The sequence below is a fragment of the Streptomyces sp. NPDC002306 genome, assembly GCF_053593435.1.
The window spans coordinates 226,308-283,112 of record NZ_JBSFCK010000001.1; the positions used below are offsets into that span (position 1 = coordinate 226,308).

The 56,805-nt window shown below is 73.4% G+C and carries 45 protein-coding genes, 1 tRNA gene and 1 pseudogene (2 of these 47 running past the window's edge); 22 read left to right on the top strand and 25 right to left on the bottom strand.

The window, feature by feature from the left end; all coding sequences use genetic code 11:
• Window positions 1-253 carry the 5' portion of an SRPBCC family protein gene (locus ACWCQK_RS01000; protein ID WP_451151756.1) on the bottom strand. Its footprint begins 371 nt before the window's first position, so 253 of the gene's 624 nt are visible here — the first part of the coding sequence; the start codon lies at window positions 251-253; the stop codon falls past the left edge of the window.
• Between the two features lie 5 nt (window positions 254-258).
• Complete coding sequence (locus ACWCQK_RS01005; RefSeq protein WP_451150451.1) at window positions 259-621, bottom strand: ArsR/SmtB family transcription factor; 363 nt, start codon at window positions 619-621, stop codon at window positions 259-261.
• A gap of 164 nt (window positions 622-785) precedes the next feature.
• Between ACWCQK_RS01005 and ACWCQK_RS01010 the strand changes: the two genes are divergently transcribed.
• Entirely contained in the window at window positions 786-1,562 is a 777-nt protein-coding gene (locus ACWCQK_RS01010; RefSeq protein ID WP_451150453.1) for an SDR family NAD(P)-dependent oxidoreductase, read from the top strand.
• A 106-nt stretch (window positions 1,563-1,668) separates the two neighbouring features.
• Here the strand turns inward: ACWCQK_RS01010 and ACWCQK_RS01015 are convergent, their stop codons facing one another.
• The gene (locus tag ACWCQK_RS01015; protein WP_451150455.1) at window positions 1,669-2,328 is read right to left on the bottom strand and encodes an O-methyltransferase; all 660 of its coding nucleotides are present in this window, start codon (window positions 2,326-2,328) and stop codon (window positions 1,669-1,671) included.
• 437 nt (window positions 2,329-2,765) lie between these two features.
• Between ACWCQK_RS01015 and ACWCQK_RS01020 the strand changes: the two genes are divergently transcribed.
• The 6 genes from ACWCQK_RS01020 to ACWCQK_RS01045 are packed head-to-tail and all read left to right on the top strand — an operon-like array spanning window position 2,766 to window position 18,820.
• Complete coding sequence (locus ACWCQK_RS01020) at window positions 2,766-10,193, top strand: SDR family NAD(P)-dependent oxidoreductase (RefSeq protein ID WP_451150457.1); 7,428 nt, start codon at window positions 2,766-2,768, stop codon at window positions 10,191-10,193.
• A 44-nt stretch (window positions 10,194-10,237) separates the two neighbouring features.
• Entirely contained in the window at window positions 10,238-15,205 is a 4,968-nt protein-coding gene (locus ACWCQK_RS01025) for a beta-ketoacyl synthase N-terminal-like domain-containing protein (protein WP_451151758.1), read from the top strand.
• Window positions 15,202-15,519 carry an acyl carrier protein gene (locus ACWCQK_RS01030; protein ID WP_451150459.1) on the top strand — a complete coding sequence of 106 codons (318 nt, stop codon included), beginning with the start codon at window positions 15,202-15,204 and terminating at the stop codon, window positions 15,517-15,519. The genes ACWCQK_RS01025 and ACWCQK_RS01030 overlap by 4 nt, the downstream gene beginning before the upstream one ends.
• A gap of 3 nt (window positions 15,520-15,522) precedes the next feature.
• Window positions 15,523-16,359, top strand: coding sequence for an alpha/beta fold hydrolase (locus tag ACWCQK_RS01035; protein ID WP_451150461.1), 837 nt, complete (start codon window positions 15,523-15,525; stop codon window positions 16,357-16,359).
• A complete protein-coding gene (locus ACWCQK_RS01040; protein ID WP_451150463.1) occupies window positions 16,356-17,735 on the top strand; it encodes a glycosyltransferase in 1,380 nt (459 codons plus the stop codon). The genes ACWCQK_RS01035 and ACWCQK_RS01040 overlap by 4 nt, the downstream gene beginning before the upstream one ends.
• Complete coding sequence (locus tag ACWCQK_RS01045; protein ID WP_451150465.1) at window positions 17,732-18,820, top strand: class I SAM-dependent methyltransferase; 1,089 nt, start codon at window positions 17,732-17,734, stop codon at window positions 18,818-18,820. The genes ACWCQK_RS01040 and ACWCQK_RS01045 overlap by 4 nt, the downstream gene beginning before the upstream one ends.
• A gap of 314 nt (window positions 18,821-19,134) precedes the next feature.
• Here the strand turns inward: ACWCQK_RS01045 and lhgO are convergent, their stop codons facing one another.
• The 7 genes and pseudogenes from lhgO to ACWCQK_RS01080 all read right to left on the bottom strand — a co-directional run bounded on the left by lhgO (window position 19,135) and on the right by ACWCQK_RS01080 (window position 25,240).
• Window positions 19,135-20,334, bottom strand: coding sequence for an L-2-hydroxyglutarate oxidase (gene lhgO / locus ACWCQK_RS01050; protein ID WP_451150467.1), 1,200 nt, complete (start codon window positions 20,332-20,334; stop codon window positions 19,135-19,137).
• A gap of 170 nt (window positions 20,335-20,504) precedes the next feature.
• Window positions 20,505-20,747, bottom strand: a pseudogene (locus ACWCQK_RS01055) (MFS transporter); the annotation flags it as partial.
• 136 nt (window positions 20,748-20,883) lie between these two features.
• A complete protein-coding gene (locus ACWCQK_RS01060; protein ID WP_451150469.1) occupies window positions 20,884-21,834 on the bottom strand; it encodes a VOC family protein in 951 nt (316 codons plus the stop codon).
• Window positions 21,831-22,907 carry a 4-oxalomesaconate tautomerase gene (locus tag ACWCQK_RS01065; protein WP_451151760.1) on the bottom strand — a complete coding sequence of 359 codons (1,077 nt, stop codon included), beginning with the start codon at window positions 22,905-22,907 and terminating at the stop codon, window positions 21,831-21,833. The genes ACWCQK_RS01060 and ACWCQK_RS01065 overlap by 4 nt, the downstream gene beginning before the upstream one ends.
• Before the next feature lie 164 nt (window positions 22,908-23,071).
• Complete coding sequence (locus ACWCQK_RS01070; protein WP_451150471.1) at window positions 23,072-23,782, bottom strand: 4-carboxy-4-hydroxy-2-oxoadipate aldolase/oxaloacetate decarboxylase; 711 nt, start codon at window positions 23,780-23,782, stop codon at window positions 23,072-23,074.
• Window positions 23,779-24,528: a PIG-L deacetylase family protein gene (locus ACWCQK_RS01075; protein ID WP_451150473.1), complete on the bottom strand. Its 750-nt coding sequence runs from the start codon at window positions 24,526-24,528 to the stop codon at window positions 23,779-23,781. Before ACWCQK_RS01075 ends, ACWCQK_RS01070 begins: the two co-directional genes overlap by 4 nt.
• A gap of 61 nt (window positions 24,529-24,589) precedes the next feature.
• A complete protein-coding gene (locus tag ACWCQK_RS01080; RefSeq protein ID WP_451150475.1) occupies window positions 24,590-25,240 on the bottom strand; it encodes a GntR family transcriptional regulator in 651 nt (216 codons plus the stop codon).
• Between the two features lie 318 nt (window positions 25,241-25,558).
• Here ACWCQK_RS01080 and ACWCQK_RS01085 point away from each other — a divergent pair, with 318 nt between their 5' ends.
• Window positions 25,559-27,334 carry a tannase/feruloyl esterase family alpha/beta hydrolase gene (locus ACWCQK_RS01085; RefSeq protein ID WP_451150477.1) on the top strand — a complete coding sequence of 592 codons (1,776 nt, stop codon included), beginning with the start codon at window positions 25,559-25,561 and terminating at the stop codon, window positions 27,332-27,334.
• Between the two features lie 219 nt (window positions 27,335-27,553).
• Here the strand turns inward: ACWCQK_RS01085 and ACWCQK_RS01090 are convergent, their stop codons facing one another.
• Together ACWCQK_RS01090 and ACWCQK_RS01095 are read right to left on the bottom strand one after the other, a co-directional pair.
• The gene (locus ACWCQK_RS01090; protein WP_451150479.1) at window positions 27,554-28,066 is read right to left on the bottom strand and encodes a hypothetical protein; all 513 of its coding nucleotides are present in this window, start codon (window positions 28,064-28,066) and stop codon (window positions 27,554-27,556) included.
• Between the two features lie 101 nt (window positions 28,067-28,167).
• Complete coding sequence (locus ACWCQK_RS01095) at window positions 28,168-29,181, bottom strand: LacI family DNA-binding transcriptional regulator (protein WP_451150481.1); 1,014 nt, start codon at window positions 29,179-29,181, stop codon at window positions 28,168-28,170.
• 157 nt (window positions 29,182-29,338) lie between these two features.
• On the opposite strand from ACWCQK_RS01095, the gene ACWCQK_RS01100 reads away from it, so the two are divergent.
• On the top strand, window positions 29,339-30,499 hold the full coding sequence (locus tag ACWCQK_RS01100; protein WP_451151762.1) for a Gfo/Idh/MocA family protein: 1,161 nt from the start codon (window positions 29,339-29,341) through the stop codon (window positions 30,497-30,499).
• Here the strand turns inward: ACWCQK_RS01100 and ACWCQK_RS01105 are convergent.
• Window positions 30,480-31,526: a LacI family DNA-binding transcriptional regulator gene (locus ACWCQK_RS01105; RefSeq protein WP_451150483.1), complete on the bottom strand. Its 1,047-nt coding sequence runs from the start codon at window positions 31,524-31,526 to the stop codon at window positions 30,480-30,482. The two genes, ACWCQK_RS01100 and ACWCQK_RS01105, sit on opposite strands and share 20 nt — an antisense overlap.
• Before the next feature lie 119 nt (window positions 31,527-31,645).
• Here ACWCQK_RS01105 and ACWCQK_RS01110 point away from each other — a divergent pair, with 119 nt between their 5' ends.
• From ACWCQK_RS01110 to ACWCQK_RS01120, 3 genes are all read left to right on the top strand, one after another.
• Window positions 31,646-32,812 carry a phytanoyl-CoA dioxygenase family protein gene (locus ACWCQK_RS01110; protein ID WP_451150485.1) on the top strand — a complete coding sequence of 389 codons (1,167 nt, stop codon included), beginning with the start codon at window positions 31,646-31,648 and terminating at the stop codon, window positions 32,810-32,812.
• Between the two features lie 25 nt (window positions 32,813-32,837).
• Complete coding sequence (locus tag ACWCQK_RS01115) at window positions 32,838-33,614, top strand: SDR family oxidoreductase (protein ID WP_451150487.1); 777 nt, start codon at window positions 32,838-32,840, stop codon at window positions 33,612-33,614.
• 155 nt (window positions 33,615-33,769) lie between these two features.
• Complete coding sequence (locus ACWCQK_RS01120) at window positions 33,770-34,774, top strand: Gfo/Idh/MocA family protein (RefSeq protein WP_451150489.1); 1,005 nt, start codon at window positions 33,770-33,772, stop codon at window positions 34,772-34,774.
• 139 nt (window positions 34,775-34,913) lie between these two features.
• Here the strand turns inward: ACWCQK_RS01120 and ACWCQK_RS01125 are convergent, their stop codons facing one another.
• The 5 genes from ACWCQK_RS01125 to ACWCQK_RS01145 all read right to left on the bottom strand — a co-directional run bounded on the left by ACWCQK_RS01125 (window position 34,914) and on the right by ACWCQK_RS01145 (window position 39,831).
• Window positions 34,914-35,099, bottom strand: a complete 186-nt coding sequence (locus tag ACWCQK_RS01125; RefSeq protein WP_451150491.1) for a hypothetical protein — start codon at window positions 35,097-35,099, stop codon at window positions 34,914-34,916.
• 72 nt (window positions 35,100-35,171) lie between these two features.
• Window positions 35,172-36,422: a serine hydrolase domain-containing protein gene (locus ACWCQK_RS01130; RefSeq protein WP_451150493.1), complete on the bottom strand. Its 1,251-nt coding sequence runs from the start codon at window positions 36,420-36,422 to the stop codon at window positions 35,172-35,174.
• A 392-nt stretch (window positions 36,423-36,814) separates the two neighbouring features.
• Complete coding sequence (locus ACWCQK_RS01135) at window positions 36,815-37,729, bottom strand: ATP-binding cassette domain-containing protein (RefSeq protein WP_451150495.1); 915 nt, start codon at window positions 37,727-37,729, stop codon at window positions 36,815-36,817.
• A gap of 2 nt (window positions 37,730-37,731) precedes the next feature.
• Window positions 37,732-38,805: an ABC transporter permease gene (locus ACWCQK_RS01140; RefSeq protein ID WP_451150497.1), complete on the bottom strand. Its 1,074-nt coding sequence runs from the start codon at window positions 38,803-38,805 to the stop codon at window positions 37,732-37,734.
• Window positions 38,806-38,811: 6 nt separating this feature from the next.
• Window positions 38,812-39,831, bottom strand: a complete 1,020-nt coding sequence (locus tag ACWCQK_RS01145) for a substrate-binding domain-containing protein (RefSeq protein ID WP_451150499.1) — start codon at window positions 39,829-39,831, stop codon at window positions 38,812-38,814.
• A gap of 320 nt (window positions 39,832-40,151) precedes the next feature.
• Between ACWCQK_RS01145 and ACWCQK_RS01150 the strand changes: the two genes are divergently transcribed.
• The 5 genes from ACWCQK_RS01150 (at window position 40,152) to ACWCQK_RS01170 (ending at window position 46,378) form a co-directional block, all read left to right on the top strand.
• A complete protein-coding gene (locus ACWCQK_RS01150; RefSeq protein ID WP_451150501.1) occupies window positions 40,152-40,895 on the top strand; it encodes a GntR family transcriptional regulator in 744 nt (247 codons plus the stop codon).
• A gap of 194 nt (window positions 40,896-41,089) precedes the next feature.
• Window positions 41,090-42,403, top strand: coding sequence for an ABC transporter substrate-binding protein (locus ACWCQK_RS01155; RefSeq protein WP_451150503.1), 1,314 nt, complete (start codon window positions 41,090-41,092; stop codon window positions 42,401-42,403).
• Window positions 42,400-43,380 (top strand): carbohydrate ABC transporter permease, encoded by a 981-nt coding sequence (locus ACWCQK_RS01160; RefSeq protein ID WP_451150505.1) that lies wholly within the window; start codon window positions 42,400-42,402, stop codon window positions 43,378-43,380. The genes ACWCQK_RS01155 and ACWCQK_RS01160 overlap by 4 nt, the downstream gene beginning before the upstream one ends.
• Complete coding sequence (locus ACWCQK_RS01165; RefSeq protein WP_451150507.1) at window positions 43,377-44,267, top strand: carbohydrate ABC transporter permease; 891 nt, start codon at window positions 43,377-43,379, stop codon at window positions 44,265-44,267. The genes ACWCQK_RS01160 and ACWCQK_RS01165 overlap by 4 nt, the downstream gene beginning before the upstream one ends.
• Before the next feature lie 104 nt (window positions 44,268-44,371).
• Window positions 44,372-46,378 carry a beta-galactosidase gene (locus tag ACWCQK_RS01170; protein WP_451150509.1) on the top strand — a complete coding sequence of 669 codons (2,007 nt, stop codon included), beginning with the start codon at window positions 44,372-44,374 and terminating at the stop codon, window positions 46,376-46,378.
• A 161-nt stretch (window positions 46,379-46,539) separates the two neighbouring features.
• On the opposite strand, the gene ACWCQK_RS01175 is transcribed toward ACWCQK_RS01170, so the two are convergent.
• Window positions 46,540-46,613: transfer RNA gene (locus ACWCQK_RS01175), tRNA-Pro, on the bottom strand.
• Window positions 46,614-46,713: 100 nt separating this feature from the next.
• Here ACWCQK_RS01175 and ACWCQK_RS01180 point away from each other — a divergent pair.
• Both ACWCQK_RS01180 and cobF read left to right on the top strand, forming a co-directional pair.
• On the top strand, window positions 46,714-47,232 hold the full coding sequence (locus ACWCQK_RS01180) for a DUF309 domain-containing protein (protein ID WP_451150511.1): 519 nt from the start codon (window positions 46,714-46,716) through the stop codon (window positions 47,230-47,232).
• Between the two features lie 82 nt (window positions 47,233-47,314).
• Window positions 47,315-48,088 carry a precorrin-6A synthase (deacetylating) gene (gene cobF / locus ACWCQK_RS01185; RefSeq protein ID WP_451150513.1) on the top strand — a complete coding sequence of 258 codons (774 nt, stop codon included), beginning with the start codon at window positions 47,315-47,317 and terminating at the stop codon, window positions 48,086-48,088.
• Between the two features lie 27 nt (window positions 48,089-48,115).
• Here cobF and ACWCQK_RS01190 read toward each other — a convergent pair whose 3' ends face one another.
• Entirely contained in the window at window positions 48,116-48,862 is a 747-nt protein-coding gene (locus ACWCQK_RS01190) for a cobalt-precorrin-6A reductase (protein WP_451150515.1), read from the bottom strand.
• A gap of 10 nt (window positions 48,863-48,872) precedes the next feature.
• Window positions 48,873-49,220 carry a hypothetical protein gene (locus ACWCQK_RS01195; RefSeq protein ID WP_451150517.1) on the bottom strand — a complete coding sequence of 116 codons (348 nt, stop codon included), beginning with the start codon at window positions 49,218-49,220 and terminating at the stop codon, window positions 48,873-48,875.
• A gap of 186 nt (window positions 49,221-49,406) precedes the next feature.
• On the opposite strand from ACWCQK_RS01195, the gene ACWCQK_RS01200 reads away from it, so the two are divergent.
• Window positions 49,407-50,195, top strand: a complete 789-nt coding sequence (locus tag ACWCQK_RS01200) for an HAD-IIA family hydrolase (protein ID WP_451150519.1) — start codon at window positions 49,407-49,409, stop codon at window positions 50,193-50,195.
• Between the two features lie 67 nt (window positions 50,196-50,262).
• On the opposite strand, the gene ACWCQK_RS01205 is transcribed toward ACWCQK_RS01200, so the two are convergent.
• The 3 genes from ACWCQK_RS01205 to ACWCQK_RS01215 form a co-directional block, all read right to left on the bottom strand.
• Window positions 50,263-51,036 carry a sulfite exporter TauE/SafE family protein gene (locus ACWCQK_RS01205; RefSeq protein WP_451150521.1) on the bottom strand — a complete coding sequence of 258 codons (774 nt, stop codon included), beginning with the start codon at window positions 51,034-51,036 and terminating at the stop codon, window positions 50,263-50,265.
• Window positions 51,037-51,139: 103 nt separating this feature from the next.
• Window positions 51,140-52,651: a long-chain-fatty-acid--CoA ligase gene (locus ACWCQK_RS01210; protein WP_451150523.1), complete on the bottom strand. Its 1,512-nt coding sequence runs from the start codon at window positions 52,649-52,651 to the stop codon at window positions 51,140-51,142.
• A gap of 81 nt (window positions 52,652-52,732) precedes the next feature.
• On the bottom strand, window positions 52,733-53,920 hold the full coding sequence (locus ACWCQK_RS01215) for a thiolase family protein (protein ID WP_451150525.1): 1,188 nt from the start codon (window positions 53,918-53,920) through the stop codon (window positions 52,733-52,735).
• A gap of 116 nt (window positions 53,921-54,036) precedes the next feature.
• On the opposite strand from ACWCQK_RS01215, the gene ACWCQK_RS01220 reads away from it, so the two are divergent.
• Together ACWCQK_RS01220 and ACWCQK_RS01225 are read left to right on the top strand one after the other, a co-directional pair.
• The gene (locus tag ACWCQK_RS01220) at window positions 54,037-54,951 is read left to right on the top strand and encodes an alpha/beta hydrolase (protein WP_451150527.1); all 915 of its coding nucleotides are present in this window, start codon (window positions 54,037-54,039) and stop codon (window positions 54,949-54,951) included.
• The gene (locus tag ACWCQK_RS01225; RefSeq protein WP_451150529.1) at window positions 54,948-55,766 is read left to right on the top strand and encodes an SAM-dependent methyltransferase; all 819 of its coding nucleotides are present in this window, start codon (window positions 54,948-54,950) and stop codon (window positions 55,764-55,766) included. Before ACWCQK_RS01220 ends, ACWCQK_RS01225 begins: the two co-directional genes overlap by 4 nt.
• Here the strand turns inward: ACWCQK_RS01225 and ACWCQK_RS01230 are convergent.
• Window positions 55,756-56,805, bottom strand: the 3' portion of a protein-coding gene (locus tag ACWCQK_RS01230; RefSeq protein WP_451150531.1) for an amidohydrolase. The gene runs 195 nt beyond the window's last position; 1,050 of the gene's 1,245 nt are visible here — the last part of the coding sequence; its start codon lies off the right edge, out of view; it ends in the stop codon at window positions 55,756-55,758. The two genes, ACWCQK_RS01225 and ACWCQK_RS01230, sit on opposite strands and share 11 nt — an antisense overlap.

A 56,805-nucleotide genomic window follows, 5' to 3' on the forward strand; every position in this document is an offset into this window, starting at 1 on the left:
AGAAGCCGGTGGGCGGGTCGCAGCGTTCGACCGTGCCCCCGGCGTTGCCCTTCAGCTGGTAGCGGCCGCCGGGGCGGAGGTCGCCCTCGACGGGGAGGAACCAGCGCGGAATCCGCTCGGGGTCGGTGCAGGCGTCCCAGACGTCGTGCAGCGGGACGTCGTACGTCTGGCTCACGGTCACCACGCGGGCCTCGCCCGCCTCGAGCACCCGCCTGCCGACCTGCCTGCTCACGGCGTTGATCTGATGCGTCACGTCGATCAAGGGGTGCTCCTCGGGGGTTCGACGGCGCCGCGCGGCCGGCGCTCTCGCCTGCCGCGGGCCAACTCCGTGGCCAGGGCGTCCAGGTGCGGGGTCCAGAAGTGGCGGAACCGGTCGAGCCAGGCGTCGACGTCCCGCAGCGGCGCGGAGTTCACCGCGTACAGGCGACGGGTGCCCTCGGGACGTACCGTCGCGAAGCCGTTCTCCCGCAGCACCTTGAGATGCTGCGAGACCCCGGGCTGCGATATCCCGAACTCCTCGCGGACGATCTCACCGACCGCTCCGGAGGTCATCTCGCCGTCGGCCAGCAGTTCGAGGATCCGTCGGCGCACCGGGTCACCCAGGACGTCGAAGGCATGCATGGCGGGATTTTATCACTCAGTGCTTATATAAGCGCTGAGTGAATGACATGGCCGGGGCGGTGGTCCCCGGCAAAGTGCCGTGACCGGATGCCTTCACCTCTGCGGCGGATCCGGCTACACCCTGGGGGGGGGTCGTCGTCGCCGAGTCCCGGGGAGGGTGAGGCATGAGCGCGCAGGACTTCGCGGACCGGGCGGGAACCGCCTTCGTGGCGGGCGGCACCGGCGCGGTCGGCGCGGCGGTCGTCCGGCTGCTGGCGGAGCGCGGGAGCCACGTGACGTTCACCTACCGGGCCGCCGAGGCGGCGGCGCGGGCCCTGGTGGACGAGGTGCGGGCCCGCGGACACGAAGTCCGCGCCGTACAACTCGATTTGGGCGACGAGCGGGCCACGGCGGCGGTCGTCTCCGGCGCCGCGCGGACGACCGGCGGGCTGCACACGGTGGTGTACGCCGCGGGGCCGCATGTGCCGATGCGGCATCTGAGCCGGGTCACGCCCACCGAGTACCGGACCCAACTCGAAGGCGACGCGGTGGCGTTCTTCAATCTGGTGCATCCCTGTCTGCCGCCGCTGCGGGAGAGCCGGGGCGGCATCGTCGCCGTCACCACGGTCGCCACCCGCCGCTTCCCCGTCCGGGACGGGCTGTCGTCGGGGACGAAGGGCGCGGTCGAGGCGGTGGCGCGGGCCCTGGCCGCCGAGGAGGGACGGTACGGCGTCCGCGTGAACTGCGTCGCGCCCGGCATGCTCACCGACGGCATCGCGGCCCGGCTGATCCACTCCGGGGAACTCGACGAACAGGCCCTCGCCGTCACCCGCCGCGCCATCCCGCTGCGCCGGTTCGGCGCCGCGGAGGACATCGCGGAGGCGGTCGCGTTCCTCGCCTCGGACCGGGCCGGGTTCATCACGGGGCAGGCGCTGGGCGTGGACGGCGGGTACAGCGTGTGAGCCGCCGGGTGCTCGGTCCACGCCCCGCCGGGCGTCGTCGCCCTGCCGGACCGGAGCCCCCGTGACGCCCCGCTGTCCGCGGGCGGGGTCGGGAGCGCGCGCCGTCTCAGCCCGCGGCGTACACCGCGACCTCGACGTCGTCGCCGACCGCGCTCGACACATAGCGCGCGTCGCCGCGGACGTGGGCGAGGAACTCCGGGCTGCGGTCCGCGTTGTCGGCCACCACCAGGGCGCCCGGGGCGAGCCGCGGCTCCAGCAGGCGCAGCACGTCGAGGTAGACGTCCTTGGCGCCGTCGAGCAGCACGAGGTCGACCGGTCCCGGGAGGTCACGGGCGAGGGAGTCGAGGGCGTCGCCCTCGCGCACCTCGACCAGGTCGGCGAGACCCGCGTCGGCCAGGTTGCGGCGGGCCGCCTCCGCCTTGGTCGGCTCGTACTCGCTGCCGACGAGCGTGCCGCCCCCGTTGTCCCGCAGCGCGGCGGCAAGGCAGAGCGTGGAGACACCGAACGAGGTCCCGAACTCCACGACGCGGCGGGCTCCCCGGGAACGGGCCAGGACATAGAGCAGCCGGGCGGTGTCGCGGGAGACCGCGAGGTGCGCGTCCTTGGCGGCGGCGTAGAACGCGCGGGAGTCCCGGCTCCCCCAGGCGTCGCGCCCCTCGGCCGGGGTGCGCGCCAGGCGTGCGCGGAAGGCCTCCCCGGTCCGGACGGCGTCCGCGAAGAGCCGCTCCAGCACGTCGGCGGCCGGTGAGCTGGTGAGAGTCGTCATATGCACAAGCCTTTCCCGGTCACTCCAAGATCGACACATAGAATTTCCCTGTGGCCATCACACAGGGGGAAAGTGCGCCTCGATTCGGACATGCCGCACCAACGGAACTCGTTCATTCACTCAGCCGTGTTTCGGCCATGTGTGAAGAGAGTGAACGGCACGGCACCGCAAAGGAATTGATGCGGTTTCCGACGTCCGTTCCTCGTCCCGTGATTGACCGGATCGATGCGCCCGCATACTGACCCGCTGGTTCAAGATTGACCAGTCAGTAATAACGGGACTACCTTTCGACGCGTTTCGAGCAGGCGCTTTATTCGGTGTTCCCGGCTGCCCCACGTCCGTTCCCGGCCGCCCCATGTCCCGCCGGAAACCGATTCGCCGCCTTTGTTGTCGTCCCGCACCCCCCACCGTGCAGTCTCAGCTTGATTCGGAGAATCATGACGTCTGCTGTGCGTTCCGAGGACATGATCATCGGCATCACCCCGTTCGGCGAACCCGACGCCGGGCTCGCCTCGGCGATCGGCCGGGCCGGCGGGCTCGGCGTGCTCGATCTGGGCGATGGTGACCGAAGATCCCGCGACGCGCTGGCGCGGCTGCGCCGCCTGGCCCCGGGCCGGTTCGGGGTGCGGATCGGCGCCCGTTGCCGGCTGACCCCCGCCGATCTCGCGTCGGATCCGGGCGACGCCGACGGACCGGACACGGTCGTGCTCGCCGCGGACGCGCCGTGGCGGGCCGACGATGTCGTCACCCTATACCGCGTACTGGTGGAGGTCACCAGTCTCGACGCGGCCCGGGAGGCCGTCCGCGCCGGAGCCCACGGGCTGATCGCCCGCGGTGTCGAATGCGGCGGCAGGATCGGCGAGTTGGGGACCTTCGTCCTGCTCCAGCAACTGCTCGCGGCGCCGGACGTGACGCTCCCGGTCTGGGCCTGCGGCGGTATCGGCCCCCGGACGGCCGCCGCCGCGGTGGCGGGCGGGGCGGCCGGGGTGGTCCTGGACGGCCAGCTCGCGCTGTTGGCCGAGTCCGCGCTGCCGGAGGCGACCGCGGCGGCGCTGCGTTCCCTGGACGGCTCGGAGACCGTCGTGCTGGCCGGTCACCGCGTGCTGCTGCGCCGCGGCCCGGACGCCCCGCGCGTCGACGGGAGCGACCCGGCGGCCGTGATGGCGGCGCTCGGCGCCCAGGACCCGCGCACCCAGTTGCTGCCGGTCGGTCAGGACGGTTTCCTCGCCGCCCTGTTCGCCGAGCGCTGGGGTGACGCGGGGCGTACCGTGCGCGCGCTCACGGACGCGGTGCGCGACGCCGTACGCGACGACGTGTCCGCCGGGGCGCTGGGCCCGGACTCCGCGATGAGCCGGGCGCTCGGCACCCGGTTGCCCGTCGCGCAGGGGCCGATGACCCGGGTCAGCGACCGGCCGGCCTTCGCCGCGGCGGTCGCCGGGGACGGCGCGCTGCCGTTCCTCGCGCTCGCGCTGGCGAACGGCGAACAGACGCGGGCCATGCTGACCGAGACCCGGGCCGCCGTGGCCGGCCGGCCGTGGGGCGTCGGCGTGCTCGGCTTCGCGCCGCAGGACGTGCGCGCCGCCCAGCTGGCGGCCGTACGGGAGCTGCGGCCGACGCATGTGATCATCGCGGGCGGACGGCCGTCCCAGGCGCAGGCGCTGGAGCGGGACGGGATCCGCACCTTCCTGCACGTGCCCTCACCGGGGCTGCTGCGGCAGTTCCTGCGGGCCGGGGCGCGCCGGTTCGTGTTCGAGGGCGCCGAATGCGGCGGGCACGTCGGACCGCGCGGCAGTTTCCCGCTGTGGGAGGCGCAACTGGCCGTCCTGGAGGACTTCCTGGACTCGGCCGGCGAGAGCGCCGCGCCCGAGGTGGAGGTGTTCTTCGCGGGCGGTGTGCACGACGAGCGGTCGGCCGCGATGGTGGCCGCGCTGGCCGCCCCGCTCACCGCGCGCGGAACCGCCGTCGGCGTCCTCATGGGCACCGCGTACCTGTTCACGGCGGAGGCCGTGACGGGTGAGGCGATCCAGCCGCTGTTCCAGCGCCAGGTGCTGGCGGCGGAGCGGACCACACTCCTGGAGACCGCGCCCGGCCACGCCACCCGTTGCGTGCCCAGCCCGTTCACCGCCGACTACCGCGCGCACGAGCGGCGGCTGCGGTCCGAGGGCGTGGCCGACCGGCGGATCTGGGAGGAGCTGGAACGGCTCAACGTCGGGCGGCTGCGCGTCGCGAGCAAGGGCGTGGACCGGGACGCCGACGGCACGCTCGCGTCCGTCGGCGAGGAACGCCAGCTCGCCGACGGCATGTTCATGGCCGGGGAGGTGGCCGTACTGCGCTCGGCGACCACCACCGTCGCGGCGCTGCACCACTCGGTGACCAGCGGGGCCGCCGGTTTCCTCGCCGGGCGGGCGGCCGAACTCCGTGACCGACTCGGCGTGGCGGGGACCCCGGAGCCGGCGGTGCCAGCGCCGCTCGACATCGCGGTCGTCGGGATGGCCTGCATGTTCCCGCAGGCGCCCGACCTCGCGTCCTTCTGGGCGAACGTCGTCGGCGGCCGGGACGCGGTCGGCGAGGTCCCGCCCGACCGCTGGGACCCGGCCGTGCACCACACGCCGGACGGCGACGGCGGCACCACCCCCTCCAAGTGGGGCGGCTTCCTGCCCCGCATCCCCTTCGACCCCCTGCGCTACGGCATTCCGCCGGCGTCCCTCGGCAGCATCGAGCCGGTCCAGCTGCTGTCCCTGGAGGCCGCGCGACGCGCCCTGGAGGACGCCGGATACGGCGACGGGGGAAGGGAGTTCGACCGCTCCCGGACCTCGGTGGTGTTCGGCGCCGAGGCGGGCAGCGACCTGTCCAACGCGGCCACCCTGCGCTCCGTGCTCCCGTCGTACTACGGCGAGGTCCCCGGCGGCCTCGACGAGCAGTTGCCCCGGCTCACCGAGGACTCGTTCCCCGGCATGCTCGCCAATGTCATCTCCGGCCGGATCGCCAACCGACTGGACCTCGGCGGCACCAACTTCACCGTCGACGCGGCCTGCGCCTCCTCGCTCGCCGCGGTCGACATCGCCTGCAAGGAACTCGTCGGCGGCACCAGCGACGTGGTGCTGTGCGGCGGCGCCGACCTGCACAACGGCATCAACGACTACGCCCTCTTCGCCTCCGTGCACGCCCTGTCCCCCACCGGCCGCTCCCGGGCCTTCGACGGTTCGGCGGACGGCATCGCGCTGGGCGAGGGCGTCGCCTGCGTCGTGCTGAAGCGGCTCACGGACGCCCAGCGGGACGGCGACCGGATCTACGGTGTGATCAAGGGGCTCGGCAGCTCCAGCGACGGCCGCTCCCTCGGCCTGACCGCGCCGCGCCCGGAGGGACAGCGCGCGGCGCTGGAACGGGCCTACCGCAACGCGGGCGTCTCACCGGCCGACGTGGGGCTCGTCGAGGCGCACGGCACCGGGACCGTGGTCGGCGACCGCACCGAACTCTCCGTACTCAGCGCGGTGTTCGACGCGGCGGGGGCCAAGTCCGGCGCGTGCGTCCTGGGTTCGGTGAAGTCGCAGATCGGGCACACCAAGTGCGCCGCCGGGCTCGCCGGGCTGATCAAGGCCGCCCTGTCGCTGTACACCGGGGTGCGGCCGCCCACCCTGCACATGGAGCGCCCCAACCCGGCCTGGGACGAGGGGAAGAGCCCGTTCGTCTTCCACGCCCAGGCCCGCCCCTGGGCCACCCCGGCCGGGCAACGTGTCGCGGGGGTCAGCGCGTTCGGGTTCGGCGGGACCAACTTCCATGTGGTGCTGGGCGCTCACGCGGACGGCGTGGCACCCGTGCGGGGGCTGGACGCCTGGCCGGCCGAGCTGTTCGTCTTCCGCGGCCGGGACACGGCGGCCGCGCACCGGGCGATCCGGGAGCTGCTGGCAGCCGCCGAGGCCTACGGCAGGCCGTGGCGGCTGCGCGACCTCGCCCTGAGCGCGGCCCGCCGCGCCGACGTCAGCGGGGAGCGGGCACGGGTGGCGGTGGTGGCGAGGGACGTGGACGACCTGATCGGCCTGCTGCGGCGGGCCCTGGCCGGGGAACACGATCCGGGCCGCGGCATCCATGTCGCCGGGGACGCCGCACCGGCCGATGGAACCCAGGTGGCCATGGACACCGAACCGGCCGGTGGAACGCACCTGGCCATGGACACCGAACCGGCCGGTGAAACCCACCTGGCCACGGGCGCCGAACCGGCCGGTGAAACCCCCCTCTCGGGGGAACCTGATCCAGTCGGTGAAACCGCCGTCGCCGGGGAACACGCCCCGGAACACGGTGCCCACACCGCCGGGAGGCCCGGTTCGGCGTACGACGCCCACCCCGTGGGCAAGCCCGATCCGGCACCCGGCGCCCACCTCGCTGAGCGACACGCACCGGCCGACGGCACCCCCCTCGCCCAGGAGCACGCGCCGCGGCGCGGCGCCCACCCCGCCGGGGCCCGCGGGGAAGGTGCGGTCGCCTTCCTCTTTCCCGGGCAGGGCAGTCAGCGCGTCGGCATGTTCGCCGACGTGTTCATCGCGTTCCCCGAACTGCGCCACTACCTGGAGCTCGGCGGCGACCAGGCCGGCCCGTTGTATCCGCCGGCCGCCTTCGACGACGACGCGCGCGACCGGCAGCGGGCGGCGCTCACCGACACCAGGGCCGCGCAGCCCGCCCTCGGCATCGCCGGACTCGCCGCCAACGCCCTGCTGACGACGGCCGGAGTGCGGCCGGACATGGCCGCCGGGCACAGTTACGGCGAACTCGTCGCCCTGTGCGCGGCCGGCGCCCTCGACCCCGGGACCCTCCTCGCGCTCAGCTCCGAACGGGCGGCGGCGATCCTCGCGGCGGCCGGCGCCGACCGGGGGGCGGACCCGGGGACCATGGCCGCCGTCTCGGCCGGCGCCGAGGACGTCGCGACCGCCCTGCGCACCGCGGGCGCCCCGGCCTCGGTCGTCGTCGCCAATCGCAACGCCCCCGCGCAGACGGTGATCTCCGGTCCGGTCGAGGACGTCACCGACGCCGTACGCCTGCTGCGCGAGGCCGGGTACGGCGCCCAGCGCATCCCGGTGGCCTGCGCCTTCCACAGCCCGCTGGTGGCGGGCGCCGGCGAGCGGTTCGCCGAGGCGCTCGCGGCCCGGCCGGTGCGCGCGCCCGAGTTCCCGGTATGGGCCAACCGCACGGCCGCGCCGTACGCCGCCGACGCGGACGCGGTACGGGCCGAGCTCGCCGCGCAGATCGGCGCCCCGGTCGGGTTCGTCGAGCAGATCGAGGCGATGTACGCGGCGGGCGCGCGGATCTTCGTCGAGGCCGGTCCCGGGTCCGTACTGACCCGGCTGGTCGAGCAGATCCTCGGCGACCGGCCGCATCGGACGGTGGCGTGCGAGCCCCGGCCGGACAGCGGCCTGCGCGGCTGGCTGGACGCGCTGGCCCGACTGGCCGTGGCGGGGCTGCCGGTGCGCACCGGCTGGCTGCTGCGCGGCCGGGACGCCGTCGACGCGGTACGTACGCCGGTGCCGAGGCGCCCCGGCTGGACGGTCGACGGGCACCTGGTCCGCACCGCCGCCGGAGAACTCCTTCCCGGTGCGCTCGCACCGGCCCGACGAGTCGTGGAGAGCGTGGAGACGACTGTGACGACGAACCCCCCGCACGACGCCCCGTCCGGCCGGGAAGGCCAGGTCGGCCAGGACGCGCTGATCGCCGAGTTCCTGCGCACCAGCCGCGAGATGGTCGCGGCCCAGCGCGACGTGCTGATGACCTACTTCGGAGCGCCGGCCGGAGAGCGGACCCTCGCACCGCCGGCGCCGGCCGCCGTCCCCGTGCCGGAGGTCGCCGTACCCGTGCCTCAAGTCGGCGAGGCCGCAGCGCCGTTGCCCGAGCAGGCTCCAGAGGACCGTTCCGGTCCGGCCCGGAGCGGCGCGGACGTCCAGCAGGTCGTCCTGGAGATCATCAGCGAGCGCACCGGCTACCCGGTCGACATGATCGAGCCCGACCTCGATCTGGAGGCCGACCTCAGCATCGACTCCATCAAACGGGCCGAGATCGCCGGTGAACTGGCCAGGCGCCTCGGCGTCGGGGACGGCGTGGACCTCGCGGGTCTGGACGACGCGGAGCTGGAGGAGCTGGCGAAGGCACGGACGGCCGCCGCGGTGACCGACTGGCTGACCGCCCGGCTGACGGCCACCGCCCGGCCGGCCGAGGCCGCCTCGCGGCCGGTGGATCCGGACGCGCCGGCCGCGGAACCGGCACAGGCGACCGCGGAGGCGGCGCCCGAACCGGCGGAAGCGGCCGCGCCGGTGGACGCGGCCCGGGCGGCGGAACTGTCCGACGGGACGGGGACCGGTGAGGCGCCCAAGCGGTATCTGCTGCGTCCGGTGCCCCTCGAACCGGCGGCCCACCCGCGGGATCCGGCGTCCGTGCTGTCCGGTGAGCGATGGGTGATCCTCGGCGACAGCGACGACGACTGCGACGGGCTCGGCGCCCGGCTCGGGTCGTACGGCGCCGACGTCGTCGTACTCGACCGTGAACACCTGCTCACGGAGGCCGACGGCCGGGTGGACGGCGTGCTGTATCCCGTGCCGGGCGGCACACAGGTGCTGCCCGACGCGTTCCCCGTCCTCAAGGCCGCCCTGGCCCACGGACCGCGCCGGCTGCTGGCCGTGCGGATCACCGACGGCGGGGTGCCGGACACCGGGACGGCCGGGCTGCACGGCTTCTTCCGCACGGTGGCGCGCGAGTACCCGGACACGGTCGCGCGGATCGTCGACGTGTCCGCCGCCGCACCCCTCGCGGACGCACCACGGTACGGCAGGCCGATGGCGGACGTACCGCTGCATGATCTGCCGGTGGAGGACGCGCTGGTCGAGGAGATCTGCGCCCCCGACCGCACGCCGGTCGTCCTGCGCGGGCCCGGCGGCCGGTTCGGGCTGGAGCTCGTCGAGACGGCGCTCGGCGCACTCGGCACCACGGGCGCCGGGCCGGCCGGTGACGGGGCCGCCGAAGCGGCCGCGCTGGGACTGGACCGGGACTCGGTGGTCCTGCTGGCCGGTGGAGCGCGGGGCATCACCGCGCAGTGCGCCGTCGCGCTGGCCTCCGCCTCCCGGTGCCGGCTGGAGCTGCTGGGCCGGACACCCCCGCCGGACGGCCCGGAGGCCGCGGACACGGCCGCCGCCCGTACCCCGGCCGAGCTGCGCGCGGCGCTCGCCGCCCGCGGCGGCCTGAGGCCCGCCGAGATCAACCGCGCCGCCGAACTCCTGCTCGCCCAGCGCGAGATCACCGCGACCCTGGCGGAACTCACCGCGCTCGGCAGCCGGGTCCGCTATCGCTCCGTCGATTTCCGGGAGCCGGACGCGGTGCTCCAGGCGGTCAAGGAGATCCACACCGAGCACGGCCGGCTCGACGGCGTGGTCTACGCGGCCGGGGTCATCGAGGACCGGCTGATCGCCGAGAAGAGCGCCGAGTCCTTCCAGCGTGTGTTCGGCACGAAGGCGACCGGCGCCGACGCCCTGCTGACGGCGCTGGAGGAGCTGCCCGAAGGGCCCGCGTTCACCGTGCTGTTCGGCAGTGTCTCGGCCGTCCTGGGCAACCGTGGCCAGGTGGACTACGCCGCCGCCAACGACGCCCTCCAGACCCTCGGCGCCGCCTGGGCCGCCCGCACCGGGCACCGGGCGCTGACGGTGCACTGGGGGCCGTGGGCGCCCGCCGCCGGGCACAGCGGCATGGTCGGACCGGAGCTGGCCCGCGAGTACGGCCGGCGCGGCATCGGCCTGATCGACCCCGAGGAGGGCACCGCCGCACTGCTGCGGGAGCTCGCCTGGGGCGACCCGTCGGCCACCGCCGTCGTCTACACCTCCTCGGGCTGGTGACGGCTGCCGTGACACCTCGTCACGTCCCGGTCGCCATCGTCGGGATGTCGGTGCTGCTGCCCGGCGCCCCCGGCCTCGACGCGTACTGGCGCAACCTGCGGGACGGCGTGGACGCCATCGACGAGGTGCCCGAGGGCCGGTGGGACGCCGGCTACTACCGGCCCGGGACGGCGACCGGCCCGGCGGTCGCGGACCAGGTGTACTGCCGACGGGGCGGGTTCGTGGACACGCTGGCGGAGGTGGAGGTCACCCGGTTCGGCATCATGCCGAACTCGGTGGCCGGCACCGAGCCCGACCAGCTGATCGCGCTGCACGTGGCGGCGGCGGCCCTCGCCGACGCGGGCGGCCCGGACCGGCTGCCCGACCGGCAGCGCGTCGGCGTGGTCCTCGGCCGGGGCGGTTACCTCACCCCCGGCCTGGTCCGGCTCGACCAGCGGGTGCGCACGGCGAGCCAGCTGGTACGCACGCTGGGCGAACTGCTGCCCGACCTGACCGCCGGGCAACTCGACCGGGTGCGGACGGCGTTCACCGAGCGACTGGGGCCCGACAGCCCCGAGTCCGCGATCGGCCTGGTGCCCAACCTGGCCGCCTCCCGGGTGGCCAACCGGCTCGATCTGCGCGGCCCCGCCTACACCGTGGACGCCGCCTGCGCCTCGTCGCTGGTCGCCGTCGACCAGGCGGTGGGCGAACTCGCCACCGGACGCTGCGACCTGATGCTCGCCGGGGGTGTCCACCACTGCCACGACATCACCCTGTGGAGCGTCTTCTCCCAACTGCGCGCCCTCTCCCCCAGCGAGCGCATCCGCCCCTTCCACCGGGACGCCGACGGCATCCTCATCGGCGAGGGCACCGGCGTCGTGGTGCTGAAGCGGCTGACCGACGCCCACCGCGACGGCGACCGGGTCTACGCGGTGATCCGGGGCACCGGGGTGGCGAGCGACGGGCGGGCCGCGGGCCTGGTCAACCCCGACCCCGGCGGCCAGGCCCGGGCCGTGCGTCAGGCGTGGCGGGCCGCCGGGCTCGACCCGGCCGCACCGGGCTCGGTCGGCCTGCTGGAGGCGCACGGCACGGCGACCCCGGCCGGAGACGGCGCCGAACTGGCCACGCTCGCCGCGGTGTTCGGTCCGGCCGAGAGGTCCGGCGGGCAGCGTGCGGTGATCGGCTCGGTGAAGTCGATGATCGGGCACACCATGCCCGCCGCCGGGGTGGCCGGTCTCGTCAAGGCCGCCCTCGCGGTGCACCACGGGACACTGCTGCCGACCCTGCACTGCGACGATCCGCACCCGGCGCTGGCCGGAACCCGGTTCCGTACGCTGGAGAAGGCCGTCCCCTGGGAGACCTCACCCGACCGCCCGGTGCGCCGGGCCGCCGTCAACGCCTTCGGGTTCGGCGGCATCAACGCGCACGTGGTGCTGGAGCAGGCCCCGACACCGGCGGCGACGCCGTACGCGCCCGGCACCGGCCGCCCGTTCACGAAGACCGCCGGCCACCCGGTCGTCCCACTCGCCGACCGCTCGTCGGCCCGGGCCGGGGAGGCCACCGGTCACCCGTCGGCCGAGGTCAGGGCGATCACCGCGATCACCGGCCGCCCGGTCGCGGGGACCCCCGGTCCCCCGGACCCGAGGGCCGGTGGCCGCCCGGTCGCGGGGACCCCCGGTCCCCCGGACCCGAGGGCCGGTGGCCGCCCGGTCGCGGAGACCCCCGATCCCCCAGGCCCGGCGGCCACCCAGGTCGTCGAGGTCGTCGAATCCACCAAGCCCACGGCAGCGCTCCTCACCGAGCCCGAGCCCGAGCGCGTGCTCCTGCTCGCCGCCGACAGTCCCGGGCGTCTCGCCGCTCTCCTGGACGGCGACGACGACGCGGTACGCGGCGCCGGGCTCGACGCCACCCGTCCGCATCCGGACGCGGGTCCGGTCCGGCTGGGCATCGTCGACCCGACCGCGAAGCGGCTGGCCCTGGCCCGCCGGGCGGTCGCCAAGGGCCGGCCCTGGCACGGCCGCGGCGACGTCTGGTTCCGGCCCGGGCCCCTGCTCGGTCCCGGCCGCGGCGCACTCGCCTTCGTCTTCCCGGGCCTGGAGGGCGAGTTCACCCCTCGGGTCGACGACGTGGCCGCGCACTTCGGGCTGCCCGGCCCCGCCCCCGAGGGGGACCGTGTCGACGACGTGGGCCGGCACGGGCTCGGGGTCGTCGCCGTCGGGCGGCTCCTCGACGCCGCGCTGCGCCGCTCGGGTGTCGTGCCGGACGCGGTCGCCGGGCACAGCGTCGGCGAGTGGACGGCGATGACGGCGGCCGGTCTGTACTCGGGAGCCGAGGTCGACGCCTTCATGGCGACGTTCGACCCGGACTCGGTGACCGTCCCGGGCCTCGCCTTCGGTGCCATCGGCGCGCCCGCGGACCGGGTGCTGGCCGCCCTCGAACAGGAGTGGGCCGGGTCCGGCCTGGTGCTCTCCCACGACAACGCGCCCGGTCAGTCGATGGTGTGCGGACCGGACGGCGCGGTCGGGGAGTTCGTCCGGGCGTTCCGCGCGCGGGGGGTGCTCAGCCAGGTGCTGCCGTTCCGGTCCGGTTTCCACACCCCGATGCTGGAGCCCTACCTCGGGCCGATCAGGGAGGCCGCGCACCGCTTCCGGCTGTATCCGGCGACCGTCCCCGTGTGGTCCGGGACGACCGCGGCCCCGTTCCCCGAGGGCGCGGCGGAGGTGCGCGAGCTGTTCGTCCGGCACCTGCTGGAACCCGTACGCTTCAGGCAGTTGACGCAGGCCCTGTACGCGGCGGGGCACCGGGTGTTCGTGCAGGTCGGCCCGGGCCGACTCGGGTCGCTGATCGGCGACACCCTGGGCGGGCGCGACCACCTGGCCATACCCGCCAACTCCCCGCACCGCACGGGTCTCGCCCAGCTCCGCCGGGTGACGACCGCGCTGTGGACGGCCGGGGCCGCGGTGGCCGCCGCCCTGCCGACCGCGACCGGGTCGGCCGCCGGCGCGGTACGGGCCGAGCGGCCGCCGGTGCGGCTCGATCTGGGCGGGGCGCTGGTCTCCCTCGACGGGCGGGCCCTGGCCGGCCTGCGCGCCGAGTTGCGGACGGTTCCCACGGCTCCCGGCTCCGCACGTTCCGCCGGTTCCGGTTCTGGTTCTGGTGCCGGTTCCGGCGTACGGTCCCCCCTGGGCGCGCTCGCCGACCGGTTCCCCGTGGCCGCCGAGCTGGACGCCCTGCTGCGCGACACGGCCGACACGGCGGCCGCGCTGATCACGGCGCGGACCGCGGCCCGGCGCCCGGCGCCCGGCGTGACCACCGCCGCGAAGACCTCCGCACAGGCCCCCGCCACCCCGCCCGGTCCCGCCTCGGCACAGGCTCCCGCCTCCCCGCCCGGCCCCGGCTCGGTGCCCGGCACTGCCTCCCCCTCGGTCTCCCCCGCTCGCGGGGCGGGCTCCGCCGCGCCGCCCACGGTCGTGCGGGTCTCGCCGGAGACCATGCCGTATCTCCTCGACCACTGCTTCTTCCCCCAGCGCGCGGGCTGGCCGGACGTGGCCGACAGGTGGCCGGTCGTCCCGGCGACCACGATCGTGCGGCACATCATGGACGCGGCCGGGCGGGCGGCGCCGGGAACGGTACCGGTCGCGGTGCGCGGGGCCCGGTTCGAGGAGTGGCTGACGGCCACCCCCGCCGTCGACGTGCAGGTCACGACGGAACCCGCGGGGGCCGGCCGCCTCGCCGTGTCCTTCGGCCCCCGGGCCCGGGCCACCGTGGAACTCGCCCCCGGCTACCCGGCCGATCCGCCCGCCCGCTGGCGCCCCGACACCACCACCGAGCGGCCCCCCGCCCACACCGCCGCACAGCTCTACGCCGAGCGCTGGATGTTCCACGGCCCGGCCTTCCAGGGGGTCACCGAACTCACCGCGCTCGGCGACCGGCACATCCGCGGTGTCATCACCACCCCGTCCGCGCCCGGCGCGCTGCTCGACAACGTCGGCCAGATCCTCGGCTACTGGATCATGTCGACGCACACCGAGCGGACCGTGGTGTTCCCCGTCGGCATGCGGGAGATGCGCTTCTACGGCCCCCATCCGCGTCCGGGCACCGAGGTGGGGTGCCTGGTGCGGATCACCTCGCTCACCGACACCGTCCTGGAGGCCGAGGTCCAGTTGTCGGTCGCGGGCGTGGTGTGGGCGGAGCTGCACGGCTGGCAGGACCGGCGCTTCGACAACGACCCGACGACCCGGCCGGTGGAGCGCTTCCCCGACCGTCACACGCTGTCCGAGGCCCGGCCCGGGGGCTGGTCGCTGGTGCACGAACGGTGGCCTGACCTGGCGTCCCGCGAGCTCATCATGCGCAACTCGCTGGGCGGGGAGGAGCGTTCGGAGTACGCGAAGCACGCCCCGCGCGGTCGCCGGCAGTGGCTGCTGGGCCGGATCGCGGTCAAGGACGCCGTACGGCGGTGGCTGTGGGACCACGGCGAGGGTCCGGTGTTCCCGGCGGAACTGCGGGTGCACAACGACGACGTGGGCCGCCCGTACGTCACCGGGGTGCACGGCCGGGACCTGCCCCCGCTGGACGTCTCGCTGGCCCATCGCGCGGAGGCGGGCGTGGCGATCGTCCGGCCGCACACGCCCGGTCCCGGACCCGGTATCGACATCGAGGAGGTCACGGCCCGCGACCCGCAAGCCATGGCGGCCGTGCTCGGCACGGACGAACTGGCCCTGCTGCGCGAGCTGTGCGCCGACGCCGAGGCCGCGCGGGCGTTGTGGTTCACCCGGTTCTGGGCCGCCAAGGAGGCGGTCGCCAAGGCGGAGGGGACCGGATTCGGCGGCCGGCCAAGGGACTTCGCCGTACTGGAGGCGGCACCGGCCGGGGACGAGCTGATCGTCTCGGGCCGCCTGGAGCGCGCCTACGCGGTGCGGTGCCGACCGGCCGAGAACCCGCCCCACCTGCCCGACCGCGCCTATGTCGTGGCCTGGACCACGGGACCGGCCGGACCGACGGGACACCCGCACGAGGAGGAGTACGTCCGATGAACCCGACCACCCCCCACCCGGTCGACGAAGCGACCGTCCTCGCCGACATCACCGGCATGCTCACCCGGCTCCTGGAGGACGAGTACGGCCTCGACGACATCGAGATCGACATGGCGACCACGTTCAACCGCGACCTGGAGCTGGAGAGCATCGACCTGGTGACGCTGGCGGGCCTGCTGGAGGAGCGGTACGGCGGCCGGGTCAACTTCGCCGAGTTCCTGGCCGGCATGGAGTTCGACGAGATCATCGAGCTCACCGTCGGCCGGCTCGTCGACCACGTGGTGACCAGTCTGCGTGCGGCGGGGGCGAGCTGACGCATGGTGATGGTCGACACCGGTGAACTCCGGTTGCACGTACAGCGGATCGGTCCCCGGGACGGCCGCCCGGCCGCCGCCACCGTGGTACTCGTCCACGGACTGCTCACCGACAGCCTGGCCAGTTACTACTTCACGGTGGCGCCCGCGTTCGCCGCGGCGGGCGCCGACGTCGTCATGTACGACCTGCGGGGCCACGGCCGCAGCGAACGCCCGCCCGACGGCTACACCCTGGACCACAACATCGACGACCTGGAGTCCCTGCTCGACCGGCTGGCCGTGACCGGTCCGGTGCACCTGGTCGGCAACTCCTACGGCGGCACGGTCGCGTTCGGATACGCCGCGCGCCACCCGGAGCGGACGGCCAGCGTGTCCCTGATCGAGTCCGAACCGGCGACCGCCGCCTGGGCGGCGAAGCTCGGCGGCATCCTCGACCGGGTGGTGACCGAGCTGGCCCACAACGAGCCCGACGCCATCGCCTGGATCACCGCCAACCGGGGCCACAACACCGCGCGTCTGGCGCGGGGCGCGGCCCGGCTCGCCCGGGACACCACCCTCGGCAGGGACATCCCGGCCAGCCGGGTCCTGACGGAGGACCGGATCCGCTCGGTGCGCTGCCCGGTGCTCGCCATATACGGCGGTGACTCCGACCTCGCCGCACTCGCGCCGTGGCTGGAGTCGTCGCTGCCGGACTGCCGGACCGTGGTGATCCCGGGACACGAGCACTCCGTGCTGGTGGAGGCGGCGGGCACGGTCGGCGACCACATCCTGTCCTTGGTCCAGGAGGCCGCGCGCGCCTGGCGGTTCGGGGCCCGGCGGGCGGAGGCCGATGCGCGGTGAGCGGATTCCTGTTCGTCGTACCGCCGTTGGTCGGGCACATCAACCCGACCGTCGGCGTCGCCTCCCGGCTGGCCGCCCGCGGGCACCGGGTGGCCTGGGCGTGTGCCGACCCCGGGCTGGTGGGCCGCCTGGCCGGGGCACAGGCCCGGGTGTTCCCGTGTGCCGGGCCGGTCCCGGGTGCGGGCGAGGCACGTCGGCCGCCCGGGCTGCGGGGGCCGGAGGCGCTGAGGTTCCTGTGGGAGTGGTACCTGGTGCCGTTGGCCGAGGCGATGGCGCCGGGGGTGCGGGCGGCCGTCGAGGAGTTCCGTCCGGACGTGGTCGTCGCCGACCAGCAGGCCTTCGCGGGCGCGCTGGTCGCCGAACGGCTGGGGCTGCCGTGGGCGACCTCGGCGACCACCTCGGCCGAGTTCGCCGATCCGCTGGCCGGGCTGCCCAGGGTCACGGAGTGGGTGGCGGAGCGGATCGCGTACCTGCGCCGGGCCGTCGGCGATCCGGCGGGCGACACGGATCCGCGGTTCTCGCCCCATTTGGTGCTGGCATTCAGCACACCGGAGCTCGCGGGTACCGACGCCGCCGGGCGCGGTGGGCCGGTCCGCTGGGTCGGGCCGTCGATCGAGTCCCGGCCCGACGCGTCCGGCTTCCCCTGGGAGTGGCTCGACCCCGGCCGGTCCACGGTGCTGGTGACCCTGGGCACGGCGAACGCCGACGCGGGCGCGCGCTTCCTCGCCGCCTGCCGGGAGGCGGCGCGCGACCGGGCCGACCGGGTACAGGCGGTGATCGTCGACCCGGGGGGCGTCCTCGGGACGGACGGCGCCACGGAGAACGGGTACGGGAGGGACGGTGACCTGGGCGACCGGCTCCGCACGGACACGGGCAACGGGCAGCGCACGGACGCCGACCCGGGGAGCGACCTCCGTGGGGACACCGACCCGGGCGACGGCCGCCGCGTCGACGACGCACCGGGGATCGGTGCCGGCGCCCCGGAAAGCCGTCTCCGCGTGACCGGCCACGACAAGGACGTGCTCGTGCTGCCCTCCGTGCCCCAACTCGCCCTCCTGCGGCGGGTGGCCGCGGTGGTCTGCCACGCGGGCCACAACACCGTGTGCGAGGCCCTGTGGCACGGGGTCCCGCTCGTGGTGGCGCCCATCCGCGACGACCAGCCGGTGGTGGCCGGGCAGGTGGTGGACGCCGGGGCGGGCCTGCGGGTCAGGTTCGGGCGGGTCTCCGCCGCCCGGCTGGGCGCCGCGCTCGACTCCGTACTGCACGAACCCGGACACCGCGCCGCCGCCGGACGGATCCGTACGGCGTTCCGTGCCGCCGGCGGGGCGTCCGCCGCGGCGGCCCATCTCGACCGACTCGCCAGGGAGTTCCGATGAGTGAGCAGACCGAGCGGCCCGCCGGGGAGCCGAGCCGCGCCGAGCGGGTCGCCGCGCTGCGCCCCGGCTACCGGGCGGACCTGGCCGAGGGCACGGCGCGCTTCTTCGAGCCGCCGCGCACCACGTGCCCCTGGTGCGCGTCCGACCGGCTCACCACCCGGCTGCGCACCACCGACCTGCTCCAGCACAAGCCGGGCCGCTTCGTCCTCGACCGGTGCGACGCCTGCGGGCACGTGTTCCAGAATCCGCGACTCAGCGAAGCGGGCCTGGAGTTCTACTACCGGGACTTCTACGACGGGCTGGGCGAGAAGAAGCTCGGCGACACCTTCGGCGGCCGTACCGGAATGTACCGGAACCGTGCCGAGTCGATGCTGGCGCACGATCCCACCCCGAAGCGCTGGCTCGACGTCGGCACCGGGCACGGGCACTTCTGCGCGGCGGCGCGTGAGGTGCTGACCGGTACGTCGTTCGACGGGCTGGACTTCACGGCCGGTGTCGAACTCGCCGCACGCGAGGGCCGGGTGGAGCGCGGCTACCGCGGCGGTTTCCCCGCTCTGGCGGGGGAACTCGCCGGCCGCTACGACGTGGTCAGCATGTTCCACTACCTGGAGCACAGCACCGACCCCGACCGGGAACTGACGGCCGCCCGGCAGGCGGTACGGCCCGGCGGGCATCTGCTCATCGAGGTCCCGGACCCGGAGAGCCGGTACGCCCGGCTCCTGGGGCGGTGGTGGCTGCCGTGGCTCCAGCCGCAGCACCTGCACTTCGTGCCGGTGGCCAATCTGCGCCGCCGGCTGACGGACCTGGGGTTCACGGTGGTGGCGGAGCAGCACGCCGAGCCGCACGATCCGGTGGACCTGCTCGCCGCCGTGTGGCTGGCGCTGGACCACGCGGCGCCGCGCGACGACGCGCCCTGGCTGCCGCGGCCGCCGGGCGCCCCGCGCCGGGCGGGGCGCGCGGCCCTGCTGATCGCCGGGATCCCGCTCCTGATCCTGGGCACGCTCCTGGACCGGTTCGTGGTACGGCCGTTGGCGCACCGGCTCGGCGTGTCCAACGCGTACCGTCTGGTGGCCCGCCGGGACTGACGGCGCACGGACCTGTCCGGTGGTCGCCGGGAGCGCCACGCCGAGTCGCCCGGCGCGTGCCGTCAGGTCGCGCCAGACCTTCGGCGCCACCGGAATGCCCTTCTCGGCGCGCCCGACGGCCACCTCGGCGCCGCGCTCGCCGGGGTGGTGCACACCGGCTACTTGTCTCTCTTCGTGGAGCAGGTGGTGTGGGACGTCGCCAGGGGAACGCCAGGCGGGCCGTGAGGCCTTGCGGAGCCCCCGGGAGCGCGAGCTGTTGTTGCGCGAAACGCCCTGCACTCTGGGTGTTTCGGCCCCGGGGGCTCCGGCCGGCGTCAGGCCTCGTCGAGGACGGCGTCGACGACGTGCTCGGCGATCGCCAGGGACGCGGTGGCGGCCGGGGAGGGCGCGTTGCGTACGGCGGTGACGCGGCCGACCCGGTGGACGCGGAAGTCGTCGACGAGGGTGCCGTCCCGGTCCAGGGCCTGGGCGCGGACGCCCGCGCCGCCGCGCACCACGTCCCGTACGCCCACACCGGGGACGTACAGCCTGGCGTCCTTCATGAACGCCGCGGCGGAGAACGAGCCGCGGTACTCCTTGACGCCGGTACGCCAGTGCCGGGCCGCCATCCGCCAGGTACCGGGGTAGGCGGCGAGGCCGAGCAGGTCGCGGGGCGAGATCCGGCCCCGCCCGTAGCCCTCCCGGGCCAGAGCGAGGACGGCGTTGGGACCGACCTCCACCGTGCCGTCGACGCGGGGTGTGAAGTGCACGCCGAGGAACGGATAGCGCGGGTCGGGGACCGGATAGAGGAGCCCCCGCACCAGCTGGGTCCGGTCCGGTCTGAGCAGCATGTACTCGCCCCGGAACGGGACGATCCGCGGGTCCCGCACGTCCTGGGCGAGCCGGGCGACCGCGTCGGAGTGCAGGCCCGCGCAGAGGATCAGCCGGTCCACGCGCAGGCGGTCCTGCCCCGAGGCGACCTCGATGCCGCCCGGCACCTCGGTGATGCCGGTGACCGGGTGGCCGAGTCTCACCTCGCCGCCCGAGCCGATGACGTCCTGGGCGAACGCGCGGGCGATCGCCGGGTAGTCGGTGATCGCGGTGCGCGGGGAGTGCAGGGCCGCGATACCCCCGGCGTGCGGCTCCAGCTCCTTGATCTCGTCCCGGGAGATCCTCCGCAGGTCGGGCACGTGGTTGTTCTTCGCCCTCTCGTAGAGGGCGTCCATGCGGCCGAGTTCGTCCTCGCGGACCGCCATCACCAGTTTGCCGATCTCCCGGTACGGCAGCGCGCGGTCCTGGCAGTACTCGCGCAGAAGGGCCACCCCGCGCACGCACAGGTCGGCCTTGAGGCTGCCCGGCGTGTAGTAGATGCCGGCGTGCACCACGCCGGAGTTGTGGCCGGTCTGGTGGAGCGCGACCTCCGGTTCCTTCTCGAACACCACGACGCGGGTGCCGGGGCGGCGCAGCGCGACCTCACGGGCCGTGGCCAGGCCCACGATGCCGGCGCCTACGACGCCGATCGTCTCGTCAGCCATCGGCGTCCTCCTCTCTCACAACATGCTCGGACGACGCGCTCAAGCGCCGAAGTGCATGGCCACAGTCTTGACTCTGGTGCAGAAGCGCAAGACCTCCTCCCCCTGCTCCTTGTAGGCCGTACCCGAGTCGTGGAACCCGCCGAAGGGCAGGTGCACGTCCCGGCCGGTGGTCGTCGGGCGTAGTCGCAGACCATGCTGATCGCGGTGGGCAGCAGGCCGCCGAGGCCGACGCCGGCCAGGGTCCGGCCGAGGCCGAAGACCGTGAGGCTGTCCGCCAGCGCGCACACGCCGGAGGCCAGCGAGAAGAGGACCACGCACGAGACCATCAGCTTCTTGCGGCCGATCCGGTCGGCGACGGTGCCCGCGGTGAGGGCGCCGACCAGCATGCCGAAGGTGGCGTAGCTGCCGAGGTCACACGGGGGCTTCCACCGGGGCACGGCAAGGCTCTTGCCGGGGCGGGACAAGGCTCTCGCCGGGGTACGGCAAGGGGGGTGAGCGCGCGCGGTGACGCGCGGCCCACCCCCCGGCGGGACCCGTGACGGGCGGCGGCTACGCGACCGGCGGCGTGCCGTGCGTGTGGAAGGACTCGATGGTCTTCAGGCCCCAGGCCTGCCCCTTGGCGCGCTCGGCCTCGGTCCAGGTGATCAGCGGCCAGTCGGGGGCCAGCACCAGCCGCGTGAGCGGGTTGCACAGCTCGATCCGGTTGCCGCCCGGCTCATAGACGTAGAGGAAGAACGTCTGCTGGATGGCGTGCTTGTGCGGGCCGGTCTCGATGAACACACCGCTGTCGATGGCGAGATCGGCGGCCCGCAGGATGTCCTCGCGGGTGTCGGTCGCGAAGGCGATGTGGTGCAGGCGCCCGGCCGAGCCCGTCCAGTCGGAGGTGTAGACGACGTCGTACGACTTGTCGGTGAAGGTCAGCCAGCGTGCCGCGATCCTCCCGGTGTCGAGCCTGATCTGCTCGGTGGGCCGGGCGCCCAGCACGTTCTGCTGGAACTCGGCGTTGGCGAGCACGTCGGCGGCGAGGAAGTTGATGTGGTCCAGTCGCCGCACGCCCACGCCCCGGTTGGGCTTGGCCTGCGGCTGGTTCTTCAGCGCCGGCCTCAGCTCCTCGGGAGCCCGGTAGTACTCGCTCTCCCAGTACAGGGCGTGTTCGTGGCCGTCCGGGTCGGTCGTGACGTACAGCTTGCCGAGCCCCGGCTCGTCCTCCGCCCAGTTACCGCCACCGCCCGCCGCCTCGTTCGCCGCGACCCGGCGCCGGAGGGCCTCCTCGCTGGAGGTGCGCAGGGCGAGCCTCCCCAGACCCGGCCGCGCGCGGGCGGTGAGCACCAGGCTGTGGTGCTCGTAGTCGTCGAAGGTCCGCAGGTAGACGCTGTCACCCCGCCGCCCGTTGACGGTGAGCCCCAGGTAGTCGGTGAAAAAGGCGACGCTGGCGTCCAGGTCCGGGGTGAACAGCTGGGCGTGACCGATGTGGGCGATGTCGCCGAGCGGCGGAGTCATCGCTGACCTCCTCGGGACGGTGCGGGTGTCGGTGCCGTCTCGGCGGCCCTCGGGAAGACGATGCCGTCGAAGATCTTGCGGGCCGTACGGACCACAGCCGTACGGCGGACCGTGGGCAGGCCGTCGGGTCCGGTGCCGAGGCTGCTCTCGATGTCCAGGAACCCGGTGGGGTGTTCGATGCGGACACGCTCGCCCCGGTCGGGAAGCCGGGCGAGTCGCGCGCCGACGCCCCCCTTGATGCGCAGCCCGGCGGCCACGCCTGCCGCGCCGAGCACGCCGATCGAGGTGTGGCAGCGGACCGGGATGAAGGTCCGGGTGGTGACCGCGCCGCCGTCGCGGGGCGCGGCGAGCAGGGTCACCTTGGGCACGGTGGAGTCCGAGACATCATCCAGACCCATCAACCTGCCTGCCGCCAGGCGCAGTTCGCGCAGCCGGCCGGCGAGGACGAGATCCCCCTCCAGGTCCTCGGGCTGCTCGTATCCGGTGACCTCGAGGTCACCCGCGGCGACGAGCACGGTCGGCATGCCGCTGTCCACGCAGGTCACCGGCACGCCGTCGATCACGTCCAGGACGTTCCCGGTGGGCAGCAACGGGTGGGCGCCCGGCGGGAACTCGATCGTCACGGGGGCCGCCGTGCCGGGCACGCCCGAGATCGCGGCGTCGCCCGTGTAGTCGACCCGGCCGCCCGGCGTCGGGAAGGTCGCCGTGGCGAGGTCGCCGGTGTTGACCATCCTGATGCGTACGGAGGTGCGCTCCTCCCCCGCCGGTACCAGCCCGCGTTCCACGGCGAACGGCCCGACGCCCGCGAGGATGTTCCCGCAGTTCTGACGCTCGCTCACCTCCGGTCGTTCGACGGCGACTTGAAGGAAGAGGTAGTCGACGTCGGCGCACGGGTCGTCGGACCGTGAGACCACGCCGACCTTGCTGGTGAGCGGGTGCGCCCCGCCCAGGCCGTCGATCTGACGCGCGTCCGGGCTGCCCATGACGCGCAACAGCAGCTCGTCCCGGGCGGGCGGCTCGGCGGGCAGGTCCTCGGCCAGGAAGTAGGCGCCCTTGGAGGTGCCGCCCCGCATCAGCAGGCAGGGCACCTCCTCGAAGCCGCCCACGCGCCCGCTCCCCGAGCCGCCCTCGGTCCCGCCCTCCAGGGCTCCCCCGGGCCGACTCCCCGGGCCACCCTCGGTCCCGCTCCCCGGGGCTCCCTCGGGCCCGTCCACGCGCCCGCTCTCCGGCCCGCGGGTCACGATCCCGCCCCCTCGCCCGTGTACTCCTCGTAGGTCCGGTACTCCACGCCGAGGCGCTTCAACGTGTCGCGCAGACCGTAGCGGTCCAGGCCGAGTTGGCCGTCGACGAAGGCGGCGCGGGTGGCGGCCTCCTTGGCATCGCGGGCCTCGGCCGCCTCGACCGTGGCGCGGGCGCGCTCGCGGGGGACGACCACCACGCCGTCGTCGTCGGCGAGGACCACGTCACCGGCGCGGACCACCCGGCCGTCGATGACGACCGGCACGTTGACCGAACCGCCGGTGGCCTTCACGGTGCCCTGCGCGCTGACGGCCCGGGCCCAGGCCGCGAAGCCCATGTCGCGCAGCTCCTGGGTGTCCCGGATACCCGCGTCGGTGACCACGCCCCGCACCCCGCGCCGCTGGAGCGCGGTGGCGAACAGCTCGCCGAACATGCCGTCGGTGGAGGGCGAGGTGGTGGTGACGACCAGGATGTCGCCCGCCCCGCACTGCTCGACGGCTGCGTGGATCATGAGGTTGTCGCCGGGCCAGCTGAGCACGGTCACAGCGGTGCCGGCGACGCGTACGCCCTGCTGGACGGGGCGGATCCGCGGGCCGAGCAGACCGGTGCGCCCCATCGCCTCGCTGACGGTGGCCACGCCGAAGCGGGCCAGCGCGTCGACGTCCTCGGCGGCCGCCTTCGGCGGATCGGTGACGATCACGCCGCTCATGCCAGCTCCTTCGCGATCTCCGGGAACGGACGCATGTACGCCTCGGCCATGGTCCGGTGCGCCAGGCCCAGGTTGGGGCCGGCGTTGCGCTTGAGCTGGACACCGCGGCGGACGGCGAGGTCGGTGTAGTAGTCCCACAGGTGCTGTTGGGCGCCGAGGCACTCCATGGCCTCGCGCTTGGTGTCCCACACCTCGGTGATGTCGAGCAGCACCTCGGGCCGGAAGCCGCTCATCTCCGGCTGGTGCGGCTCGAAGAAGAAGACCGGCGGGGCGCCGATGATCTCGCCCGGACCCGGGTAGCCGATCGCCTGGGCGAGGACACGGGCCTCCAGGGCCATGCGGTTGGCGGCCGGATGGTCGCCGTTGTACGGGTCCTGGGCGGGGTGGGTGAGGACGACGTCCGGCTGGGTGTCGCGGTAGACGCCGACCAGCTTGTCGGTCAGCTGGGCGGTGGCGACCAGCGGATAGTCGCCCGCGTCGAAGAAGCGGACCCCGGCACCGAGGGCGGCGGCGGCACGCTCGGCCTCCTCCCGGCGTATCGCCTTGATCTCCTCCAGCTTCCGGCCCTCGCGCCACGCCTTGGCGGACTCCCCGCGCTCGCCGAAGGTCAGGCACGCGATGGTGACCCTCTCGCCCCGGGACGCGGCCAGGGCGATGGCTCCGCCCGCGCGCCAGACGAAGTCCCCGGCGTGCGCGGTGATGACGAGTGTCGAGCGTGGAACGGCGGGCGCGTTTCCATGCGTCATTGCAGAAATCTCCTTGATGGACAGGTGGGCGCCCGCCCCGCGTGTGCCGGTCGGCCGCGCGTCAGTCGCGCAACGCCTCGATCACGCTGGTGAGGTGGGCGCGGACGGCCGCCTCGGCCGCCTGCGGGTCCCTGGCCCGGATCGCCTCGATCATGGTCAGGTGCTCGTTCAGGGACAGCTGCGGACGTCCGGGACGAAGCGCCAACTGGAACCGATGACGCACCAGTTGGGCATTGAGCCGTTCCAGCAGTTGCTGGGCGGTGCGCTGGTCGGAGAACTCCCGGATCCGGACGTGCAGTTCGTGGTTGAGGTCGGAGTAGGTCACCGGTTCGCCGTCGGCCACCGCCTTGGTCATGGCCGTGCCGAGGTCGGTCAGTTCACTCAGCTGCTCGTCACTGGCCGCGACGGCCGCCTTCGCCGCGCACAGCCCTTCGAGGACCATGCGGCACTCGGTGATGGCGACCGCTTCGTCCACGGTCACCACCCGCACCCGCGAACCGCGGTTGCGGATCCGCTCGACCAGCCCCTGGGACTCCAGGTCGATGAGTGCCGCCCGGATGCTGGCCCGTGTCACACCGAACTGCTCGGCGAGCTCGTTCTCCACCAACCGCTGCGCCGGCGCCATGTCGCCGTGCAGGATCGCTTGCCGCAGCCGCGTCAACGCGTGCTGTTTGGCCTGCTCCCCGGTGCTCGGACGGGCTTCTGTCGGCATGTGCCCTCCCTGAGTGAGTGCCTGTCGAACCTAAATCTAGCCAAACAAGATTGTCAACAATTTTGTCTGCCGTATTGCTCGAACATGCGCGTCGGCGCTACGGTCCCGGGGCGGCGCCGCCTGATCCCTCCGCTTCCGCTCACGCTTCCCCTCCGCTTCCGCTCCTGAGGCGGCTCCGGACACCGGGATCGAATCCCCGCTCCCGGCCCCGGAACCCCGTCCCCGGACAGCGGAATCCCGCCACCCGGCCCTGGAACGCCGACCCCGAATCCCCAGCCCCGGAACCCGACTCCGGACCGACGGTCGATGGGAGACCGCATGCCCATGCCCAGGCTGACCCGATGGGGCCGGTGGCGCAGAGCCGCCTTCATGACCGGCCTCGCCGCCGCCCTCGCGCTCGTGACCGGCGCGGGCACCACCCCCGCCCAGGGCGCCGACGGCGGCGTACCCGCTGCCGCCCCGGCCGCCGTCGTGGCCGCGAGCGGTACGTCCGCGGGGATCGCACCGGCCCTCCCCTGCGCCGGCGTCGCCGCGCTGGACCTGGCGAACGCGGTACCCGGCACCCCCTTCGAGATCACCTCGGCCGCGGAACCGGCCGCCGGCGGCAACACGCTCGGCGACTGGGCCGCCTGCTACGTGAAGGGCGTCATCGCCCCTCAGATCCACTTCGAGATACGGCTGCCCCTGACGGGCCGGCAGGCCGACTACCTCCAGTTCGGCTGCGGCGGCCTGTGCGGCAACGTGAACACGGCCGGCGCGCCCGCCTCGACCGGCTGCGTCCCGCTGACCACCGGCGCCTTCGCCGTCGCCTCCAGCGACGAGGGCCACTCCCAGGGCGGTGGCCTGTTCTCGACCGACCCGACGCTGCGCGCCGACTTCGGCTACAAGTCCGACCACGAACTGGCCCAGGTGGCGAAGGCGGTCATCGAACGGTTCTACGGGCGGGCCGCCTCGCACTCCTACTTCGACGGCCGCTCGCAGGGCGGGCACCAGGCGCTCACCGAGGCCCAGCGCTACCCGACCGACTTCGACGGGATCGTCGCCGGTGCCCCGGCCAACAACTTCACCGCCCTGAACACCTTCTCGCACGCCTGGACCGCGCAGTCCGTCTTTCTGAACGGCGGTCCGGCCACCCTCACCACGGCCGACCTCGCGCCGTTGCACGCCGCCGTGCTCCAGGGCTGCGGGGCGCCCGCCGACGGGATCGTCGCCGACCCGCCGGCCTGCCACTGGGACCCCGCGAGCATCCGGTGCGCGGCGGGCGGCCACCCCACGGCCGCGGACTTCTGCCTCACCGCGGACCAGGTCACCACCCTGCGCCGGATCTACGCGGGCCCGACCGACGAGCACGGCAGGCTGCTGTACCCGGGATACCAGCTGCGCGGCTCCGAACTGAACTGGGCGGGCGTCATCGTGCCGGCCACGGCCACCGGTGCGACAGGCGACCAGAGCTTCGTCCGGGAGACCATCCGCTACCAGATCTTCGACAGCCCGCGGCCGGCCCTGACGTACAAGGACATCGAGTTCACCGCGGCCTACTACCGGAAGGTCATGGGGCCCAACGAGGGCATGTACGACGCCACGGACCCCGACCTGTCGGCCTTCCGCGAGGCCGGGGGCAAGCTGATCCTCTGGCACGGTCTGGGCGACCAGCACATCCCGGCCGTCGGCACGATGGCGTACTACAAGGCCGTCCAGAAGGCGATGGGCGGTGCCGAGGCGACCGGCGCCTTCGCCCGGCTGTTCCTGCTCCCGGGGGTCGCCCACTGCGGTGGCGGCCAGGGCCCGAACACCTTCGACGCGCTGACCGCCGTGACCGACTGGGTCACCCGGGGCGTGGCCCCGGCGAGCCTGCTGACCAGCACATTCGACAGCGCCGGCCACGTCACCTCCGCCCGCCCGGCGTACCCCTTCCCCTACGTCGCCAGGAACACCGGGGGCGGCTCGGCCGACGACCCGGCCGGCTACACCCCCGTGAGGTCCACCGCCGAGGCCGGACTCACCCTGGACCGGCTCGGCTCCTTCCGCTCCGGCTACGAGACCGTCGGCAACTGGGTCGACGGGAAGTGGGTCGTCAGCAGGGGCAGGAACTGACCCGACCGGGTGTCGTGGGTGCGCACCGGCGCGAAGCCGCCGCGCCGGTGCGCACCCACGACCTGGGCGGAGCACCACGAAACCGGCGCGAACCACCGCGCTCCACGACGCGAACACCACGCCCCACGAGAGGACTCGGAGCACCAAGAGGGGTGCACCCCACCACTAGAGGCCACCGCACCACGAAGGGCCACCGCACCACGAAGGGCCGCCCCACCGCTACTTGATGAGCGCGTTCGCCACCACGACGACGACCCCGAGCAGCGCGTCCCCCAGTCCGAGCGCCACACACCGCGGCCAGGAGCGCCGCAGCCACCGTGAGGTGACCACCCCCAGGGTGAACAGCAAGGCGATGTTCAGGGCGAACGCGGGGTACTCCACACCGTTCGGCGGCCACCAGCCCCAGCCCGCCCCGGCCAGCAGCAGCACGGTCGGCAGCACCGCGACGACCAGGGGCCACTCCTCGGCCAGGCTGCGCACGACGTCCCAGCGGCGGTGCGGACGGCGCTCGGCGATGTAGTGGGCGTAGCCGTGCGCGAGGGCGGAGGCGAGCGCGGTCACCAGCAACCAGGCGGCGTCGTAGCGGCGGCCGGCCCGGTCGGTGCGGCCGTACTGGGTGAGCGCCGCGACCATCGACGAGGCCAGCACGGCGCCGTAGACACCGCCGAAGAGGACGGCCTCGCGGGTATCGTGCCGGTGCGGGCCGTGGACGGCCGCCGTGGTGTCCGCCATGTCCCCACCCTCACGCGTGCCCGGCACGCGCGCCAGCCCGCGCCGCCGCGACGAAGTGTCCCGGCAGATCACCCCCGGCGTGGTGACCGGCACCTACGCGATCAACCTCGGAGGTCCGCCGGAGGCGGTGCCGTCGTGCCGCGGATCTCCAGGGTCGGCACCGCGAGGTGGACCCGGCCCGCTCCCCCGGGGGTCTCCAGACGGTCGAGGAGGCAGCGGGCGGCACGGCGGCCGACCTCGTGGCCGGCGGCGTCGACGGTGGTCAGCCAGACGTGGCGCAGCCGGGCGATGCTCGTGTTGTCGTAGCCGACCACGGACAGGTCGTGCGGCACGCGCAGGCCCAGTTCCGCGGCGGCCGACAGGACGCCGACCGAGGCGATGTCGTTGACGGCGAAGACCGCGGTGGGCCGCCCGGGGTGGCCCAGCAGCCGGACGGCGGTGCGGTAGCCGCCCTCCTCGGTCATGTCGCCGGGTTCGACGCGCGCGCCGTCGGCCAGCCCGTGCGCCCGCATCGTCGCCTCGAAGCTGCGCCGGCGGAGTTCGCCCACGGCGCCGTAGCCCGCGAGGTGGGCGATCCTGCGGTGGCCGAGGGCGATCAGATGTTCGGTGGCGAGGCGGGCGCCGTGCTCGTCGTCGCCCGCGACAAGGTCGGCCGTGGGCGGTACGGCCTCGCGGGCGCCCGCGACGACGACCGGCACGCGGGCGGCGACCGGGCCGAGCGCGGCCGGGTCGGGCAGCGTGCCGACCACGACCAGACCGTCGGCCTGGAGGTCCAGGAAGGGGCCGGTGAGGTCGTGTCCTGTACGGCGGTTGAGGCGGGCGTCGGCGAGCAGCATGTGCAGGCCGTTCGCGTGCAGCAGGGAGTTCAGGCCGTCGAGCAGGTCGACGAACCAGGGGTTGCGCAGATCGTTCAGGAGCACGCCGACCGTGCGGGTGCGCTGTTCGCTGAGGCTGCGCGCGGCGGCGTTGGGCCGGTAGCCGAGCTCGCGCGCGGCCCGCAGGACGGCGTCCCGCTTCTCGGGGCGCACCTGGTCGGAGCCGCGCAGCACCAGCGAGACCAGCGACTTGGACACGCCGGCCTGGTCGGCGACGTCACGGATCGTCGGCGGTCTCATGTCATGGACCGTTCCACGGGCCTCGCCGCGTTGTCAAAGGGGGCGAGGGGCGGCGGACGCTAGCGGGGGCTTCCGAGCAGGGGGTTGACACCGGGATGACAGGCGCCCAGGGTGACCTGGACAAGTACTTGGACCGGTCCAAAGAGGGGCTGTCATGGTGGTGCGTCCGCTCGGTGTCGCCGTTGTCGGGTTCGGCTGGATGGGCCGGGTGCACACCCAGGCGTATCTGCGGGTGCGGCACCACTATCCGGACCTGGCCCTGCGTCCGGAGCTGGTGACGGTCGCCGAGGACGTGCCGGGCCGCGCCGAGGAGGCGGCCGCGCGGTACGGGTTCGCGTCCACCGCCCGCGACTGGCGTGAGGTGGCCGCCGACCCCCGGGTGGCGGCGGTCAGCGTCACCGCGCCGAACTTCCTGCACCGCGAGATCGGCGTCGCGATGGCCGAGGCGGGCAAGCACCTCTGGATCGAGAAGCCGGTGGGCCTGACGGTGGCGGACGCGAGGGCGGTGGCGGACGCGGTCGCCAAGGCCGGGGTGCAGGGCGCGGTCGGCTTCAACTACCGCAACGCGCCCGCCGTGGAGGCCGCCCGCGAATTGATCGCCTCCGGCGGCATCGGCACGGTCACCCATGTCCGCATCAGGCTGTTCAGCGACTACGCGGCCCATCCCGAGGGGGCTCTGACCTGGCGGTTCGAGCGGGAGCGGGGCGGCAGCGGGGTGCTGGGCGACCTCGCCTCGCACGGCGCGGACCTGGCCCACCACCTGCTCGGCGACATCGCGTCCCTGACCGCCGACACGGCCGTCTTCGTGCCGGAGCGGGCCCGCCCGCTGGGCGCCACGGCCGGCCACACACGGGCCGCCGGCGGCGAGCTGGGCCCGGTCGAGAACGAGGACTACGTCAACTGCCTGCTGCGCTTCGCCTCCGGCGCCCGCGGTGTCCTGGAGGCCTGCCGGGTCTCGGTCGGCGAGCAGAACAACTACGGCTTCGAGGTGCACGGCACCGAGGGCGCGGTGTTCTGGGACTTCCGCAGGATGAACGAGCTGGGCGTCAGCCGCGGCACGGGCTACCAGGACCAGCCCGTCGGCACGGTGTATGTCGGCCCGGGCGACGGCGAGTTCGGCGCGTTCCAGCCGGGGGCGGCGAACGCGATGGGCTACGACGACCTGAAGGTGATCGAGGCGTACCGCTTCCTGCGCTCCGTCGCCGAGGACACCCCGTACGGCGCCACCCTCACCGACGCGGTGCGCGGCGCGGCCGTGCTGGACGCGATGACGCGGTCCGCCGAGAGCGGCGCCTGGGTCAACGTGGCGTCGGCGTAGGCACGGTGCAGGACGGCATGTTGTACGGGGTGACCACCTGGATCGCCGACGGCAGCACCGGACCCGCGGGGGGCAGGGCGCCGTGGGCGCGCATCAGGACGTGGCAGGCCTCGCGCAGGTCCTGGCGCAGGTCGTGGTGGAGCACGGCGGACAGCCGGTGCTCGCCCAGCAGACGGGTGTTGTCGTGGTCGAGGTCGTGGGCGACGAACACCGCGCAGTCGCGGCCGAGGTCCGCGAAGGCGCGGAGCGTGGCGATGTTGCCGCCGCCGATGGAGTAGACCGCCCGGATCTCCGGGTCGCGTTCCAGCGCGGCCCGCACCAGGTCGTACTGGGTGGCGTCGAGTCCCTGCCCCTCGGTGATCTCGACCAGGGCGCGCCGCGGGCGCAGGGCGCGCAGGGCGGCGCGGAAGCCCATCTCGCGTTCCTCCTCGTTGCGGAAGAACCCGCTGCTGAGGCTGGTGAGCACGTTGCCGGGCCGGTCGCCGAGCCATTGGCCCATGAGGTACGCGGCGGTGGCACCGGCCGCCCGGTTGTCGATGCCGACGTATGCCAGCCGGGCGCTCGCGGGCAGGTCCGTCACCAGGGTCACCACCGGGATGCCCGCGGCTTCGAGCCGGCCCACGGCCGCGGTCACCTCGGGGACGTCCGGGGCCTTGAGGATCACGCCCTGCGAGCCGCGCCGGGCGATCCGGTCCAGGGTCGCGACCTGTTCGCTCACCGGGCCCGTCTCGCGGAAGTGGAAGCGGGAGCGGATCACCGCCGGGTGCAGGGCGGGCAGCTCGGCCTCCAGCGCGGCGCGCACGGCGGTGCTGAACCGCTCGGGCGTCTGCATCACGATGTCGACCATGAACGTGCGGCCGACGAGCCGCACCTGGGTGCGCTGCCGGTCCAGGTCGGCGATGGCCCGCCGCACCTCACGCTCGGTGCTGTCGCGCACCCCGCCCCGCCCGTTCAGGACCCGGTCCACGGTGGCCTCGCTCAGGCCCGCCTGACGTGCGATCTCGCGGATCGGGAAGGGATGGCCCATGGGGAGTACTCCTCGGCTCCTTGAGGGGTTTTTGATGGCTGCCTGCTGGTTGTTCGACAGGTTTGTACTGACAAGAATGACAGCACCGCGTGGCACTCGTGACCGAAGGAAGGACGACGATGTCCCTCACCGCCGCACAGCGCCGGGTCTGGCTGTCCGCCCAGGACTGCGACCTGGCCGCCTTCCGGACCCTGGTCGAACGCACCACCGACCTCGCCGCCTATCCGCACGCCTCCGCCGTGACGGACGGCGTCCTCGTCTACGACAGCGACCGGCTGCGCGGCGCGGGGGACCGCCGGGAGGTGGGGGCCGAGCTGGTCCGCGCGCTCGACGAGGGGCCGGGCATCGTGGTCTTCCGCGGGGCCTTCACGGACCCGGCGGTCGTCGACCGGGCCACGGCCGTGTTCGACGCCCTGATCGCCGGGCAGCGTGCCGCGGGCACGGGCGCCGGTGACCACTTCGCCCGGCCGGGCGCGAACGACCGGGTGTGGAACGCGCTGGAGAAGGCGGCCCGCCATGACCCGGAGGCGTTCGCGGACTACTACGCCAACGACATCCTGGCGCTGGTCTCGTCGGCCTGGCTCGGCCCGGGCTACCAGGTCACCTCCCAGGTCAACGTGGTCAACCCGGGCGGCGCGGCCCAGACCGCGCACCGCGACTACCACCTCGGCTTCCTCAGCGACGAGGCCGCGGCCGCCTACCCGGCCCATGTGCACCGCCTCTCCCCCGTGCTCACCCTCCAGGGCGCGGTCGCGCACGGTGACATGCCGGTCGAGTCCGGCCCGACGATGTACCTGCCGTACTCGCAGCGGTACGAGCCGGGCTACCTGGCCTGGCGACGCCCCGAGTTCCAGGCGTACTTCGCGGACCGGCACGTACAGCTCCCGCTGGCGAAGGGCGACGCCGCCTTCTTCAACCCGGCGCTGTTCCACGCGGCCGGCACCAACCGCACGGCCGACGTCCTGCGCATGGCGAACCTCCTCCAGGTCTCGTCCGCCTTCGGGCGGGCGATGGAGACGGTGGACCGGGAGGCGGTGGTGAACGCGGTCTTCCCGGTGCTGCTGGACCGCGCGGCCGCGGGCGCGGACCAGGCGTGGCTGGAGAACGTGATCGCCGCGAGCGCCGAGGGCTACCCGTTCCCGACCGATCTGGACGAGGACCCGCCGGTCGGCGGTCTCGCGCCGCCGTCACAGGCGGACGTCGTCCGGCGGGCCGTGCACGAGAAGTGGACCCCGCGGGCACTGCGCGAGGAGCTGCGGGCCGGTGCCGGACGGCGAGCGGGCTGAGAGCGGACAGGGAGAGGGGAACGTCATGGGACTGCTCGACGACAAGGTCGTCCTGGTCAACGGCGGCAGCCAGGGCGTGGGGGCGGCCGTCGCGCGCGCCGCGGTGCGCGCGGGGGCGGCGGTGGTCGTCACCGGGCGGCGCCCCGAGCCCGGTGAGGCGCTCGCGGCCGAGCTGACGGCGGCCGGGGGCAAGGCCGCCTACGTACGCGCCGACCTCGCGGACGCGGACGGGGCGAAGGCCTCCGTCGCGGAGACGGTGGCCGCCCACGGCCGGGTCGACTGCCTGGTCAACTCGGCGGGGCTGACCTCGCGCGGCACCCTGCTGGACACCACGCCCGAGCTGTTCGACGCGCACATCGCGATCAACCTCAAGGGGCCGTTCTTCGCGATGCAGGCGGCGGTCGCCGACATGGTGGGACGCGGGGCGCCCGGCACGATCGTCAACATCATCACCTCCTCGGAACACGGCGGACAGGCGTTCCTGGCGCCGTACGTGGCCGCCAAGGCCGGACTCGCGGGACTCACCCGCAACGCGGCGCACGCCCACCGCTGGGACCGGATCCGGATCAACGGCCTGAACATCGGCTGGACCGCGACCGAGGGCGAGGACGCGACCCAGCGCGCCTTCCACGGCGCGGGCGACGACTGGCGCGAACAGGCGGCGGCCCGGCTGCCGATGGGCAGGCTGGGGCAGCCGGACGAGATCGCCGACTTCGTGGTGCTGCTGCTGTCCGACCGGTCCGGTGTGGTCACCGGTTCGGTGATCGACTGGGACCAGAACGTCCTCGGCGGCCTCGACTAGCCGACGTCCCCCACCTCACCCGCGCCCCGCGGCACGCGCACCGCCCGCACCACCCACGCCTCGCACCACTCGCACCGCCCGTACGACCCACGCCTCGCCTCACTCGCACCACTTGCACCGCCCGCACCGCCCGCACTCAAGGAGCAGTCACCCTCATGCGCATCGGAATCCTCGGCCTCGGCCGCATCGGCGCCTTCCACGCCGAGACCCTCTCCGGACTCGACGCGGTCGAGTCGCTCGTCGTCGCCGACCCGTTCACCCAGGCCGCCAAGGCGGCGGGCGAGCGGTTCGGCGCCGAGGTCGCGGACTCGCCCGAGGCGGTGCTGGCCGCCGGCGTGGACGGCATCGTGGTGGCGGCCGCCACCGACGCCCACCCCGCCCTGATCACGGCGGCCGTGGCGGCCGGCGTCCCCGTCTTCTGCGAGAAGCCCGTCGCGCGCACCATGCGCGAGGGCGTCGAGGTGCTGAAGGCGGTCGAGGGCAGCGACGTCCCGATCCAGATCGGCTTCAACCGCCGCTTCGACTCGGGCTTCGTCGCCGCCCGCGCGGCCGTCGCGGCCGGTGAGCTCGGCACGCTGCACACGGTCCGGTCGACGACGCTGGACCCGGCGCCGCCGCCGGCCGCGTACGTCGCCGCCTCCGGAGGCATCTTCCGCGACTGTTCCGTGCACGACTTCGACATCATCCGGTGGGTGACGGGCCGAGAGGTGACCGAGGTGTACGCGGTCGGCGGCAACCGCGGTGCCGACTACATCAAGGAGGCGGGCGACGCCGACACCACCGGCGCGATCCTCACCCTGGACGACGGCACGATCGCCGTGGTCTCCAACAGCCGCCACAACGCCCGCGGTTACGACGTGCGCATGGAGCTGCACGGGTTCACGGACTCGATCGCGGTCGGGCTGGACGACAAGCTGCCGCTGCGGTCCGTGGAGCCGGGCGTGACCTTCCCGGCCGGCATCCCGCACGACTTCTTCATGGACCGGTTCACCGCCGCCTACCGCGCCGAACTCACCGCGTTCACAGAGGTCGTCGCGGGCACCCGACCGTCCCCGTGCACGGTCGCGGACGCCCTGGAGGCGGGCTGGGTCGCGGAGGCGTGCACGCTGTCACTGCACGAGCACCGGCCCGTACGCATCGACGAGGTGCGCGCGCTCTGACGGCGACGGCGGCCGTCCGCGGGGACGGAGCTCACGGGTCCCGTCGCCGCGGTAGGGCCGGCGGGGCCTGCCGGTCCCGTCCCCGGGATGCGGCCGACCGAGCTTCCGGGTCCCGTCCCCGCGGTGCGGCCGCGTCGGCTCACAGGCAGTAACGGACCAGCCACTCGTCCGGGTCGTAGGCGGTGCGCGCCGGGTCCTGCGCGACGGCCGGCCGCTCCTCCACCGTGTCCTGCGGACGGATCCGCTCCGGCAGGGCGCCGAACCGCGACCGCCGCAGGGCCTCGGCGGTGTCCGGTGCCGTCCCGTCCTGCTCCGTGTGCGCCATGTCGTCCTTCCCGCTGTGTGATGTGCGCCTCCGTGACCGTGCCCGGAGGGTCCCTCTCCCTCGTAACGCGTTTCACCTCGCCGCTGGTTCCGCCGGCAGGTCGAAGACATGGTCCGGAGAGACGATCCGTGTGATCGCGTCGCCGAGGAGGGTGCTGGGCTCGGCGCCCTTGTGGTCGATGTCGGTGTTCAGCAGCACGACCAGCGTGGTCCGCGCCGACGGCAGGTAGACGGTCAGGGACTCGTAGCCCGGCAGCGATCCGTTGTGGCCGATCCAGCCGTCGACGTCGAAGATGCCCAGGCCGTAGCCGGCGCCCGGGGCCGTGGTCGGCTGCGTGGCGAGCCGCTGTTTCTGGGTGAAGGGGCTGATCAGGGTGTTGCCGTCGGGCAGGACTCCGGTGGCGACCGTGCGCGCCCAGATCCGCAGGTCGTCCAGGGTCGAGATCATCGCGCCCGCGGCCCAGGCCCAGGACGGGTTCCAGTCGGCCGCGTCCTCGACCTTCCCGTCCGCCGTCTGGTTCGTGTAGCCCTGCGGGTGCGGGTCGGGGAACTCGGCGCCGAACGGGAAGAGACTGTGTCCCATGCCGGCCGGCAGCAGGATGTGGTCGCGGATGTAGGTCTGGATCTTCTTCCCGGACAGCTTCTCCACGACCAGGCCGAGCAGGACGAGGTTGGTGTTGCTGTAGGAGAACTTCTCTCCCGGCGGGAACAGCGCGGGGTGCGCGAACGCGAAGTCGAGCAGTTGCCGCGGGGTGTACGGCCGCCGGGGGTCGGTCGTCAGCGCCTTGTAGAAGGCGTCGTCCTCGGTGTAGTTGAACAGGCCGCTGCGCATCCCGGCCAACTGGCGCAGGGTGATCCGGTCGCCGCCGGGCACCCCGTCGACGTACCGGTCGATCGTGTCGTCGAGGCCGGCCTCGCCCTGGTCCACCAGCTCCAGCAGCGCGGTGACGGTGAACGTCTTGGTCTCGCTGCCGATCCGCGTGTAGAGGTCGTCGGTCATCTTCCGGCCGTCCTCCTTGTCGGCGACGCCGAAGGACTTCACGTACTCGCCCTCGTCGGGCGTCCACAGCCCGACGGTCACCCCGGGGATGTCCGCCTCGTCCATCACCCGCCGCACGGCGGCGTCCAACTGGCGCCGCACGGCGGGGGTGAGCTCGCGGACGGCGTCCTCGGAGGGCGACGGGGAGGGCGGGTCGGCGGCGGGGGCGGCCGTGGCGGCCCGCGGTGCGGCGAGGGCCGTCCCGCCCGCGACCGGAACGATGAACATCGCCACCGCGGTGGCGAGGACGGCCCCCCTGCGCGGTCGTGTGCACGCGTGCGTCATGGGCTGCTCCCACGTGTGGGGACATGAGGACGGACCCGCCCAGTCGTCGCACCGTGGACGGAGGCCGGACGGCCCCGCACCCCTCAGGATAGAAGCGCCCGCGCGCCGCCGCCTGCCGACGGCCCGCGGCGCTCCCGCCGGCACGTCCGCCCGCCCCGGCGGCGGGCGGACCCGGTCCCGCCCCGCACGAGCGCGGGAACCGGCGGGTGCGCGCCGCGACCGGGACCGGTTCCCGAACGCCCCCTCGCCGGCCGCCGCGTCGGCGAGGACGCCCGACCCCGTCCCGGCGGCGTTCCCGGGGCGGCGCCCGCCGAGGATCGCCGGGGGATCACCCGCACCGGGCGCCGGGCCGTGCCGACCCCGATACGGTCGCGAGGGGGGCGTCGGGCAGGTCAGGAGGTCCCTTCGGGCGCGGTCGGCGCGCCGGGCCCGCTGAGGTCCGCCGCTTCGGGCAGCCCTTCGACGTCGACACCGCTGACCTGCGCCAACTCATGTTTGAGTGCCGCGAGTTCGGCGCCGCCCGCCATATGGTCGGTGAGATCTTGGAGGCCGACCTCGCCGCGGTCGGCGCTGAGTTCGAGGGTGCCCAGGCGCAGCACGCTGAAGTGGTCGCCGACCATGTAGGCGTGGTGCGGGTTGTGGGTGATGAAGATGACGCCGAGGCCGCGGTCGCGGGCGGCGGCGATGTACTTCAGCACCACGCCGGACTGCTTGACGCCGAGGGCGGCCGTCGGCTCGTCCAGGATCAGCACGCGGGCGCCGAAGTAGACGGCGCGGGCGATGGCCACGCACTGGCGCTGACCGCCGGAGAGGGTGCCGATGGGCTGGTCCAGGTCGTCGAGGACGATGCCCATGTTGCGCAGTTCCTCGTCGGCGGTCCGCTTCATCCGCTCGATGTCGAGGCGGCGCACCGGCCAGGGGCCCTTGGTCATCTCGGAGCCCAGGAAGAAGTTCCGCCACACCGGCATCAGCGGGACCGTCGCCAGGTCCTGGTAGACGGTGGCGATGCCCTTGTCGAGGGCCTCGCGCGGGGTGCCGAAGCGCACCGGTGCGCCGTCGACCAGGAACTCGCCCTCGGTGTGCTGGTGCAACCCCGAGACGATCTTGATGAGGGTGGACTTGCCCGCGCCGTTGTCGCCCAGGACGCAGGTCACCCGGCCGGCGTGGACCGTGAGGTCGACCCCGTGCAGGGCACGGATGTTGCCGTAGGACTTGCCCGCGGCCCTCAGTTCCACGACGGGTGCGCCCAGGTCCGGGGCGGTGCCCTTCCCGACGGCTCCGTGGGTACCGGCTTCGTTGGTAGTCATGTTCACCTCCGGGTCGCCGTGCGGCGGACCCACAGATTGACGAGGGCGGCGACGAGGAGCATGACGCCGAGGAACGCCTTGAACCAGTCGGGGTTCCAGTTGGCGTAGACGATGCCCTGGTTGACCATGCCGAAGATGAAGGCGCCGATGACCGGGCCGACCGCCGAGCCGTAGCCGCCGGTGAGCAGACAGCCGCCGATGACAGCGGCGATGATGTACAGGAACTCGTTGCCGACGCCCTCGCCGGACTGCACCGTGTTGAACGAGAACAGCAGGTGCATGCCGACCAGCCAGGCACCGGCGCCCACGCCCATGAACAGGGCGATCTTGGTGAAGCCGACCGGCACACCGACGGCGCGGGCGCTCTCCTGGCTGCCGCCGACCGCGAAGATCCAGTTGCCGAACCTGGTGCGCAGCAGCAGCCAGGTGGCGGCGGCGGCCAGCACCAGCCAGTAGACGATCGTGATCTTGAAGTCCACGCCCCCGACGCTGAATTCGGAGGCGAAGATCTTCTTGGCCTGGCCGAAGCCGTCCATGTCGGCGATCGAGTCGCTGGCGACGTTGCCGGTGAAGATCTTGGTGACGGCGAGGTTGGCGCCCTGGAGGATCAGGAACGAGCCCAGGGTGACCAGGAAGCTGGGCAGTCCGGTCTTGATCAGCAGCCAGCCGTTGAAGGCGCCGACGGCCAGGGCGGCGATCAGGGCCACGATCACGCCGGTCCACACGTTCACCGTGAACTGGAAGCTCAGGATGGCGGCGGTCAGCGCCGAGGTGGTGACGGCGACGCCGGCGGACAGGTCGAACTCGCCGCCGATCATCAGCAGGGCCACCGGCAGCGTCATGATGCCCATGACGGACGCCTGGTACAGGACGGTGGACAGGGCGCCCGCGTCACGGAAGGAGGGGGCCACCGCGAAGAAGAAGACGTACACGCCGATCGCGGCGATCAGCGCGCCCACCTCCGGGCGGGCGAGCAGCCTGCGCCACAGGGCGCGCCGGGCGGTGCGCCCGTCCCGGTGACCGGCCGGCGAGGCCGGCGACGAGGAACTCGCCGCCGGTGCCGTTGCTTGGGTCATCTCAGATCACCGGGTGCCCTTCGCGGCGAACGCCGCGACCCGCTCGACGTTGGACTTGTCGACGAAGGCCGGCCCGGTCAGCACCGGCTGCTCCCCGCCGCCGCTGTAGTTGCCGTTGTTCTTGTAGAGCCACAGCGAGTCGACCGCCAGGTAGCCCTGGAGGTAGGGCTGTTGGTCGACAGCGAACTGGATGTCACCCTGGGAGATGGCGGTGGTGAGGTCCTTGTTGAGGTCGAAGGTGGCGATCTTCGCCGCGCTGCCCGCGTCCCCGACCGACTGCACCGCGGTCAGCGCGTACGGCGCGCCGAGGGCGACGACGTAGTCGATGGCCTTGTCCTGCTTCAGTTTGGCGGTGATCGTGGACTTCACGGACGGCATGTCGGTGCCGTTGACGTAGAGGATCTCGGTGGCGCCCTGGAAGGTCTTCTTCACTCCGGCGCAGCGCTGGGTGAGGCCGACGTTGCCCTGTTCCTGGATCACGCAGACGGTCCTCTTGGCGCCGACCTCGTTCAGCTTCTTGCCGAACGCCTCGCCGGCCACGCTCTCGTCCTGCCCGAAGAACGACATCAGGCCGAGGTTCTTCCAGTCGCTCAGGCCGGAGTTGAGGCCGACCACGGGTATCCCGGCCTGCTCCGCCTTGCTCGCGACGTCCTTCATCGCGTCCGGCTTGGCCAGCGTGATCGCGATGCCGTCGACCTTCTGGTCGATCGCGTTCTGCACCAGGTTGGCCTGGTTGCCGGCGTTCGGGTCGGCGGAGTAGACGAGCTTGATGTTGTCCTTGTCGGCGGCGGCCTGCGCGCCCTTGCGGACGATGTCCCAGAAGGTGTCTCCGGGGGCCTGGTGGGTGACGAGCGCGACCGTCATGCGGGGCGTGGTGGCCTTGCCCGCGGCGGCGCCGTCCCCGCCTTCCTCGGCCTTCTTGCCGCCTGAGCTGCTGGAGCAGCCCGCGAGGGTCAGAACTGCCGCGGCCGCCAAGGCGATCAAGGGGGCCGGCCTGCGGGAGCGGACACGAGAGGAACGATCCATCTTTCCTGCACCTCACTGTGCGACGGGGGAACGACGGGACGGGGGGAAGGATCCGGGAAGATCCGGGGGCCCAGGACGGGCCGCGAGAAAGGCTGTTGCGCTGGGACGGGATCAAATCCCCTGGCGCCACCCACTGTCAATACTTTGTTAAGACATCATTTCACAACAAGGTCAGAATGTAAGTACAAAGCATTGACATCGGCGGCCGTCGGGACCTACACCTGGAGGCGTCCCGATCACGGCTCGGGACGGATCTACCCGCTGCGGCCGGACGTACCCCTGGACGACGGCCGAGGCGCATGAGCGATGGGAGGTAACCGGTGCTCGACACCGTGCACTTCGACCTGGACCGCATCAGTCCGGTCCCGCTCTACTACCAGCTCGCCCGGCAGCTGGAGGCGGCGATCGACCGGGAGGCCCTCGTCCCGGGCGACCTGCTGGGCAACGAGATCGACCTCTCCGTACGCCTCGGGCTGTCCCGGCCCACGGTCCGCCAGGCCATCCAGTTGCTGGTCGACAAGGGGCTGTTGGTGCGCCGCCGCGGGGTCGGCACCCAGGTGGTGCACCGTCAGGTCAAGCGCCCGCTGGAGCTCAGCAGCCTCTACGACGACCTGGAGGCGGCCGGCCAGGGTCCGACCACCGAGGTGCTGCGCCACGAGGCGGCCCCGGCGGGCGCCGACGTGGCCGCCGCCCTCGGACTCGCGGAGGGCGCCGAGGTCACGGTCCTGGAGCGGCTGCGCCACACGCACGGCAGGCCGGTGGCCTCCCTGCGCAACTACCTCCCGGCCGGACTCCTCCAACTCGACCGCCCCGGGCTGGAGTCGAGCGGTCTGTACCGGCTGATGCGCTCCGCCGGCATCACGCTGCACAGCGCCCGCCAGACCATCGGCGCCCGCTCCGCCACCACCGAGGAGGCCACCCGCCTCGACGAGCAACCCGGGGCCGCGCTGCTGACCATGACCCGCACGGCCTACGACGACACCGGACGGGCCGTCGAGTTCGGCACGCACATCTACCGCGCGTCCCGGTACGCCTTCGACTTCCAGTTGCTGGTCAGGCCGTAGCCGTCGGGGGGCCAAGTCGCGGGCGTCCGTATCGATTACGTTTCGGGCAAGAGGCACGGGAGCTCTTGACTGCGCCAGTACATGCGACTGTCATTACGCCCACGATGTTCGGTCGAGTTGGTTTCTGATCGGTTTCGAAGACCTTTCGGGCGCCAGCTCTCCCCTTGACCGAACCCTGTCACTCAGGAGCCGCCATGCGCCTGTCCTCTTCCGGTCTCTCCGTGCCGGGGCCCAGCCGACGTTCGCTGCTGCGCGGAGCCGGCGGCGCGGCCGTCCTCGCCGGTGCCGGGATACCGCTGCTGTCCGCCTGCGGCGGCAGTGGCACCGCCTCCGACCCGAAGACCGTCACCCTCGGCTCCAACGGCTCGGACGCCGTGCCCAAGAAGGCCTACGCGGAGATCTACGCGACCTTCAAGAAGCAGTCCGGCATCACGGTCGATGTCAACACGAAGGACCACAACACCTTCCAGGAGCAGATCAACTCCTACCTCCAGGGCACGCCGGACGACGTGTTCAACTGGTTCGCCGGATACCGCATGCAGTTCTTCGCGAAGAAGGGCCTGGCGACCCCGCTCGACGAGGTGTGGGACAAGATCGGGGACAACTTCCCGGACGCGATGAAGAAGCTCAGCAAGGGCGAGGACGGCAAGTACTACTTCGTGCCGCTGGACACGTACCCGTGGGCGATCTTCTACCGCAAGAGCGTCTTCAAGGCCCACGGCTACACGGTCCCCACCACCTGGGACCAACTCGTCGCCCTGTGCAAGCAGATGAAGAAGGACAACCTGGTCCCGATCGCCTTCGGCGACAAGGACGCCTGGCCCGCGCTCGGCACCTTCGACCAGATCAACTTCCGTACCAACGGCTACGACTTCCACGTCGAGCTGATGGCCGGCAAGGCGTCCTGGACCGACGCCAAGGTGCGCACCGTCTTCGACCACTGGGCCGAGCTCCTGCCCTACCACCAGGACGGCGCAGTGGGCCGCACCTGGCAGGACGCGGCGCAGACGCTGGTGTCGAAGAAGGCCGGCATGTACCTCCTGGGCACCTTCGTGGCGCAGCAGGTCACGGACCCGGCGGACCTGGAGGACCTCGACTTCTTCGCCTTCCCGGAGATCGACCCCGCGTACGGGCAGGACACCGTCGAGGCCCCCACCGACGGATACATGCTCAGCAAGTCCCCGAAGAACAAGGCCGGCGCCCTCAAGCTGCTCGAGTTCCTGGGCACCCCGGAGGCCGAGGCGCTCTACCTCAAGGCCGACCCGAGCGTCGTCGCCGCCTCGTCCAAGGCCGACACCGCCTCGTACTCCGCTCTGCAGAAGAAGGCGTACGACATGATCAGCGGGGCGAAGAGCCTCACGCAGTTCATGGACCGCGACAGCCGGCCGGACTTCACCTCGACGGTGATGCAGCCCGCGCTCCAGAAGTTCGTCCGCGACCCCAAGGGCATCGACAGCCTGCTCTCCTCGATCGAGCGCCAGAAGAAGACGATCTTCGCATCCGCATGAGCACCGAGACGACCACGAAGTCCCCGGAGGCGGCCGCCGTGCCGCCTCCGGGCACCGCGCTTTCCAAGAAGCGGGTGGCGCAGGGCCACGGGCGCCTGCTCACCCGCCGCGACCGCGTCACGCTCGCCCTCATGGCGGGCGTGCCCACGGTCCTCCACGTCGCCCTCGTGTGGCTGACGGCCTTCGCCTCGATCGCGCTGGCCTTCACCACCTGGGACGGCATCGGCTTCGACTCCATCAAGTGGGTCGGACTGGACAACTTCAGGGAGCTGTTCACCAACAACCCGCAGTTCTGGCCCGCCGTCCAGCACAACATCATCTGGTTCGTCGCGCTCATCCTGATCCCGACCCCGTTCGGGCTCTTCCTGGCCGTGCAGCTGGACAAGCAGATCCGGTTCAGCCGGGTCTACCAGACCGCGTTCTTCCTGCCCGTCGTCGTGTCGCTGGCGGTCACCGGGTTCGTCTGGCAGCTCGTCTACAACCCCGACACAGGGCTCATCAACAGCCTCATCGGGGCCAACGAGCCGGGTCACTACATCGACTGGATCGGCGACCCGGACCTCAACCTGTGGGCCGTTCTGATCGCCGCCTCCTGGCGCCACACCGGCTACATGATGATCCTCTACCTGGCCGGTCTGAAGGGTGTCGACCCGTCGCTGCGGGAGGCCTCCGCGCTGGACGGCGCGAACGAGTGGCAGACGTTCAAGAACGTCATCTTCCCGACGCTGCGGCCCACCAACACCGTCGTCCTGGTCGTCACCATCATCGAGGCCCTGCGCGCCTTCGACCTGGTGTTCGTCTTCAACAAGGGCGCCCAGGGCACCGAGCTGCTGTCGATCCTGGTCACCAACAACATCATCGGCGAGTCCAGCCGCATCGGGTACGGGTCGGCCATCGCCGTCGTCCTGCTGGTGATCTCGCTCGTCGTGATCATCCCGTATCTGGTGGCCACCTTCCGGAAGGAGCGGCGCGCATGAGCACTCCCACCGCCGCGCTCGGCAAGCAGCGCGCCCCGGTCCGCCCGGCCCGGGTCCTGCTGCACGTGTTCCTCGTCGTCACCTCGCTGGTCTGGCTCGCCCCGCTGCTGTGGGCGCTGCTCGCGGCCCTGCGGCCGTACTCGGAGACCACGGACAAGGGTTACGTGTCCTGGCCGGACAAACTGAGCCTCGACAACTTCACCAACGCGTTCGAGCAGTCGGACATGACGCACTACTTCGTCAACACGCTGCTCATCGCGGTGCCGGCCGTGCTGCTGACGCTGCTGCTGTCGTCGATGGTCGCCTTCTACGTCAGCCGCTTCGACTTCCGGCTCAACCTGTTCCTGCTGCTGGTCTTCACGGCCGGCAACCTGCTGCCGCAGCAGGTCATCATCACCCCGCTGTACCGCCTGTACCTCCTGGTGGACCTGCCCGGCATCACCGTCAGCGGCAAGCTGTACGACTCCGCGCTCGGCCTGGTGCTCATCCACGTGGCGTTCCAGTCCGGGTTCTGCGCGTTCGTGCTGAGCAACTACATGCGCATGCTGCCGCACGAGCTGACCGAGGCCGCGCTCGTCGACGGGGCGTCGGTGTGGCGGATGTACTGGCAGATCGTGCTGCCGCTGTGCAAGCCCGCCATGGCGGCCCTGGCGACGCTGCTCTCCATCTGGATCTACAACGACTTCTTCTGGGCCATCGTCCTGATCTCCACCGGCGAGAACATGCCGATCACCTCGGCCCTGAACAACCTCTCCGGGCAGTACTTCACCGATCCCAACCTGGTCGCCGCCGGCGCCCTGCTCACCGCGATCCCGACACTGATCGTGTACTTCGCGCTCCAGCGGCAGTTCGTCAGCGGTCTCACCCTGGGCGCCAACAAGGGCTGACCCGGCTCCATGCGAAAGAGAACCACCGTGCCCCACTTCTCCCCCGCCGGCTCCGTCCTCGTGGATCCGCGTACCGCCCGGGTCCACGAGCGGGGAGCCGCCGGATGAACCGCACCCTCTCCGTCCCCGGCATCGCCTACGGCGGCGACTACAACCCCGAGCAGTGGCCCGAGGAGGTCTGGGCCGAGGACATGCGTCTGATGCGCGAGGCCGGGGTCACCATGGTCAGCGTCGGCATCTTCTCCTGGGCGCTGCTCGAACCCTCCGAGGGCGCCTACGACTTCTCGCGCCTGGACCGGATCCTCGGTCTGCTGCACGAGAACGGCATCGCCGCCGACCTCGCCACGCCCACCGCGGCCCCGCCCGCCTGGTTCTTCCGCGCCCACCCCGAGGCGCTCCCGGTGGACCGGGACGGCCGCACGCTGTCGTACGGCAGCCGTCAGACGTTCTGCCCGAGCAGCCCGGCCTACCGCACCGCCGCCCTGCGCGTGGCGGGCGCCCTGGCCGAGCGGTACGCGGGTCACCCGGCCGTCGCCATGTGGCACGTGCACAACGAGTACGGCTGCCACAACGCGGCCTGCTACTGCGACACCAGCGCGCAGGCGTTCCGCCGCTGGCTGCGGGCGCGCTACGGCGACGATCTGGCGGTCCTCAACCACGCCTGGGGCACGGCGTTCTGGAGCCAGTGGTACTACGACTGGGCCGAGATCCTGCCGCCGCGCGCCACCGGCGCCGTACCCAACCCGGCGCAGCAGCTGGACTGGCGCCGGTTCTGCTCGGACGAACTGCTGTCGCTGTACACGGCGGAGCGGGACGTGCTGCGCGCGGCCGCGCCGGACACCCCGGCCACCACCAACTTCATGGTGATGGAGAGCTTCGACGCCCTGGACTACTGGCGCTGGGCCCCGGAGCTGGACCTCGTCTCCAACGACCACTACCTCCAGTCCGCCGACCCCGAGTCGGAGATCGACGTCGCGCTCTGCGGCGACCTGACCCGCTCCCTCGCGGGCGGCCCCTGGCTGCTGATGGAGCACTCCACCGGCGCCGTGAACTGGCAGCCCGTCAACCGCGCCAAGGGTCCCGGCGAACTGCGCCGCAACGCCCTCGCCCATGTGGCGCACGGCGCGGACGGCATCGCGTACTTCCAGTGGCGGGCGGCGAAGGCGGGCGCCGAGCAGTGGCACTCGGCGATGCTGCCGCACGCGGGCACCGACAGCCGGATCTGGCAGGACGTGGTCCGCCTGGGCGCGGACCTCAAAGCCCTGGCCGAGGTGCGCGGCAGCACCGGCACGGCCGAGGTCGCCATCGTCTGGGACTGGAACGCCCGCTGGGCCCTGGAGCTGCCCTCGCAGCCGAGCGGCGCACTGCGCTACCTGGACCTGGTGCGCTCCTGGTACGAGCCGTTGTGGCGGGCCCAGGTCGCGGTCGACTTCGTCCGGCCGGACGCGGACCTCTCCGCGTACCGTCTGGTCCTGGCCCCGAGCCTGTACCTGGTCGACGACGCGGGCGCGGCGAACCTCACCGGGTACACCGAGCGGGGCGGCACGCTGGCCGTCGGCTTCCACAGCGGGATGGTGGACGACAACTGCCATGTGCGGCTGGGTGGTTACCCCGGGGCGTTCCGGGAGGCACTGGGCGTGCGCACGGACGAGCTGTTCCCGCTGCTGCCCGGTGAGACGCTCGGCCTGAGCGGCGGCGGCACGGCCTCGCTGTGGTCGGAGCGGGTGCGCCCGGCGGGTGCCGAGACGGTCACCTCCTACACGGACGGCCCGTTGAGCGGCGGGCCGGCCGTGACCCGGCACGCGTACGGCACGGGCAGCGCCTGGTATCTGGCCACCCGGCCCGACCCGGACACGCTCGCCGCGCTCCTCGACCGGATCCGCGCCGAGGCGGGCGTCGCACCGGTGCGTACGACGCCGCCCGGCGTCGAGGCGGTCCGGCGCCGGGGTGCCGACGCGGACTACCTGTTCCTGATCGACCACGGCGGGGCGGGCGCGGAGGTCGCCGTCGCGGACGGCGCGGTGGAGCTCCTCACCGGCAAGGAAGTCACCGGCTCGGTGACGGTCCCGCCGGGCGAGGTCGCCGTCGTACGGGAGCCGCGGGAACGGTGAGCCGGGCCCCGGGCGGGCCGCGGACCGGACACCGGTTCCGGACCGGCCCGCCCGGCGCCGGACGCCTGGCGGGCCGACTCCAGGGGCGCCTTGCGGCAGCAACGGATCAGGGGCCGTTTCAGATCTCTCTGAAACGGCCCCTGATCTGCGACTCCTTCGAGTCGGGACGACAGGATTTGAACCTGCGACCCCTTGACCCCCAGTCAAGTGCGCTACCAAGCTGCGCCACGTCCCGGTGCGTCCGACGCGGCGAACCGCGTGATCACGCGAAAAGTACTTTACCCCACACCGTGGGCCGCATCGAAAGGGGCACCGGGGAGCGGGACAATCGGCGTATGAGTGGCACCTGGGGTACGGATGGCGCACGGGACCGGGACGGCGAGGGACGGCCGCGCAGCGCCCGGCCCCGGGACGGGCTCGGGCGGCCGCTGCCGTACGGCACGGCCGGTGTGGAACGGCAGCCGGAGGGTGTCCCCCGTACCCCCGGACAGACCGTCGCCGAGGCACAGGCACTGCTGGACGACGGGAAGCCGTTCCACGCGCACGAGGTCTTCGAGGACGCCTGGAAAGCCGGACCCGACCAGGAGCGGGCCCTGTGGCGCGGACTGGCCCAGCTCGCCGTGGGGCTCACGCACGCGGCCCGGGGGAACGACACGGGCGGGGTACGGCTGCTGCGGCGCGGGGCGGCGGCCGTCGAGGAGTGGGCGACGGCCGCCGGGGCCCACCCGTACGGGATGGATCTCGCGGGGCTGACCGCCTGGGCCCGGGAGCTGGCGGACGAGGTGGAGGCCGGCGTGCGGACCGTGGACGCGCGGGCGCGGGCGCCCCGGCTGCGCGGGCACGCGGCCCGCTGAAAGGGACTCGGCCGGGGGCGTCGGCGCAGGTGGGCGCGGACGCGGTGCACGCGTCGTCGGTGCCGTACGGCAGACTCGGGGCGTGCGAAGGATTCATGTCATCGGTATCGGCGCGGGCGACCCCGAGCAGCTGACCCTCCAGGCGGTCAGGGCGCTGCGCGGCACGGACGTCTTCTTCCTCCTCGACAAGGGCGAGGTGAAGGGCGACCTCACGCGGTTGCGCCGGGACCTGCTCGACACCCACGTGCCGGAGGGGACGTACCGCGTGGTCGAGGCACGCGACCCGGAGCGGGACCGCCGCGCGGGAGGCGACGCGTACTCCCCCGCCGTCGGGGACTGGCGCAGCGCGCGCGCCGACATCTACCAGCGGCTGATCGCCGAGGAGCTGGGCGAGGACGACCGGGGCGCGTTCCTGGTGTGGGGCGATCCGTCGTTGTACGACAGCACGATCGGCATCCTGGAGGAGATCCTCGGGCGCGGCGAGGTCGCCTTCGAGTACGACGTCGTGCCCGGCATCAGCAGTGTCTCGGCGCTCGTCGCCCGGCACCGCACGGGGCTGAACCGGGTGGCGCGTCCGGTGCAGATCACCACGGGGCGGCGGCTCGCCGAGGGCTTCCCCGAGGACGTCGACGACGTGGTCGTGATGCTCGACGCGCACCAGGCCTTCCGGCGGTACGCCGACCAGGACATGGACATCTACTGGGGCGCCTACATAGGCACCCCGGACGAGATCCTCGCCTCGGGTCCGATCGCCGAGGCCGCACCGCGCATCGAGCGGCTGCGCGCCGAGGCCCGTGAACGCAAGGGCTGGATCATGGACACGTATCTGCTGCGCCGCGACCCCGGCGCCCGCTAGCCCCCGGCCGGCCGCGCGCCCCGGCGCTCAGGGCCGGTCGAAGCCCAGGCGGCCGAGGACCGACGCGACATCGGGCACCGCCGTCACGCCCGCCGGGAGCGCGGGACGGCGTACGACCACGACGGGCAGGCCCAGTTCACGGGCGGCCGTGAGTTTGGCCGACGTCGCCGTGCCCCCGCTGTCCTTCGTCACCAGTACGTCGATGCGGTGCGCGCGCAGCAGCGCCGACTCGTCGGCCGGGGTGAACGGTCCGCGGGCCAGCAGCACCTCCGCGTCCGGCGGCAGCGGCGGCTCGGGCGCCTGCACGGTCCGTACGACGAAGTGGAGTCGGGTCGGCCGGGCGAAGGCCGCGAGTCCCAGGCGTCCGGTCGTCAGCAGGACCCGCCGGCCGAGGCTCGGCAGCAGTTCGGCGGCGGCGTCGAGGGAGGCGACCGGGTGCCAGCGGTCCCCGGGGACCGGCTGCCAGCCCGGCCTGCGCAGCACGACCAGCGGCAGCCCGGTCGCCGTGGTGGCGCGGGCCGCGTTCGCGGTGATGCCCGCGGCGAAGGGGTGGGTGGCGTCGGCCACGGCGTCCACCCGGTGCGCGCGCAGCCACGCGGCGAGCCCCTCCGCGCCGCCGAACCCCCCGACGCGTACGTCCCCGTCGAGAGCGCCCGGCCGTGCCACGCGTCCCGCGAGGGAGGTGGTCACGCGCACCCCGGGTCGCGCCGCGAGGTCGGCGGCGAGCCGGCGGGCCTCGGTGGTGCCGCCGAGGACCAGGATGTGCGGGGACATGGCGACGAGCCTACGAGGCCCCCCGCGCCGCCTCGCCCCCGCCCTCCCCGGGGTCGGGGTTGGTCTCCTCGATCTCGGTCAGCAGCGCCGCCCGCTGCCGGGACGACAGCGAGTCGCCGTTGACGCTGTGCATGGCCCAGGGGACGGCACAGGGCCCTTCGTGGTCGGGGTCGGGGCACAGCACCTCGGCCAGACGGTCCATCAGCTCCTCGTGCCGGGCGGCCGTGGCGACGTGCGCGATCTTCACCTGCCACAGCCGGGGCTGCTCCGGAGAGTCGGGAGGGCTGGGGTCGGATGGGGTGGGGCCGGGCGCGGTGGGGCCGGGCGCGGTCGGATCGGGCGCGGTCGGATCGGGCACTGTGCTGGTCCTCGTTTCCGGGAGTGAGGGGAGCGTGCGAAGTCACGGGAGCGGTCGAAGTGGCGGGCGCGGTGGGAGTGATGGGGGTGACGGGAGTGATGGGGCGCGCGTCTCGGCCGGGTGGGTGATGTCCTGGTGGGTGATGTCCGGGGGCCGGGGCCGGCCGCGGTGGCTATCGTCCCTCTCATGGAGTCAGTGCGTGCCGTCCTGGTCGACATCGACGGAGTCCTCACCGTGTCGTGGCAGCCGCTGCCGGGCGCGGTGGAGGCCTTGCGAAGGATCCGGGACGCGGGTCTCGGTGTGGTCCTGGTGACGAACACGACGTCCCGGACACGGGCGTCGATCGCGACCGCCCTGGGGGACGCGGGGTTTCCGGTGACCGCCGAGGACGTGCTCACCGCGTCCGCCGCCACCGCCGCCCACCTGGCCGAGCGGCTGCCCGGCGCCCGCTGCGCGCTGCTGAACAGCGGGCGGATCGAGGACGACCTCGCTGGTGTGAGCCTGCTGGCCGACGACGACACCGACACCGTGCCGGACGTGGTGATCGTCGGGGGTGCCGGGCCGGAGTTCGACTACGCGGCCCTGAACCGGGCCTTCGGGCACCTCCAGCGCGGAGCGCGGCTGGTCGCCATGCACCGCAACCTGTACTGGCGGACCGAGCGGGGGCTGCGACTCGACTCCGGGGCTTTCCTGTTGGGGCTGGAAGCGGCCGCGCGGACCGAGGCCGAGGTCACCGGGAAGCCGTCGCGCGCGTTCTTCGGGGCGGCGCTGTCCCGGCTCGGGGCCGGTCCCGGCGAGGCGCTGATGGTGGGCGACGACATCGAGTCGGACGTCCTGGCGGCGCAGCGCGCGGGCCTGACCGGAGTGCTCGTGCGCACCGGCAAGTACCTCCCGCGGACGCACCGGGAAGCGAGCGGCACACCGGATCACGTGATCGACTCGTTCGCGGACCTGCCCGCCCTGCTGGGCCTGTAGCCGCCGACGCACGACGCGGCCGGTGCCGAAGCCTGCGGGAAAGCCCGCGCGGCGGCCGGCGCTACGGCTAGCGCAGCAGCAGCTGCGCACCGCCCACGATCGTCGCCGCGATCACCAGCTGCTCGAAGAGCCGCTGGTTGATCCTGTTCACAGCCCATTTGCCGAACAACGCACCGGGCACGACGAACACCACCAGCACGGCGTCGAGCAGCAGCGAGCGGCCGTCGATCAGGCCCAGGCCCACGCTGAAGGGCACCTTGGAGATGTTCACGATCAGGAAGAAGAACGCCGAGGTGCCCAGGAAGCCCAGCTTCCGGAAGCCCGCCGACAGCAGGTACAGCGACATCACCGGGCCACCGGCGTTGGCGACCATGGTCGTGAAGCCGCCGAGGACGCCGTAGAAGCGGGCCTTCAGGCGCCCGGCCGGACCGGTCACCGCGTCGGGTTCCGCCGCGGCCTCGGCCCCGCGCCGCCGCCACACCGTCACCGCGGCCATCAGCAGCAGGATGGCGCCGATCGAGGTCCGTACGGCACCGTCGTCGGCCCACACCAGGAACAGCGCGCCGAGGACCACGCCCGCCGCCACCGCCGGGAACAGCCGCCACAGCGTGGGCCAGTGGGCATGCCGCCGGTAGGTGAGGACGGCGAGCACGTCACCGGCGATCAGGATCGGCAGCAGGACCCCGGTGGAGGCGCGGGCGGGCAGCACCGCCGCGAAGATCGCGAGGCTGACCGTGTTGGCCCCGCTGACGGCCGTCTTCGAGAAGCCGACGAGCAGCGCCGCGGAGGCGAGGGCGGCGAACTCCCCGCCGGATATGTGCCAGAGCGTCATCGTGTTCATGCGGAGACCGATGCTATGCGCACGCAACCGGCGGCCGTAAGGGGCGTCCCACCGGCCGGTCCCCACCCCGGGCGCGCGGCCGGTCAGGGCCGGTCAGCGCCGGTCAGCCCGCCGAGTACCGCGCCCGCAGCTCCCGCTTGAGCACCTTCATGCTGGGCCCGAGCGGCAGCGCGTCCGTGAACTCCACGCGCCGGGGGTACTTGTGGCGTCCCAGCCGCTCCTTGGACCACGCGACGAGCTCCGCGCCGTCCGGGTGGGTGCCCGGGGCGGGCACGACGACGGCGCACACCTCCTCGCCGTGCAGTTCGTCCGGGAGCCCGATCACGGCGACCTGGGCGATGCCGGGATGCCGTACGAGCACCTCCTCGACCTCGCGCGGGTAGACGTTGAAGCCGCCCCGGATGATGACGTCCTTCTTGCGGTCGACGATCCGCAGGAAGCCGTCCTCGTCCTTGGTGCCGAGGTCGCCGGTGCGGAACCAGCCGTCGACGAGCGCCTCGGCGGTCGCCTCCGGACGGCCGAGGTAGCCGGAGAAGACGTTGTGGCCGCGGATGACGACCTCGCCCAGCTCACCGACCGGCAGGAGTTCGACGGCCCGCTCGTTCTCGGCCCGGGCGATCTCCACGTCCACGCCCCACAGCGGGTGCCCGATGGTGCCCGCCCTGGTCCCGAACAGCGGCTGGTTCACGGCCGCCGCCGGCGAGGTCTCCGACAGCCCGTACCCCTCGTGGATCTCCGCCCCGAACGCGGCCTGGAACCGCTCCAGTACGGCGACCGGCAGCGAGGCGCCGCCGGACACGCACACCCGCAGCTCGGGCAGCACGTCGGCGTCGGCGGCCGCGGCGGCCAGGGACACGAACATCGTGGGCACCCCGTGGAAGGTGTTGACGCCCTCCTTCACCATCAGCTCGATCGCGCGCCCCGCGTCGAAGCGCGGCAGCAGCACGAGTGTCGCCCCGGCCCGCCACGTCGAGTTCATCGACACCGTCTGCCCGAACGCGTGGAACAGCGGCAGCGCGCCCAGCGCGATGTCGTCGGCGCGGATGTCGTTGGCGTCGAAGGCGTTGACGGTCGCGTTCATCACCAGGTTGAAGTGGCTGAGCACGGCGCCCTTGGGCACACCGGTGGTGCCGCTGGTGTAGAGGACGACCGCGGGGTCGTCGGCGGCCCGGGTGACGTACGACGGCAGGGGTTCGGCGTCGGCCGCGAGCCGCTCGAACTCGGGGCCCAGCGCGACGACCGGGACCGCGGCCGCCCGCGCGGCGGCCGAGCCCGTGTCGGTCTGCGCCGGGTGGCACAGCAGCAGGGTCGCGCCGCTGTCCCGCAGCACGTGCTCGACCTCGGGCGGCGACAGCAGCAGGTGCACGGGCACGACGACGGCGCCCGCCGCCATGATCGCGTAGTACGCCTGCGGGAACTCGGCCGTGTTGGGCGCCATCAGGGCGACCCGGTCCCCCGGCCGCACGCCGAGCCCGACGAGCGCGCCCGCCTGGGCGCGGGCCCGCCGCCAGACCTCGGCGAACGACAGCCTGAGGTCGCCTTCGACCAGGGCGGTCCGGTCGGGGCGCCGCCGGGCGTTCTCGGAGAGAATGGCGGCGACGGACAGGGTTGCCATGCGGAGTGCTCCGTTCCTTGCTGCGACTTCGGCGTCGGCCACCCCGCGGACGGGTTCGTCGACGGGCGACGACGGGTGCGGCTAGTGCCGCTCGACCAGTACCGCGCTGCCCTGCCCGACCCCCACGCACATGGTGGCCAGGCCCCGCTCGGCCCGGGTGCGGCGCATGCGGTGGAGCAGGGTGGTGAGGATGCGGGCGCCCGAGCACCCGAGCGGGTGGCCCAGGGCGATGGCGCCGCCGCTCGGGTTGACGAGGTCGGGGTCGATGCCGAGCGCGTCGACGCAGGCGAGGGCCTGGGCCGCGAACGCCTCGTTGAACTCGGCCTCCTGCACGTCACCGATCTCCCAGCCCGCGCGGGCGAGCACCCGGCGGGTGGCGGGGACCGGGCCGATGCCCATCACGTCGGGGTGGACTCCGGCCGAGCCGCCGGCGACGTAGCGGCCCAGCGACTCCAGGCCCAGCTCGTTCAGGGCCTCCTCGCTGACCAGCAGGAGAGCCGCCGCGCCGTCGTTCATCGGCGAGGCGTTGCCCGCGGTGACCGTGCCGCCCGGCCGGAAGACGGGCTTGAGCCCCGCCAGCTTCTCGTACGAGGTGTCCTCGCGGATGCATTCGTCGGCGTCGACGAGGACGCCGTCCGGGCGCCGCACCGGCAGGAGTTCGTCGTCGAAGTCGCCGTTCTTGCGGGCCTGGGCCGCGAGCCGGTGGCTGCGCAGTGCGAACTCGTCCTGCCGCTCGCGCGGGACGCCGTGGCGCTCGGCCACCTCCTCCGCCGTCTCGCCCATCGACAGCAGGCCGTGCAGGTCCTTCATCGCGGGGTTGACCAGCCGCCAGCCGAGCCGGGTGTCGACGGTCTCGATGCGGTGCGGCAGGGCCTCGTCGGGGCGCGGCAGCACGAAGGGGGCGCGGCTCATGGACTCGGAGCCGCCCGCGAGCACGATGTCCGCCTCGCCCGCGGCGATGGTGCGGGCCGCGGTGGTGACGGCCTCCAGGCCGGAGGCGCACAGCCGGTTCACGGTGGCGCCGGGCACGGACTCGGGGAGGCCGGCGAGCAGCGCGGCCATCCGGGCGACGTTGCGGTTGTCCTCGCCGGCCTGGTTGGCGGCCCCCCAGTAGACGTCGTCGATGCGGGCCGGGTCCAGCGCGGGCAGCTCGGCGACCAGGCCGCGGATCACGGTCGCGGCGAGGTCGTCGGGCCGTACCGCGGACAGGGATCCGCGCAGCCTGCCGATGGGGGTGCGGCGGGCGGCCGCAAAGTGGACGGGACGCACGACAGGACTCCTGACCGTCGTCGGCTTAATTAGCACTGCTAGTTTTCGACTATAGACCGTTGTCCGACTCCCTGAAAAGATCCCCCGAGACCTTCGCCGACGCAGCTGGAGGAGTCATGGCCGACCCCCGCGAGCACGTCCTCGCCGGCACCCGGGGCCGGATCGTCGCCCGCGAGTGGCCGCACGGGCGCCCGCGGTACCTCGCGCTGCTGGTGCACGGCTACGGCGAGCACGTCGGCCGGTACGAGCGGGTCGCCGGGGCGCTCCGGGCGCACGGCGCGGCCGTGTTCGGGCCCGACCACCAGGGACACGGCAGGTCGGCGGGCGAACGGGTGCTGATCGAGGACTTCGAGGACGTGGTCGACGACGTGCGGGCCGTGGCGGAGCTGGCCCGCGCCCGGCATCCGGGCCTGCCCCTGATCGTGGTGGGGCACTCCATGGGAGGCCTGATCGCCGCGCGCCACGCCCAGCGGTACGGCGACGAGCTCACCGCCCTGGCGCTGTCCGGCCCGGTGATCGGCGCGTGGGAGACGCCGGGCCGGCTGCTCGCCCACGACGAGATCCCGGACATCCCGGTCAGTCCCGCCGCGCTCTCCCGCGACCCGGCGGTCGGCGCCGCCTACGCGGCGGATCCGCTGGTCTGGCACGGCCCGATGAAGCGGCCCACGCTGGAGGCGTTCGTACGGACCCTGGAGACCGTCGCCGAGGGCGGCGACGTCGGCCGGCTCCCGCTGCTGTGGCTGCACGGCACGGACGACCGGCTGGTACCGCTCGCCGGCAGCCGCGTCGGCGTCGAGCGGCTCAGCGGCGGGAACCTGACCGAGCACCTCCTGCCCGGCGCCCGGCACGAGGTGTTCCACGAGAGGGACAAGAGCCAGGTCCTCGCGGTGCTGACCCGTTTCCTGGACGGCGCGCTCACCGCGCGGGACGGCGAAGGACCATGGCCGAAGATCGCCTCTGTCCCGGGGAACGACCGTGCCAGACTGCTCGGACGCGTGGGCGAGGGCGTCGAACAGAGGAGCACCGAGTGACCGGGAGCGGGGCGGGGGCCGCCGTGCGGAAGATCGACACGAGCAGGCCGCATCCGGCGCGCGTGTACGACTGGTTCCTCGGCGGGAAGGACAACTACCCCGTCGACGAGGAACTCGGCCGGCGGATCACGTCGATCGACGCGGGCGCCCCACGGGCCGCGCGCAGCAACCGCTGGTTCATGCAGCGGGCCACGCGTCTGCTCGTGCGGGAGACGGGAATCCGCCAGTTCCTCGACATCGGCTCCGGCATACCCACCGAACCCAACCTCCACCAGATCGCCCAGTCGACCGCGCCCGAGGCACGCGTGGTCTACGTCGACAACGACCCGATCGTGCTGGCCCACGCCGGCGCGCTGCTGCGCGGCACCCCGCAGGGGCTCACGGAGTACCTCCAGGCCGACGCGCGCGAGCCGCGGACGATCCTCGACCAGGCGGCGCGCCTCCTCGACCTCGACCGGCGCGTCGCCCTGTCGCTGATCGCGCTCATGCACTTCGTCGCGGACGCGGACGGGGCGTACGAGATGGTCGAGACGCTGGTCGGGGCGCTGGCACCGGGCAGCTGCCTGGTCCTGTCGGCGATGACGGCCGACCTGGAGCCGGAGAACGTACAGCGCGGCATCGCGGCCTACGCGGCGGGCGGCGTGACGCTGGTGGCCCGCACGCGGGACGAGGTGGCACGCTTCTTCGAGGGGCTCGACCTGGTCGAGCCCGGGGTCGTGTCCGTGGCGGACTGGCGTCCGGAGCTCGCCGAGGGCGAGTCGGACCTCGGCCCCGGGCCGATCTCGCTCTACGGCGCGGTGGGCGTCAAGCGCTGAGCCGGCTCAGGGCGGCCGACACCAGCGTCCGCACACCGGGCACGAGCACCGACAGGTCGGGCGCGAACAGCGGGCTGTGGTTGCCCGGCACGGCGGCGACCTTCTCGCCGAGGTCGTCCCCCGGCGCCGCCTGCCACACGTCGGCGGGTGTCGAGGTCACGTACCAGTAGTCGTACGGCACGCCCTCGGGTGCCAGCAGCGAGAAGTCCTCGCTGCCCATCGCCGGGCCGAAGTCGAACACCGTGTGCGCGCCGAACAGTTCACGGTGCACGGCGGCGATCTCCGTGTCGAGGTCCGGGTCGTTGACGGTGTTCGGATAGCCGGCCCGGACCGTGACGTCGGGCGGCACCGGGCAGCCCGCCGCCGCGCACTCGCCCTCGGCGACGCGCCGCACGGCGGTGAGGATCCGTTCGCGCACCTTCGGGTCCTGGGTGCGCAGGTTCAGGGCGAGCCGGGCCTCGGCGGGGATGATGTTGCGCTTGGTGCCGGCGTGGAACATGCCGACCGTCAGCACCGCCGAGTCCTTCGCGGCGACCTCGCGGGAGACGACCGTCTGGAGCCGGGTCACCAGGTACGCGGCCGTGACCAGCGGGTCGACCGTGGACTCGGGGCGCGCGCCGTGGCCGCCGACGCCGTGCACGACGATGTCGACGTCGTCGGAGGCCGACATCGTCAGGCCCGGGGTGTGCGGGAAGAAACCGGCCAGACCCGGCGCGACGTGCTGGCCGAGGACGACGTCCGGACGCGGGAAGCGCTCGCGCAGCCCGTCGGCGACCATCGCGCTCGCCCCGCCGCCGGACTCCTCGGCGGGCTGGCCCACCACGACCAGCGTGCCGGACCAGCTCTCCCGGGCGGCGGCGAGCGCCTCGGCGGCCCCGGCCAGCCAGGTGACGTGCAGGTCGTGGCCGCAGGCGTGCATCACGCCGTCGACGGTGGAGGCGTACTCCAGCCCGGTGGCCTCGCGCACCGGCAGCGCGTCCATGTCGCCGCGCAGCCACACCACCGGTCCTTCGCCGTTGGTGAGGACGCCGACGACTCC

What these genes read in the sequence shown, in the direction of transcription:
- ACWCQK_RS01005 (WP_451150451.1), bottom strand. Translation starts at nt 621, where the DNA reads ATGCATGCCTTCGACGTCCTGGGTGACCCGGTGCGCCGACGGATCCTC.
- ACWCQK_RS01010 (WP_451150453.1), top strand. Translation starts at nt 786, where the DNA reads ATGAGCGCGCAGGACTTCGCGGACCGGGCGGGAACCGCCTTCGTGGCG.
- ACWCQK_RS01015 (WP_451150455.1), bottom strand. Translation starts at nt 2,328, where the DNA reads ATGACGACTCTCACCAGCTCACCGGCCGCCGACGTGCTGGAGCGGCTC.
- ACWCQK_RS01020 (WP_451150457.1), top strand. Translation starts at nt 2,766, where the DNA reads ATGACGTCTGCTGTGCGTTCCGAGGACATGATCATCGGCATCACCCCG.
- ACWCQK_RS01025 (WP_451151758.1), top strand. Translation starts at nt 10,238, where the DNA reads ATGTCGGTGCTGCTGCCCGGCGCCCCCGGCCTCGACGCGTACTGGCGC.
- ACWCQK_RS01030 (WP_451150459.1), top strand. Translation starts at nt 15,202, where the DNA reads ATGAACCCGACCACCCCCCACCCGGTCGACGAAGCGACCGTCCTCGCC.
- ACWCQK_RS01035 (WP_451150461.1), top strand. Translation starts at nt 15,523, where the DNA reads ATGGTGATGGTCGACACCGGTGAACTCCGGTTGCACGTACAGCGGATC.
- ACWCQK_RS01045 (WP_451150465.1), top strand. Translation starts at nt 17,732, where the DNA reads ATGAGTGAGCAGACCGAGCGGCCCGCCGGGGAGCCGAGCCGCGCCGAG.
- lhgO (WP_451150467.1), bottom strand. Translation starts at nt 20,334, where the DNA reads ATGGCTGACGAGACGATCGGCGTCGTAGGCGCCGGCATCGTGGGCCTG.
- ACWCQK_RS01060 (WP_451150469.1), bottom strand. Translation starts at nt 21,834, where the DNA reads ATGACTCCGCCGCTCGGCGACATCGCCCACATCGGTCACGCCCAGCTG.
- ACWCQK_RS01065 (WP_451151760.1), bottom strand. Translation starts at nt 22,907, where the DNA reads ATGCGGGGCGGCACCTCCAAGGGCGCCTACTTCCTGGCCGAGGACCTG.
- ACWCQK_RS01070 (WP_451150471.1), bottom strand. Translation starts at nt 23,782, where the DNA reads ATGAGCGGCGTGATCGTCACCGATCCGCCGAAGGCGGCCGCCGAGGAC.
- ACWCQK_RS01075 (WP_451150473.1), bottom strand. Translation starts at nt 24,528, where the DNA reads ATGACGCATGGAAACGCGCCCGCCGTTCCACGCTCGACACTCGTCATC.
- ACWCQK_RS01080 (WP_451150475.1), bottom strand. Translation starts at nt 25,240, where the DNA reads ATGCCGACAGAAGCCCGTCCGAGCACCGGGGAGCAGGCCAAACAGCAC.
- ACWCQK_RS01085 (WP_451150477.1), top strand. Translation starts at nt 25,559, where the DNA reads ATGCCCATGCCCAGGCTGACCCGATGGGGCCGGTGGCGCAGAGCCGCC.
- ACWCQK_RS01090 (WP_451150479.1), bottom strand. Translation starts at nt 28,066, where the DNA reads ATGGCGGACACCACGGCGGCCGTCCACGGCCCGCACCGGCACGATACC.
- ACWCQK_RS01095 (WP_451150481.1), bottom strand. Translation starts at nt 29,181, where the DNA reads ATGAGACCGCCGACGATCCGTGACGTCGCCGACCAGGCCGGCGTGTCC.
- ACWCQK_RS01105 (WP_451150483.1), bottom strand. Translation starts at nt 31,526, where the DNA reads ATGGGCCATCCCTTCCCGATCCGCGAGATCGCACGTCAGGCGGGCCTG.
- ACWCQK_RS01110 (WP_451150485.1), top strand. Translation starts at nt 31,646, where the DNA reads ATGTCCCTCACCGCCGCACAGCGCCGGGTCTGGCTGTCCGCCCAGGAC.
- ACWCQK_RS01115 (WP_451150487.1), top strand. Translation starts at nt 32,838, where the DNA reads ATGGGACTGCTCGACGACAAGGTCGTCCTGGTCAACGGCGGCAGCCAG.
- ACWCQK_RS01120 (WP_451150489.1), top strand. Translation starts at nt 33,770, where the DNA reads ATGCGCATCGGAATCCTCGGCCTCGGCCGCATCGGCGCCTTCCACGCC.
- ACWCQK_RS01125 (WP_451150491.1), bottom strand. Translation starts at nt 35,099, where the DNA reads ATGGCGCACACGGAGCAGGACGGGACGGCACCGGACACCGCCGAGGCC.
- ACWCQK_RS01130 (WP_451150493.1), bottom strand. Translation starts at nt 36,422, where the DNA reads ATGACGCACGCGTGCACACGACCGCGCAGGGGGGCCGTCCTCGCCACC.
- ACWCQK_RS01135 (WP_451150495.1), bottom strand. Translation starts at nt 37,729, where the DNA reads ATGACTACCAACGAAGCCGGTACCCACGGAGCCGTCGGGAAGGGCACC.
- ACWCQK_RS01140 (WP_451150497.1), bottom strand. Translation starts at nt 38,805, where the DNA reads ATGACCCAAGCAACGGCACCGGCGGCGAGTTCCTCGTCGCCGGCCTCG.
- ACWCQK_RS01145 (WP_451150499.1), bottom strand. Translation starts at nt 39,831, where the DNA reads ATGGATCGTTCCTCTCGTGTCCGCTCCCGCAGGCCGGCCCCCTTGATC.
- ACWCQK_RS01155 (WP_451150503.1), top strand. Translation starts at nt 41,090, where the DNA reads ATGCGCCTGTCCTCTTCCGGTCTCTCCGTGCCGGGGCCCAGCCGACGT.
- ACWCQK_RS01160 (WP_451150505.1), top strand. Translation starts at nt 42,400, where the DNA reads ATGAGCACCGAGACGACCACGAAGTCCCCGGAGGCGGCCGCCGTGCCG.
- ACWCQK_RS01165 (WP_451150507.1), top strand. Translation starts at nt 43,377, where the DNA reads ATGAGCACTCCCACCGCCGCGCTCGGCAAGCAGCGCGCCCCGGTCCGC.
- ACWCQK_RS01170 (WP_451150509.1), top strand. Translation starts at nt 44,372, where the DNA reads ATGAACCGCACCCTCTCCGTCCCCGGCATCGCCTACGGCGGCGACTAC.
- ACWCQK_RS01180 (WP_451150511.1), top strand. Translation starts at nt 46,714, where the DNA reads ATGAGTGGCACCTGGGGTACGGATGGCGCACGGGACCGGGACGGCGAG.
- ACWCQK_RS01190 (WP_451150515.1), bottom strand. Translation starts at nt 48,862, where the DNA reads ATGTCCCCGCACATCCTGGTCCTCGGCGGCACCACCGAGGCCCGCCGG.
- ACWCQK_RS01200 (WP_451150519.1), top strand. Translation starts at nt 49,407, where the DNA reads ATGGAGTCAGTGCGTGCCGTCCTGGTCGACATCGACGGAGTCCTCACC.
- ACWCQK_RS01205 (WP_451150521.1), bottom strand. Translation starts at nt 51,036, where the DNA reads ATGAACACGATGACGCTCTGGCACATATCCGGCGGGGAGTTCGCCGCC.
- ACWCQK_RS01210 (WP_451150523.1), bottom strand. Translation starts at nt 52,651, where the DNA reads ATGGCAACCCTGTCCGTCGCCGCCATTCTCTCCGAGAACGCCCGGCGG.
- ACWCQK_RS01220 (WP_451150527.1), top strand. Translation starts at nt 54,037, where the DNA reads ATGGCCGACCCCCGCGAGCACGTCCTCGCCGGCACCCGGGGCCGGATC.